The sequence below is a fragment of the Pseudomonas borbori genome (assembly GCF_900115555.1).
GTDB classification, from domain to species: domain Bacteria; phylum Pseudomonadota; class Gammaproteobacteria; order Pseudomonadales; family Pseudomonadaceae; genus Aquipseudomonas; species Aquipseudomonas borbori.
Genome location: NZ_FOWX01000034.1, coordinates 1 through 53,185 on the forward strand (window position 1 = coordinate 1; position 53,185 = coordinate 53,185).

Annotated in this window: 41 protein-coding genes and 8 pseudogenes; 38 read left to right on the forward strand and 11 right to left on the reverse strand. The window is 60.0% G+C overall.

Translation table 11 applies throughout. From position 1 onward, the window contains the following. The coding region (locus tag BM315_RS19985; protein WP_170862267.1) for an ATP-binding protein at positions 1-282 on the forward strand (282 nt) is incomplete at its 5' end. A 42-nt stretch (positions 283-324) separates the two neighbouring features. After that, entirely contained in the window at positions 325-717 is a 393-nt protein-coding gene (locus BM315_RS19990) for a ParB N-terminal domain-containing protein (RefSeq protein ID WP_090504712.1), read from the forward strand. Between the two features lie 63 nt (positions 718-780). Here the strand turns inward: BM315_RS19990 and BM315_RS25075 are convergent. Further along, a pseudogene (locus BM315_RS25075) lies at positions 781-918 on the reverse strand (type II toxin-antitoxin system HipA family toxin); the annotation flags it as partial. A gap of 541 nt (positions 919-1,459) precedes the next feature. Between BM315_RS25075 and BM315_RS24715 the strand changes: the two are divergent. The 21 genes and pseudogenes from BM315_RS24715 to BM315_RS20095 form a co-directional block, all read left to right on the forward strand. Beyond that, positions 1,460-2,011, forward strand: a pseudogene (locus BM315_RS24715) (TrlF family ATPase); the annotation flags it as partial. Positions 2,012-2,883: 872 nt separating this feature from the next. After that, a pseudogene (locus tag BM315_RS25080) lies at positions 2,884-3,030 on the forward strand (IS3 family transposase); the annotation flags it as partial. A 178-nt stretch (positions 3,031-3,208) separates the two neighbouring features. Beyond that, positions 3,209-6,211 (forward strand): xanthine dehydrogenase family protein molybdopterin-binding subunit, encoded by a 3,003-nt coding sequence (locus tag BM315_RS20005; RefSeq protein WP_090504715.1) that lies wholly within the window; start codon positions 3,209-3,211, stop codon positions 6,209-6,211. Next, on the forward strand, positions 6,208-7,014 hold the full coding sequence (locus BM315_RS20010; RefSeq protein WP_090504717.1) for an FAD binding domain-containing protein: 807 nt from the start codon (positions 6,208-6,210) through the stop codon (positions 7,012-7,014). The genes BM315_RS20005 and BM315_RS20010 overlap by 4 nt, the downstream gene beginning before the upstream one ends. A 2-nt stretch (positions 7,015-7,016) precedes the next feature. Then, on the forward strand, positions 7,017-7,517 hold the full coding sequence (locus tag BM315_RS20015; RefSeq protein WP_090441613.1) for a (2Fe-2S)-binding protein: 501 nt from the start codon (positions 7,017-7,019) through the stop codon (positions 7,515-7,517). A 5-nt stretch (positions 7,518-7,522) separates the two neighbouring features. After that, a complete protein-coding gene (locus BM315_RS20020) occupies positions 7,523-9,061 on the forward strand; it encodes an AMP-binding protein (protein WP_090504720.1) in 1,539 nt (512 codons plus the stop codon). A 20-nt stretch (positions 9,062-9,081) separates the two neighbouring features. Then, positions 9,082-9,885 (forward strand): enoyl-CoA hydratase/isomerase family protein, encoded by an 804-nt coding sequence (locus BM315_RS20025; protein ID WP_090504723.1) that lies wholly within the window; start codon positions 9,082-9,084, stop codon positions 9,883-9,885. A gap of 83 nt (positions 9,886-9,968) precedes the next feature. Further along, positions 9,969-11,210 carry a benzoate/H(+) symporter BenE family transporter gene (locus BM315_RS20030; protein WP_090504726.1) on the forward strand — a complete coding sequence of 414 codons (1,242 nt, stop codon included), beginning with the start codon at positions 9,969-9,971 and terminating at the stop codon, positions 11,208-11,210. 148 nt (positions 11,211-11,358) lie between these two features. Beyond that, a complete protein-coding gene (locus tag BM315_RS20035; protein WP_090504729.1) occupies positions 11,359-12,651 on the forward strand; it encodes an OprD family porin in 1,293 nt (430 codons plus the stop codon). 497 nt (positions 12,652-13,148) lie between these two features. Then, positions 13,149-14,603, forward strand: coding sequence for a UbiD family decarboxylase (locus tag BM315_RS20040; RefSeq protein ID WP_090504732.1), 1,455 nt, complete (start codon positions 13,149-13,151; stop codon positions 14,601-14,603). A gap of 141 nt (positions 14,604-14,744) precedes the next feature. Further along, positions 14,745-15,725, forward strand: a complete 981-nt coding sequence (locus tag BM315_RS20045; RefSeq protein WP_212632979.1) for a TRAP transporter substrate-binding protein — start codon at positions 14,745-14,747, stop codon at positions 15,723-15,725. Between the two features lie 75 nt (positions 15,726-15,800). Beyond that, positions 15,801-16,379: a TRAP transporter small permease gene (locus BM315_RS20050; RefSeq protein WP_090504738.1), complete on the forward strand. Its 579-nt coding sequence runs from the start codon at positions 15,801-15,803 to the stop codon at positions 16,377-16,379. Between the two features lie 3 nt (positions 16,380-16,382). Further along, complete coding sequence (locus BM315_RS20055) at positions 16,383-17,645, forward strand: TRAP transporter large permease (RefSeq protein WP_090504741.1); 1,263 nt, start codon at positions 16,383-16,385, stop codon at positions 17,643-17,645. Positions 17,646-17,724: 79 nt separating this feature from the next. Beyond that, on the forward strand, positions 17,725-18,474 hold the full coding sequence (locus BM315_RS20060; RefSeq protein ID WP_244527339.1) for an SDR family NAD(P)-dependent oxidoreductase: 750 nt from the start codon (positions 17,725-17,727) through the stop codon (positions 18,472-18,474). Between the two features lie 50 nt (positions 18,475-18,524). Next, the gene (locus BM315_RS20065) at positions 18,525-19,313 is read left to right on the forward strand and encodes a fatty acid hydroxylase (protein WP_090504747.1); all 789 of its coding nucleotides are present in this window, start codon (positions 18,525-18,527) and stop codon (positions 19,311-19,313) included. Positions 19,314-19,384: 71 nt separating this feature from the next. Then, positions 19,385-20,827 (forward strand): aldehyde dehydrogenase family protein, encoded by a 1,443-nt coding sequence (locus tag BM315_RS20070; protein WP_090504749.1) that lies wholly within the window; start codon positions 19,385-19,387, stop codon positions 20,825-20,827. A 23-nt stretch (positions 20,828-20,850) separates the two neighbouring features. After that, positions 20,851-21,804 (forward strand): LysR family transcriptional regulator, encoded by a 954-nt coding sequence (locus BM315_RS20075; RefSeq protein WP_090504751.1) that lies wholly within the window; start codon positions 20,851-20,853, stop codon positions 21,802-21,804. Next, complete coding sequence (locus BM315_RS20080; protein WP_090504755.1) at positions 21,788-22,414, forward strand: UbiX family flavin prenyltransferase; 627 nt, start codon at positions 21,788-21,790, stop codon at positions 22,412-22,414. The genes BM315_RS20075 and BM315_RS20080 overlap by 17 nt, the downstream gene beginning before the upstream one ends. Before the next feature lie 686 nt (positions 22,415-23,100). Continuing rightward, positions 23,101-24,072, forward strand: a complete 972-nt coding sequence (locus BM315_RS20085) for an XdhC family protein (protein ID WP_090504758.1) — start codon at positions 23,101-23,103, stop codon at positions 24,070-24,072. Then, positions 24,062-24,658 carry a nucleotidyltransferase family protein gene (locus BM315_RS20090; protein ID WP_090442525.1) on the forward strand — a complete coding sequence of 199 codons (597 nt, stop codon included), beginning with the start codon at positions 24,062-24,064 and terminating at the stop codon, positions 24,656-24,658. The genes BM315_RS20085 and BM315_RS20090 overlap by 11 nt, the downstream gene beginning before the upstream one ends. 64 nt (positions 24,659-24,722) lie before the next feature. Continuing rightward, on the forward strand, positions 24,723-25,577 hold the full coding sequence (locus BM315_RS20095) for a helix-turn-helix transcriptional regulator (RefSeq protein WP_090504760.1): 855 nt from the start codon (positions 24,723-24,725) through the stop codon (positions 25,575-25,577). A gap of 89 nt (positions 25,578-25,666) precedes the next feature. On the opposite strand, the pseudogene BM315_RS20100 reads toward BM315_RS20095, so the two are convergent. From BM315_RS20100 to BM315_RS20115, 4 genes and pseudogenes are all read right to left on the reverse strand, one after another. Continuing rightward, a pseudogene (locus BM315_RS20100) lies at positions 25,667-25,972 on the reverse strand (chloride channel protein); the annotation flags it as partial. Positions 25,973-26,066: 94 nt separating this feature from the next. After that, complete coding sequence (locus tag BM315_RS20105) at positions 26,067-26,372, reverse strand: ArsR/SmtB family transcription factor (protein ID WP_090504762.1); 306 nt, start codon at positions 26,370-26,372, stop codon at positions 26,067-26,069. A 137-nt stretch (positions 26,373-26,509) separates the two neighbouring features. Then, complete coding sequence (locus tag BM315_RS20110; RefSeq protein WP_090504764.1) at positions 26,510-27,493, reverse strand: LLM class oxidoreductase; 984 nt, start codon at positions 27,491-27,493, stop codon at positions 26,510-26,512. 64 nt (positions 27,494-27,557) lie between these two features. Beyond that, the gene (locus BM315_RS20115; protein ID WP_090504767.1) at positions 27,558-28,682 is read right to left on the reverse strand and encodes an alkene reductase; all 1,125 of its coding nucleotides are present in this window, start codon (positions 28,680-28,682) and stop codon (positions 27,558-27,560) included. A gap of 1,103 nt (positions 28,683-29,785) precedes the next feature. On the opposite strand from BM315_RS20115, the gene BM315_RS20125 reads away from it, so the two are divergent. The 6 genes and pseudogenes from BM315_RS20125 to BM315_RS25315 all read left to right on the forward strand — a co-directional run. Further along, a complete protein-coding gene (locus BM315_RS20125; protein WP_170862269.1) occupies positions 29,786-30,589 on the forward strand; it encodes a CmcJ/NvfI family oxidoreductase in 804 nt (267 codons plus the stop codon). Between the two features lie 376 nt (positions 30,590-30,965). Continuing rightward, entirely contained in the window at positions 30,966-33,179 is a 2,214-nt protein-coding gene (locus tag BM315_RS20130) for a putative bifunctional diguanylate cyclase/phosphodiesterase (protein WP_090504773.1), read from the forward strand. A gap of 162 nt (positions 33,180-33,341) precedes the next feature. Beyond that, positions 33,342-36,341: a xanthine dehydrogenase family protein molybdopterin-binding subunit gene (locus tag BM315_RS20135; protein ID WP_090504776.1), complete on the forward strand. Its 3,000-nt coding sequence runs from the start codon at positions 33,342-33,344 to the stop codon at positions 36,339-36,341. Further along, positions 36,338-37,144, forward strand: coding sequence for an FAD binding domain-containing protein (locus BM315_RS20140; RefSeq protein WP_090504779.1), 807 nt, complete (start codon positions 36,338-36,340; stop codon positions 37,142-37,144). Before BM315_RS20135 ends, BM315_RS20140 begins: the two co-directional genes overlap by 4 nt. Positions 37,145-37,146: 2 nt before the next feature. After that, the gene (locus tag BM315_RS20145; protein ID WP_090504782.1) at positions 37,147-37,647 is read left to right on the forward strand and encodes a (2Fe-2S)-binding protein; all 501 of its coding nucleotides are present in this window, start codon (positions 37,147-37,149) and stop codon (positions 37,645-37,647) included. Positions 37,648-37,838: 191 nt separating this feature from the next. Beyond that, positions 37,839-38,655 (forward strand): annotated as a pseudogene (locus BM315_RS25315) (MFS transporter); the annotation flags it as partial. On the opposite strand, the gene BM315_RS20155 reads toward BM315_RS25315, so the two are convergent. Next, on the reverse strand, positions 38,648-39,433 hold the full coding sequence (locus tag BM315_RS20155; protein WP_090504785.1) for an alpha/beta fold hydrolase: 786 nt from the start codon (positions 39,431-39,433) through the stop codon (positions 38,648-38,650). The pseudogene BM315_RS25315 and the gene BM315_RS20155 overlap by 8 nt on opposite strands. A gap of 90 nt (positions 39,434-39,523) precedes the next feature. On the opposite strand from BM315_RS20155, the pseudogene BM315_RS20160 reads away from it, so the two are divergent. Together BM315_RS20160 and BM315_RS20165 are read left to right on the forward strand one after the other, a co-directional pair. Then, a pseudogene (locus BM315_RS20160) lies at positions 39,524-40,419 on the forward strand (XdhC family protein). Between the two features lie 188 nt (positions 40,420-40,607). Next, positions 40,608-41,462 (forward strand): helix-turn-helix transcriptional regulator, encoded by an 855-nt coding sequence (locus BM315_RS20165; protein ID WP_090504788.1) that lies wholly within the window; start codon positions 40,608-40,610, stop codon positions 41,460-41,462. Between the two features lie 355 nt (positions 41,463-41,817). Here the strand turns inward: BM315_RS20165 and BM315_RS20175 are convergent, their stop codons facing one another. Then, positions 41,818-42,570, reverse strand: a complete 753-nt coding sequence (locus tag BM315_RS20175; RefSeq protein WP_244527338.1) for an SPOR domain-containing protein — start codon at positions 42,568-42,570, stop codon at positions 41,818-41,820. 576 nt (positions 42,571-43,146) lie between these two features. Between BM315_RS20175 and BM315_RS20180 the strand changes: the two genes are divergently transcribed. After that, a complete protein-coding gene (locus BM315_RS20180) occupies positions 43,147-44,928 on the forward strand; it encodes a monovalent cation:proton antiporter-2 (CPA2) family protein (protein WP_090504793.1) in 1,782 nt (593 codons plus the stop codon). Between the two features lie 20 nt (positions 44,929-44,948). Here the strand turns inward: BM315_RS20180 and BM315_RS20185 are convergent, their stop codons facing one another. Then, the gene (locus tag BM315_RS20185) at positions 44,949-45,839 is read right to left on the reverse strand and encodes a LysR family transcriptional regulator (RefSeq protein WP_090504796.1); all 891 of its coding nucleotides are present in this window, start codon (positions 45,837-45,839) and stop codon (positions 44,949-44,951) included. 109 nt (positions 45,840-45,948) lie between these two features. Here BM315_RS20185 and BM315_RS20190 point away from each other — a divergent pair, with 109 nt between their 5' ends. Together BM315_RS20190 and BM315_RS20195 are read left to right on the forward strand one after the other, a co-directional pair. Further along, a complete protein-coding gene (locus tag BM315_RS20190) occupies positions 45,949-46,956 on the forward strand; it encodes a zinc-binding alcohol dehydrogenase family protein (protein WP_090504798.1) in 1,008 nt (335 codons plus the stop codon). Positions 46,957-47,040: 84 nt separating this feature from the next. Beyond that, complete coding sequence (locus BM315_RS20195; RefSeq protein WP_090504801.1) at positions 47,041-47,349, forward strand: putative quinol monooxygenase; 309 nt, start codon at positions 47,041-47,043, stop codon at positions 47,347-47,349. 55 nt (positions 47,350-47,404) lie between these two features. Here BM315_RS20195 and BM315_RS20200 read toward each other — a convergent pair whose 3' ends face one another. Beyond that, a complete protein-coding gene (locus BM315_RS20200) occupies positions 47,405-48,388 on the reverse strand; it encodes an LLM class oxidoreductase (RefSeq protein ID WP_090504804.1) in 984 nt (327 codons plus the stop codon). A gap of 494 nt (positions 48,389-48,882) precedes the next feature. On the opposite strand from BM315_RS20200, the pseudogene BM315_RS25280 reads away from it, so the two are divergent. The 3 genes and pseudogenes from BM315_RS25280 to BM315_RS20215 form a co-directional block, all read left to right on the forward strand. Further along, positions 48,883-49,068, forward strand: a pseudogene (locus BM315_RS25280) (CidA/LrgA family protein); the annotation flags it as partial. Continuing rightward, a pseudogene (locus BM315_RS20210) lies at positions 49,065-49,606 on the forward strand (LrgB family protein). The pseudogenes BM315_RS25280 and BM315_RS20210, both read left to right, overlap by 4 nt. A 172-nt stretch (positions 49,607-49,778) precedes the next feature. Further along, on the forward strand, positions 49,779-50,432 hold the full coding sequence (locus tag BM315_RS20215) for an XAC2610-related protein (RefSeq protein WP_425287799.1): 654 nt from the start codon (positions 49,779-49,781) through the stop codon (positions 50,430-50,432). A gap of 229 nt (positions 50,433-50,661) precedes the next feature. Here the strand turns inward: BM315_RS20215 and BM315_RS20220 are convergent, their stop codons facing one another. Continuing rightward, positions 50,662-51,405 (reverse strand): SDR family oxidoreductase, encoded by a 744-nt coding sequence (locus tag BM315_RS20220; RefSeq protein WP_090504810.1) that lies wholly within the window; start codon positions 51,403-51,405, stop codon positions 50,662-50,664. Between the two features lie 140 nt (positions 51,406-51,545). Here BM315_RS20220 and BM315_RS20225 point away from each other — a divergent pair, with 140 nt between their 5' ends. Then, complete coding sequence (locus BM315_RS20225) at positions 51,546-52,451, forward strand: LysR family transcriptional regulator (RefSeq protein WP_090504813.1); 906 nt, start codon at positions 51,546-51,548, stop codon at positions 52,449-52,451. Between the two features lie 426 nt (positions 52,452-52,877). On the opposite strand, the gene BM315_RS20235 is transcribed toward BM315_RS20225, so the two are convergent. Further along, positions 52,878-53,185, reverse strand: a 308-nt coding sequence (locus BM315_RS20235) for an integrase core domain-containing protein (protein ID WP_141123985.1), incomplete at its 5' end; no start/stop codon positions are given.

A 53,185-nucleotide genomic window follows, 5' to 3' on the forward strand; every position in this document is an offset into this window, starting at 1 on the left:
CAATTGCTGCACATGGACGCAGTGATCCTCGACGAACTGGGCTACTTACCCTTCCCAGACTCCGGTGGGGCGCTGCTGTTTCACCTGATCAGCCAGCTCTACGAAAAGACCTCGCTGATCATCACCACCAACTTGTCCTTCGGCGAATGGGTCAGTGTTTTTGGCGACGCCAAGATGACCACAGCACTGCTCGACCGCATCACTCACCACTGCGACATCCTCGAAACCGGCAACGATTCGTTCCGCTTCAAGCAGCGCAAAAAGGCAGTGAAAAACACCTGAGCGACTGGAAACTTTTGGACGCTGTTACCTGGAAAGTTTTGGATGCTGATTGACACCCTGAGGCCACTCTGCGATGTCCTGCAGTCTGAGCATGTCGACCCCGCCAACGTGAAGAGGCTCAGCGAAGCGATCATCCGCGCCGGGCATTGGCTGGAACCCATCATCGTGGAAAGCTCAAAGGGCATCGTGATGGATGGCAATCATCGGCTCAATGCCGCATTGCAACTGGGCTTGAAACGAGTGCCGTGCATTCAGCTCGATTACGCTGATCCGCGAGTGTGCGTTCGGCATTGGCAGACTGGGCAAGCGTTCGAGGTGTCGCGGATCTACTCGACAATCGCGCGAGGGGAGACTCTCCCCTACAAGACCACGCGGCATTTGTTCGATCCGGCGCTGCCGGTGATCGCCATTCCTCTGCGCTACCTGTGTGCATGAACCATTGCGACGGTCAAGCAGGCACTTGGGCATGTGCGGCGTGACATTTTCGGCCAGATGCCGCGCAACTCGACCCACACCTGCAGCGCTGACTTCGCGATCAAAGCGATGCATCCACAGGCTGGGCTTATTGCCCTCTTCCAAAGCCAGCCCTTCTGCGGCAACTGTATCGAGCCCCAACTGCCGAACAGTTCGATAGAAGAGCCAACTGACTGGGCCGAGGGACTTTTGCGGGAAATCGTTGAAAATCGTTCGACATCGTTGGGCCTCGATTGCAGCGAGCGCCATTATTTAGTTCTTTTAAATCAATGCCTTATGGGCGGCATGCATAGATGGGGTGCTAGGGGTCGAGTGTTCGAATCACTCCGTCCCGACCATATAACTCTAGAAAATCCAGTCACTTAGCGGTGACTGGATTTTTTTATGGGTGGGTGTTCTGTTGGTGGAAGGATTTTTGTGCCACTTTTTGTGCCACCGGTAAGTTTTGGCTCTAAAAGGCAGGGTCAATAACATCTCCGGTTTTTGGTAGAGGTAATGCGTGATCGCTTTTGAGGACATGCCGTGCGGCCAGCCCTTTCAGCTTGCGTACATCCTCGTACCAATCGAGGGTCGGTGCATGCTGGTCAGCTGCACGCGGCCAGATCATTTTCGGCCAGCAGATTGCTGATGCCTTATTGCGGACGGCCGTGATGGCCCTTTAGGCTGTCTATTCTTTCATCCCAGCAATTTCTAGAGATCCGCGATGGGCCAGTACCAAGGAATGCGATGGTTCAAAGCTGACTTTCAGGTTCAGACACCGGAAGACAGCAAGCACTGGAGCGACACCGACCTCCGACTAGGCAACCCTCGCAGACCAAAGGCTGGAGGTGTCCACGATGAGAGCGAAATAAGCAGCAAGGCGCAGGCTTTCCTCAGACGGTGCCATGAGCTCAAGCTGCAGATCATTGGCATCACTGACCACAACTTTTCTGGTCAGACTGACCTGAGAGATTGGTTTCTGACTCATCTGATCGAGCAGAACAAGTCAGTCGCCGCAGAGCTGGGGCGCGAGATGATCCACATCTTGCCAGGCTTTGAAGTTGATATCGGCTATCACGTGCTTTGCCTGTTCGAACCCGCCAAGAAATCCAGCGATCTCGAGTGTGTGAACAAAGTGCTCATTCAGCTGGGCCTGCCTGAATCGCAACGGTTTGAAAGAGGTTTGCCGACGCCGCTGAGACGTGAAGACTCTCCAATCAGCTTGGCGAAGCTGTTGAAAATCGTACAGGACGACAATGACGGCATCGTTATTGCCATCGGTATCAAGTCCAGGTGTCACGTTCTGCTTGAGGAGTGACTCCTTCGAACCTGGCGGGCTCAGATTCTGTAGCTTGACCTTGAAAAGCAGCAGTAACCCGGCTGTTAGATTTCGAATTGCCGAAAGCGCGCGCGCATCATCCTTAGCTGCGGCCTGAAAATCCTCCACCCCAAGTCGGATGGAGGCGACAGCATTGGCAAGCATCGACATCCAGATTTTCCTTTCTTGTGTGAAGATATTTTCGAGCAGTGGAAGGCTGCACTTACCTAGAGAATTTCGAGCCTACTATCGCAACAACAGAGCCCAGAAAAAGCAAGCCTGCTTGTGGCTAGTTGGTGCATTGCTTGGACTGACCATGCGGCAAAAAGGTCGTGGCCGCAATTGAAGAAAAGATGCACCATGTGGCACTGGACGGCAGAGCAGGATAGGGATGCTCGGTGCTGCTGAGGAGAGGTATGTCCGCATCTGGCCGGTTGCTGCCGATCACGAGCGGACGGAACCTACCCCCATTGCTGCTGGTGAAATCCGGCAGAAATCGGCCAAAAGCGGACATCGAGTCCGTCTGCCGACTCTGTAAAGAGCTAGCAGATGTTTTCGACACGGTATTGGGATGAATCCCTTTAAAAAATGTTGAATCATGGAAGTCCCCCCGAAAGGAATGCAGCCATAAGCACTATGAAGCTTGGCCCGAATCCTCTCTCAGCGCCCCCAACCCGCTTGGTCTACATTGCGTTGCTTGCAGGATCCCGTGCCAAGCACTCTTAACTCTGTGGCACCAAGATTTGCTGAGCTACTACTCAACCATTGCCACCCTGGCGTTGGCAGCCGGGCTCTGCCGCGCCTTACCTGCGACCCATCGTCGCTCCTAGCAGAATCGGGAGGCAGTGGAGCTGGCGACGCTGGAGTGGGTGGACTGGTTCAACCACCGACGGCTGCCGGGGCCCATCAGCAACATGCCACAAGCCAAGGCCGTGGCCTTTTACTATCGACAACTTACCGAGTCAGCCCAAGCGGCATTACTCATACCAAAGAGCATCCGAAAAAAACGCCGCCGTCTTCACCTCATCAGACTAAAAGGCAGGCCAGCGGACTTCCTGACAGATATTCATCGGCTCAGGCAAGGCGGTCGGCTAGTTAGGCTCCATACACTTCACTACGAGTTAATCGCGCACAACAACAACGCGAGAAGTAGTGATGAACCTATATCAGCCTGACTTAGTTTCCCAGCACAGCGGCCATATTGGTGCTCGCCAGACCCGTGTCGAGGACGCTGCATTGCTGCGTGGCCTGGGCTGCTATGCCGACGATGCTGCCACCCCGCCCGGGACTCTGCATGCTGCCATTGTCCGTTCACCCCATCCTCATGCGCGCATCACTGCCGTGGACTTCTCCCAAGCGCTGCTGATGAAGGGTGTGCGCGGCGTACTCGTTGGTGAGGACGTCAAGCGTTGGGCTTTGCCATTCCCGGTGGGCGTGCGCCAGCCGATGGAGCATTGGTGCGTCGCCGTGGACAAGGTGCGCTACGTCGGTGAGCCGGTGGCGGTAGTGATCGCCGAGAGTCGTTACCTGGCCGAAGACGCCCTGGAAGGCGTACGTGTCGACTATGAGCAGCTGCCGCCGATCATCGATCCAGAGGCCGCCACCACCGAACAGGCGCCGGTGCTGCATGAGGCAGTCGGCAGCAACGTGGTCAACGAGCGGCATTTCCGCTATGGCGAACCGGAACAGGCCTTCGAGCAGGCGCCGTACCGAGTAAAGCTGAAGGTGTGCTTTCCGCGCAGCTCCTGCACCCCCATCGAATGCTACGTGGTGCTTGTCCAGTATGGGCGCGCCACCGGCATCTACGATGTGCTGGCCAACTTCCAGGGACCCTATGCGCTGCACACGGTGATGGCCCGCGCACTCAACGTGCCGAGCAACCGCCTGCGTCTGCGCACGCCGAAAGACTCCGGCGGCAGCTTCGGTATCAAGCAGGGTGTGTTCCCCTACGTGGTGATGATGGGACTGGCGTCACGCAAGGTTGGAGCCCCGGTGAAATGGGTCGAGGATCGCCTCGAGCATCTGCAAGGCGCGTCCTCTGCGACCAATCGGGTCACCGAGATCGAGGCGGCGGTGCAGGCCGACGGTCGCATCACCGCCCTGCGTTATGACCAGATCGACGACTGCGGCGCCTACCTGCGCGCACCGGAGCCGGCCACCTTCTATCGCATGCACGGCAACCTCACGGGTGCTTATGCGATTCGTAATCTGCTGGTGCGCAACCGCGTGGTGCTGACCAACAAGACCCCCACCGGCCTCAACCGAGGCTTCGGCGGCCCGCAGGTGTACTTCGCCCTAGAGCGTCTGTTGCAGCATATCGCCGTGCAGTTGGATCTCGATCCGCTGGAGGTGATCCGCCGCAACCTGGTACCGGCCGACGCCTTCCCCTACCGTGCCGCGGCCGGCGCTCTGCTGGATTCCGGCAATTACCAAGCCGGCATCGATTTGGCGGTCAAGGACGGCGGGCTCGACGAGTTGTTGCGCCGCCGCGACCAGGCGCGCGGCGAAGGCCGGCTGTACGGAATCGGTTATGCGGCGGTGATCGAACCGTCGATCTCCAACATGGGCTACATCACCGCAGCGATGACCCCCGAGGAGCGGCGTAAGGCCGGGCCGAAGAACGGCGCGGTGAGCACGGCGACCATCAACGTCGGCCCGCTCGGCGATGTCAGCGTGCACGTCTCCTCGACGCCCCAGGGCCAGGGGCACCAGACCGCGGTGGCCCAGGTAGTCGCCGATGTGCTCGGCGTGGCGTTGGAGTCGATCGTGGTCAACGTCGAACTGGACACCCAGAAGGATGCCTGGTCGATCGCCTCGGGCAACTATTCCAGCCGCTTCGCCGGCGCGGTGGCCGGAGTGGTCTACCAGGCCGCGCTGAAGGTGCGCGATCGCCTCGCCGCGATTGCCGCCGCGCAACTGCAAGCCAAACCGGAAGACATCCGCTTCGGCGGCGGCAAGATATTCGTCATCAACGGCGGTCCGGCGGCACCGTTCCACCGCATCGCCGGCGCCACCCACTGGTCACCTGGCCTGCTCCCGGAAGGCGAGCCGGGTGGCCTGCGCGAAACCGCATTCTGGAGCCCGCCGCAGCTCACCGCGCCAGACGACGGCGACCTCATCAACAGTTCGCTGTGCTACGGATTCGTCTTTGATATCTGCGGTCTGGAGATCGACCGCGTCACCGGCGAGATTCACATCGATCGCTACGTGACGTGCCACGATGCCGGCCGCCTGCTCAATCCCGCGCTGGTCGACGGGCAGATCCGTGGCGGCTTTGCCCAGGGGCTTGGCGCGGCGCTGATGGAGGAGTTCGCCTATGGCGAGGACGGTAGCTTCCTCTCTGGAACCTTCGCCGACTACCTGGTGCCCACCGCACCGGAAGTGCTCGACCCAGTGATCCTGCATCTGGAAACGCCGTCGCCGTTCACCCCCCTGGGGGCCAAAGGCGTCGGCGAGGGCAACAACATGAGCACGCCGGTATGCATCGCCAACGCCGTAGCCGATGCCCTCGGCCGCGCCGACATCCGCCTGCCGCTGACACCGTCGAAAGTGCGCAGCATGATCGGCATCGACGAACCTCCGCGGCCGGCCGGCATGCAGCAGGACGACGGTTTTGACGCAGAACCGGCCGGCGGCTCGGCCCTGCGCGCCAACGATGCGGTGGTGATACCGGCCCCGCCACAGCAAGTGTTCGACACCCTGCTCGACCCGGCCACCCTGGCTGCGATCATCCCGGGATGCCATGCCCTCGAGCTGCAGGGCGAGAATCGCTACCGTGCGGACGTTACCGTCGGCGTGGGCATGATCCGCGCACGCTTCGAGGCCAAGGTCGCCTTGAGCGAGCTGGACCCACCTCATTCGTTGCGCCTGTCCGGCTCTGGCACCAGTTCCATGGGCTCGGCCGAGGGCCACGCCAGGGTGCGTTTCGTCGAGTTGGAGAACGGTCACACGCGTTTGGAATACCGATACCAGGTCGTAGTCAGCGGCAAGGTCGCCGCGGTCGGCAGCCGCATGATGCAAGGGGCCTCGAAAGTGATCATCGGACAGATTTTCACCCGCCTGTCGCAGCGGGTCAGTGGCCAGGCGATCGCCGACGGCTGGTGGGCGCGCCTGCGTGCGCTGTTCGTCCGGCTGTTCGGCAAAGGAGGTGCGCAATGAAACCGGCTGCTTTCGATTACATACGCGCCGAGAGTCGCCGCCAGGTACTCGAGCTGCTCGCCGAGTATGGCCAGGAGGCACGCATCATTGCCGGCGGTCAGTCGCTGATGGCCGTGCTGAACATGCGTCTGGCCCAACCCAAGCTGCTGATCGACATCAATCAGGTCGCCGAGCTGGCCTATATCGAGCTGCGCAAGGACTGCCTGGCGGTGGGCGCCGCGGTACGCCAGGCGCAGCTGCTGGCGCGGCCGACGCTGGCCGACGAAGTACCGCTGCTGGCCCTGGCAATGCCCTGGATCGGCCACTTCCAGACCCGCAACCGTGGCACCGTGTGCGGCTCTGTGGCCCACGCCGACCCTAGTGCCGAGCTGCCACTGAGCCTGGTCACCTTAGGCGGCGAGATCGTCCTGGAGTCGATCAAGGGAAAGCGCGTGATCAAGGCTGCCGAGTTCTTCCAGGGCATTCTCACCACCGACAAACGCGCCGACGAACTGGTCGTCGAGGTGCGCTTCCCGCTCAAGCGCGAGGGCATCATTTATCGCTTCCAGGAAATCGCCATGCGCCACGGCGACTTCGCCATCGTCTCGCTGGCCGCCTGTATCGGCATCGACGAGGTGCGCCTGGGTGTCGGCGGGGTCGCCGATCGTCCGGTGATGCGCAGCCTGCCGCGCGGTGCGGCGTTACCGGACGCGCTCAACGAAACCGCCTGGTCGCTTGATGCCCAGGACGATGTGCATGCCAGCGCGGCCTACCGCCGGCAACTGGTTCGCGAGCTGGGTCACCGTCTCATCGAAGGAGTCTGAACATGCGCGTAACCGCCGAACAACGTTTTGCCGTCCGTCTCGAGCTCAATGGCCGCACGCGCGAAGGCCTGGCCGAGCCGCGTACCCAGTTGTGCGATTTCCTGCGCCACGACCTCGGCGCCACAGGCGTCCATGTCGGCTGCGAACACGGCGTCTGCGGCGCCTGCACGGTGCTGGTGGACGGCGTCGCCATGCGCTCCTGCCTGATGCTCGCCGTGCAGGCCCACGAACGGCGCATCGAGACAGTCGAATCGCTGGCCGACGACGACACGCTCAGCGACCTGCAGCAGGCATTCCGCCGTAATCACGCCCTGCAGTGCGGTTTCTGCACTGCGGGCATCCTCATGTCCTGCGTGGATTTCCTCGAGCGGCAGCCCGACCCGAGCGAGGCCGAAGTGCGCGACATGCTTTCCGGGCACCTGTGCCGCTGTACCGGTTACACCGGCATCGTCCAGGCGGTGCTCGAAGTGGCCGCCCAACGTCAAACGAACGAAGAGGTATAACAATAATGTTCGATCTCGGACGCAGCTTCCTCGCTGCCGTAGAGCGCCGCCCACTGGCCATTGCGGTCAGCGACGGTACAGTGAAAAAAACCTACGAACAGTGGTTCGTCGATATCCAACGTGCCGCCCACGGTCTCGAGTCACTAGGGCTGGGCAAGGGTGATCGTCTGCTGGTGACGATGCAGAACCGCTGGCAGATGGCAACCTTGCATTGGGCCTGCCAGTTCGCCGGCATCGTCATGACTCCGCTGAACTGGCGTTCGACCGCCGAGGAGCTGGCCTACTGCATCGAGGATGCGCAGATCCGCGCACTGGCCTACGACGACTCTACCGCTACTGCGGTGGCTGCCTGCACGGCCGCCATCGATCTACCGCGGATCGCCGTCGGTGAGCGAGCCGCCGCGGGCGACCTGAGCTTCGCCGAGTTGTGCGCCGAGGCACCAACAGCGACCATCCTGCGTGCTACGCCCGAGGATTTCTCCCTGCTGCTCTATACCTCAGGCACCACCAGCAAGCCCAAGGGCGTGCCGCGCCGGCATTGCGCCGAACGCGCCGCGGCGGTCGCCCATGTGGCGCAGAACCTTTATCGCCACGGCGAATGCACCCTCGGCGTAATGCCGCTCTACCACACCATGGGCGTGCGCTCGCTGCTGGCCATGGCGTTGATCGACGGGCATTTCGTCTGCGTGCCGAAGTTCGACGTCGAGGCCACCCTGGAGGCTATCGAGCGGGAGCAGGTCAGCAACCTGTACCTGGTGCCGACCCTCTATCACATGCTTATCGAGCACCCGGCGTTCGCCCGCGAGCGGGTCGCCAGCGTGGAGAAGATCGGCTTCGCCGGCGCGCCAATGAGCGACGGACTGATGCGCCGCGTCGAGCAGGCATTCCAGCCGCAGTTGTTCGTCAACCACTACGGTAGCTCGGAGATCTACACTTTCACCATCGACCAGCAGGCCAGCCGCAAGCCTGGCTCCTCGGGGCGCAGCGCGCTGAACCAGCGGGTGCGGGTGGTGCCGATCGACGCCGAATCGGCACAGGTGCAAACCAAGCCTATGGAGGAGGGCCAGATCATCGCCGACCTGGCCAGTGACGAGGCGTTCGAAGGCTACCTGAACCGCCCCGAAGCCACTGCCAAGGCGCTGCGCGATGGCTGGTATTTTACCGGTGACACCGGCTATTTCGATGAGGACGGCGACCTGTTTGTCACCGGGCGGGTGGACGACCTGATCATCACCGGCGGCGAGAACGTCAGTCCGGTGGAGATCGAGAACGTGCTCTCACTGCACCCCGGCGTTGAGGAAGTGGTGGTGGTCGGTTTGCCGGACGAGCAGTGGGGCAAGATCATCGCCGCCTTCATCAAGCTGCGTGCCGAGGTCAGCGAAAGCGAACTGGATGCCCACTGCATCGCGTCCGGCCTGGCCAAGTTCAAGCGGCCGCGGCGTTACCAGTTCATCGAGCAGATTCCCAAATCCCCCGTTGGCAAGGTGCTGCGCCGCATCTTGCTGGCTCAGCACCAGGAACAGGCCCAAAAGGCTGACCGCTAATTATCCCGAGGACATCTATCATGCAACTGCAAGCAATCCAGCAATTTCTCGAAACCCCGTTCGATGGCTTCCATGTCGAGGTCGATGCGGCCCGTGAGCGCGCCGATATCATCCTCAACCGTGCGCCGCTGAACGTCATCTCCATGGGCCAGCGCGACCAGCTGCGCCAGGTCTTCGAAGCGCTTGACGCGCATCCGCAGGTGCGCGTCATCGTGCTGCGCGCGGTGGGCGAGCACTTCTCCAGCGGCGGCGACATCAAGGGCTTCCTCGAGGCCTCGCCGGAGCACGTCTCCAAGCTGGCCTGGAACGTCGCCGCGCCGGTGCGCTGCGAGAAGCCGGTGATCGCCGCCAACCGTGGCTACACCTTCGGCGTCGGTTTCGAGCTGTCGCTGGCCTGCGATTTCCGTATCGCCTCGGAGACTACTCGCTACGCATTGCCCGAGCAGAATCTCGGGCAGATCCCCGGTTCCGGTGGTTCGGCGCGCCTGCAGAAGATCATCGGCGTGGCCCGCACCAAGCACATGGTCATGCGCGCCAAGCGCATAAGCGGCGAACAGGCCTACGAGTGGGGCATCGCCACCGAGTGCGTGGCGGACGCCGAGCTGGAAAGCACGGTAGACGCACTGGTCGATGAACTGCGGCGCTTCTCGCCGCTGGCCCAGCGCACGGCCAAGCGCTTGATCAACGACAACGAAGACGCGCCGCTGAGCGTGGCCATCGAGATGGAAGGACACTGCTACAGCCGCCTGCGCAGCTCGCATGACTTCAAGGAAGGCGTCGAGGCGTTCCACAGCAAGCGGCCGGCGGTATTTCGCGGCGAGTAATCTTCCCGTCGGGGCTTGCCTGCGGCAGGCCTCGGCAGACAACGGCCATACCGCAGTACAACAACAATCGCGGAGAACGGGTCATGCCTGGCAATAAAGCGAACACTATTTTTGCACCACCTACTGGCGCCTCATCGGGCTACTCACTCCGAGAGGCATTCACCATCAAGTCGGTCAGCGCCGGGGTAGTAGCCGCGCTGTTCGGCTGTTCCGGGCCTGCGCTGATCGTCATCAGCGCCGCCGAAGCCGGCCATTTGAGCGATGGCCAGACGGTTGCCTGGCTATTCGCCATCTACGTGCTCGGCGGACTGATCAGCATCGGCATGGCGCTGCGCTACCGCCAGCCGATCTGCGGCGCTTATTCGATCCCTGGCGCGGCGATCATGATCGCGGCACTTGGCGGTCTGGACTTTCGCGAGGCGGTCGGCGCCTTCATCATGAGCGGCGCGCTGGTCTTGCTGCTCGGCTTGAGCGGGGTGATCGGCAAGTTGATGCGCTGGCTGCCGATGCCCATCGTCATGGCGATGATCGCCGGGGCGATGATCCGCTTTGGTGTCGGCGCGGTAGAAGCGGTCGGCAGCGTTCCGCTGATGGCCGGTTTGGCGGCGCTGACCTACTTCCTGGTCATGCGCTTCGTCAAGGCGGTGCCGCCGGTGCTGGCTGCCGGGCTGGTGGGCTTCGCCGCGGCCTTGGCGCTGGGCCTGCTGAAACCGGCGGATGTGGATATCGCCTTCGTCATGCCGGCTTTCACCACTCCCATGTTCACCTTGGCTACCTTCTTTGCCATATCGGTGCCGCTGGCGGCGCTGGTAATCGGTGCCGAGAATGCCCAGGCCACCGGCGTGCTGATGGTCGAGGGCTACAAGCCACCGGTCAATGCGATGACCGTGGTGAGCGGCGTGGGCGGCATGCTGGCCGGGTTGTTGGGCGGGCACAACGCCAATATCGCCGGGCCGATGACGGCGATCTGCGGTTCCGAGCAAGCCGGCGACGATCCGCGTCAACGCTACGGAGCGACTCTGGTCAATGGCGTACTGTTCGCCCTGTTTGGCGTATTCGCCGGTGTCGCCGTGCCGTTCATCCTCGCCTTGCCGCGCGAGTTGATTCTGGTGATTGCCGGCCTGGCGATGATCGGCGTTTTGCTCAGCGCGTTGCAGCAGGCCTTCCACAAAGAAACCGGTTGCCAGATCGGTGCATTCGTCGCCCTGGTGGTGGCTATGAGCAAGTTCAGCCTGTTCGGCATCAGCGCGCCGTTCTGGGCGCTGGTGATCGGCGTGGCGGTGTCCTGGTTGCTTGGCGAGTTGCGCCGTGAGCGGGCCGCCTAGGGTCGCGTTGCCGTCGGTCAGTAACGACAAATCGCACACTTCTTAAACGTTGTATCCCACGAGAGTTCCCACTGCCACACATGGACCTGCAAGAGGCCCGTGGGAACTCTTTTGCCTAAAAACCTAATAAGAAAGAGAACTTACAACAATGATCTTCCCCTTAACTCGCCCATGCAAACCCACCCATTGCCTGATCTACACCGGCTTGCTGCTGGGGTTGCCGTTCCAGGTTTTGGCTGCCGACAGCGATTTTTTCAAGGACGCCACGGCGACCCTGCAGGCGCGCAACTACTACTTCAGCCGCGACTTCTCCGACATCGTCGGGCCGAACCAGCAGTCCAAGGCCGAGGAGTGGGCCCAGGGTTTTATCCTCAACTTCAAGTCCGGCTATACCCCAGGCCCGGTCGGCTTCGGTGTCGACGCCATCGGCCTGCTCGGGCTCAAGCTCGACAGCAGCCCGGATCGGGTCAATACCGGCCTGCTGCCGGTGACCGACGAGGGCAGGGCGGCCGATGATTACAGCCGCCTGGGTGCGGCCCTGAAGGTCAGGCTGTCGAAGACCGAGCTGAAAATAGGCGAACAGCAGCTGATGCTGCCGGTGTTGTACTTCGGCGATATCCGCCTGTTGCCGCCGACCTACCAGGGCGCCAGCATCGTCTCCAACGAGATCGCCGGTCTGACCCTGCAGGCCGGCCAGCTGCGTTCCACCAGCCTGCGCAACGAGGCTGGCGACGGCGAGCTCGGCGCCATGGTCGGCTTCGTCCCGCGCCGCCAGGCCGGTCAGTTGGTCACCACCGACCGCTTTAACTACGGCGGTGCCGACTATGCCTTCAACGATAATCGCACCGCGGTCGGTGCCTGGTACTCCCAGCTGGAAGACCTCTACAACCAGCGTTATTTCAGCCTCAAGCACAGCGAACCAGTCGGCGACTGGGTGCTCGGTGCCAGCCTCGGCTACTTCGACTCGACCGAGGACGGTGAGCAGCTGATCGGCAAGCTGGACAACCAGGCGGCGTTCTCCCTGCTGTCGGCCAAGTACGGTGGCCACACCGTCTACCTCGGCTACCAGGCGATGTTCGGTGACGACGGCCTGCCGCGCGTGTTCGCCAATACCAGCCCGCTGGGCAACGAGGTGCCGACCTACGCGTTCGACTCGGCCGACGAGCGCTCCTGGCAGGTGCGTTACGACTACGACTTCGCCGCCATGGGCGTGCCCGGCCTGGTCGCCGGGGTGCGCTACCTGAGTGGCGACAACGTCGACACCGGCCGCGGTTTCGAGGGCAAGGAGTGGGAGCGCGACCTGGACGTCGGCTACGTGGTGCAGAGCGGTTCGCTCAAGGGCCTGGGGGTGAAGGTGCGCAACGTCACCGCGCGTTCCAACTACCGCAGCGACGTCGACGAGAATCGGCTGATCCTCAACTACACCCTAGCGTTATTTTGAGCCCTTCCCGGTAGCCCGGGTGATGGCTTGGCCCGCCCTCGCGGGCCTTTTTTCTCCAGTCGGCGCCCTCTGCACATGAATCAGATGCAAACACAAACCGGCAGTCGACAGGGAAAGTGTTCATTGACTTGGTAAGGCAGGGCAGCCTGGGCTGCCCACACGATGAAGCTCAGGTGACGGGGTGCAGCAAGCCTGCTGCCCCTCGTTATCAGGGCTGATAGGTGGCATCAATATTAGTTAATAGAAAATCCTCCTCCGTACTTTTAGGGTGAGAACTGGCCCAGCGATTTCAAACAACAACAATGGAGATTGCGCCGTGAAAAAACCTAGCGCTGTTGTACCCCCTGCATGCCCAAGCGGCCCTGCCTCTGCCTCTGTCCTCGACCGAGCGACAGCAGGGGCGCTGAGCGCACACCCCGCCACGGGCGGAAACCCTTAACCGACATGTCGCCCAGCAACACGACAAGTCGCCAAAACAATAACAACGAGGTACGGCCATGCAGCCTGTGACCACTCCCACACCAGCTACCGACGGAGCCTTGCCAGCAGGCAGCTGTCTGCGCGGCTGGCTTGACCATCTGCAGCGGCACCAACGCCTGGCAGTGATCCACCCCGGCGTGGACTTGTGTTTCGGCATTGCGGCGATTGCCAATCGTCTGGACGGAAAAAGTGCCTCGTTGTTCCCCGAGCCTAGTGGTCATACGATCCCGGTGGTATCCGGTCTGCTCTCCGATCGTCAGTGGATGGCCGAGGCGATGGGCGTCGAGCCCGGCGAGGTGCTGGCACGTTTCGAACAGGCCAGCCTCAATCCGCTGCCCTGGTATGAAATCTTCGATGCGCCGTGCCAGCAGGTGGTGCACCGTGAAGTCGACCTGAACAAACAGTTGCCGATCCCCACTCATAACGAGCACGACAGTGGCCCCTACATCACCGCCGGCCTGCTGATCACCCGCAACCCGCGCACCGGGGTGCAGAACGTCTCTATCCACCGCCTTCAGGTGAGTAGCCCGAACCGCCTCGGTGCGCTGTTGTTGCCGCGCCATGCCCTGGCGTTCTTTCAAGAGGTGGAAGCACGCGGCGAGGACCTGGAGGTGGCGGTGGTGATCGGCGCCGACCCGCTGACCCTGTTGGCTTCCCAGGCCATCGTGCCGATCGATCACGATGAACTGGAAATTGCCGGCGCCCTGCACGGACGGCCATTGCCGGTGGCGCGTTGTGTGACCAACCGGATCCGCGTGCCGGCCGAGGCCGAGATCGTCATAGAGGGCCGCCTGCTGGCCCAGGCGCGGGAAATGGAAGGCCCGTTCGGTGAATTCCCACAGTACTACGGCGAGCGCGCCGAGCGCCACGTGATCGAGGTTGACGCCATCACCCACCGCCGCGCGCCGATCTTCCACACCATCGTCGGCGGCGGTCTCGAGCACCTGCTGCTCGGGGGTATCCCGCGCGAGGCAAGCATGCTCGCCCATCTGCGCCGCAGCTTTCCCTGCGTGCGCGACGTGCACCTGGCCAAGGGCGGGGTGTGCCGCTACCACCTCTACGTGCAGATCGACAAACGCTCCGAGGGTGAGGCGAAGAACGTGATCCTCGGCGCCCTCGGCGGTCACTACGACATCAAACACGTCACCGTGGTCGATTTGGATGTGGATATCCACAACCCGAGCGAAGTGGAGTGGGCGATCGCCACGCGCTTCCAGGCCGATCGCGACCTGGTGCAGATCCACGAGTCGCAAGGTTCCAAGCTCGACCCCTCCACCCGTGAAGGCGTGGGCTCCAAGTTGGGGTTCGATGCCACGGTGCCGCTCAGTGCGCCGTCGTTCAAGTTTCTGAGAATCCAGGTGCCAGGCGAGTCAGAGGTGGATCTTGCCCAGGTAATCGATGACGCGGCAGGTGACTGGCGTCAGCGAGTCTTGGCTGAAACGACGGCGGAGAGCCGTCATGAACCGAGCTGATGACCCGCCCTGAAAGGTGCCTGGCGCTCGACAGCCCCCTCAGCGGGGGGGCGTGGCTCACCATTGCCTTTCCATCGCTATAGCAGTCCTGCCTAACAATAGATCGTCTGATGTGATCCACACTACCCAAGGAGAAATCCAATGAAGACAAGAACAAAAATGATGGGTGTCATCTTCGCTGCAGCAGCCTTCGTGTTCAGTGCAGCAGCGAGCGCCAAGGACCTGAGGCTGGGCCTGATCGTGCCGGGAACCCACGCCTGGTCCGTCGCGGCCACAGCCATGGGCAACGATCTGCGAGAACGCTCCGACGGCAAGTACAGCATCACCATCTTCCCGGCCGGCCAGCTTGGCAGCGAGGCGCGGATGCTGCAGCAACTACAAACCGGGGCACTGGACATGGCCTTCATGACCACGGCCGAGATCACCAACCGCATCCCCGATTTTGGCGTGCTCTATGCCCCCTACCTGGTGCACAACGTCAAACAGGCCGGCACATTACTGAATGGCCCGACGGCACAGGGCCTGCTCGACAAGTTGCCGGCGGAGGCTGGTGTTGTGGGCCTGGGCTATGGCACTGCAGGCATGCGTTTGATGCTCAATGCTTACCCGACCAACAGCATCGCCGCGATTAATGGCCGAAAAATGCGTATTACGCCCTTTGCGCCGGTTAAAGATTTTTATCAGCTGCTTGGCGCGGCCTCGACTCCGATGCCGCTACCCGATGTATACGACGCGTTGGCCAACGGTCAGGTCGACGGCGTTGACGCCGATCTGGAGCTGGTCTGGAAGCTGCGGCTGTATGAGCGCGGCAGCGTGCTGGTGCAGAGCAACCACATGATGTTCCCAGTCGTTGGCCTGGTTTCCGGCCGGCTCTGGGCTCAGCTCAGCCCAGAGGACCGAGCAATGCTCGGCGAACTGACGAAAAAGCACCTGAACAACCTCTTCGGGCAATACACGGCTATCGAGGCAGAGATGCTGGAGAACGTGCAGAAGGCCGGCGTCAAGGTGGTTCCGGCGGGTCCCGAGTTCTTCGGCGACAAGCTGCAGCAATGGGAAACCCTCTGGCTCAAAAAGGCGCCGGTGCTGGCTGACCTGCGCCGCGAAGCCGAATCGATTCGATAATCGAAGCCTCCCCTGGTTCGGCAGCGCTGCCTGCCGGACGGGCTGCTCCTGCTTGACCGTATTCAAGGAGTGCAAATGGTTCATTCAATTCAAACGCTCAGTAACGGGATTGGTTGGTGCGAGCGGGGACTGATGCGTGTGCTGGTTCTCGCTCTACCGCTCATGATCCTGGTCAACGTCACCGGTCGCGCCCTGAAAATGCCGATCTTCTGGCTAGATGAGCTGGCCATTCTGACCATGGTTTGGCTGGCCATGATTGGCCTCTCCGTGACCCTCAAGAGTCGTGATGCCGTCGCGGTGACCCTGCTACAGGATGCCGTTCCCCCAGCGCTCAGAAGGGGCCTGCAGTGCATTTCCGATGGCCTGGTACTGGGGTTCGCCGTGGCCATGCTGGTGCTCTGCTACCTGTGGTTCGATCCGCTCTTGTTGATCAGTATGAGCTTCGACTTTCAGGCATTTGCCGCGAAATCATTCAACTTCATCTATCAGGAACCCACAGCGACCCTGGGCATTGCCAAGGTCTGGTTCTGGCTGATTTTGCCGCTGGTGGCGTTGTCCAGCAGTGTGCACGCCTTGGCCAATCTGCTGCAGACGCTGACCGTACCTCAGGCGGAGTTTCTCAAGCACACAGTCCGTGTCAATTCTGGAGAGTGACCTATGGCCGCGACTATTTTTATCGTGCTGCTGTTCATCGGCCTGCCCATCGCGCTGGTACTGGCGGTCACCGCCATGTCCTACATCCAGCTGAGTGGCAATAGTGTGTTGTTTCTCTCCTATCCGCAGCAATTCTTCGGTGGGCTGGATAACTACGGTTTGCTGGCGATTCCGTTGTTCATGCTAGTGGGGGAGCTGATGAATGAGGGGGGCATAACCAAGCGGTTGGTGGCCTTTGCCTCGGTCTTTCTCGGCGCCGTCCGCGGCGGCCTGGCCTACATCAACATCATCGCCAATATGATGCTGGCGTCCATTGTCGGCTCGGCTACTGCGCAAGTGGCGGTGATGGCGCAGGTCATGGTGCCGGAGATGCACAGCAAGGGTTATGACCGCAATTTCGCCACGGCGACCACGGCGGCCGGGGCCTTGCTGGCACCGGTGATTCCGCCGTCAATGCTGTTCGTCATCTTCGGCGTGTTGGCGCAGATCTCCATCGGTGACCTGTTCATCGCCGGCATAGTGCCGGGAGTGCTGATGGCCGGAGGCTTTGTCGCCATCATTGCCCTGCTCGGCTTTTATTATCAGTACCCGGCCAGCGAGCGCCTGAGCCGGGCAGAGAAACTGAACAACATTCTCCGCAGCCTGCCGTCGCTCAGCGTGCCCGTGGTGATGATAGGCAGCATTCTCGGTGGTGTGGCTACTCCGACCGAGGCCGCCGCCGTGGGCGCTGCGATGGCAGTTTTGGTCGGGCGTTTCGCCCATGGAGAAATGAAGTTCGAGCGTATGGGCGGCATGCTGTTGAGGGTCGGCATCAACAGTGGCGTGGTGCTGGCCCTGGTGGCGGCCGCCGCGGTTTTCGGCTGGGTGATCGTCTATGAAAGGATTCCGCAGCAGCTTGGCGAGGTGATGCAGAGCATGACCTCTGATCCATTCATCTACATGTTGCTGGTGATCGCCCTGCTGCTGGTCGTGGGCATGGTCATCGACGGCATCGCGGCTCTGATCCTGCTGGTACCGATCCTGTTGCCGGTGGCCCAGGGCGTCTATGGCATCAACCCCTATCACTTGGGGGTAGTGATGTGCATCAACCTCACTCTGGGGCTGCTGACACCACCTGTCGGAGCGGCCCTTTATGTCGCTTCCCGCGTTACGGGTTGTCGGCCCAGCGAGATCATGCGGCCTCTGCTGCCTTTCCTGCTGGTGACTCTGTTGACCATGGTGCTGATTGCTTGGCAGCCCGGCTTGGTGACCGCATTCATCTCATGAAAGGCCCCTCCTTAGTGGGCGGAACTCTCACCCGGCCATCCCCGCCGGAGATCAACCTGGAGAAAATGCTGTGAACCGAATGAAAGACAAGGTGGCGATCATTACCGGCGCCGCGCAAGGAATAGGTGCTACCTACGCCAAGGCACTGGCTGCCGAGGGGGCGAAGGTCGTCCTCTGCGACCTGAATACCCCGAACGAGACCGCGGCGGCGATCCGCGCCGAGGGCGGCAGCGCCCTGGCGCTGGCCTGCGATGTCACCGACGGTGCCGCCGTGCAAGCCATGGTCGAGGCGGCAGTGGCAGAATTCGGCGGCGTGCAGGTGCTGGTCAATAACGCCGCGCTGTTCGCCACCCTCGAGCTCAAGCCCTTCGAGCAGACTAGCTCGGCGGAGTGGGACAAGATCATGGCGGTCAACGTGCGCGGCTCCTTCGAGTGCGCCAAGGCGGTGCTACCGGTGATGCGCAAACAGGGCTACGGCAAGATCGTCAACATCGCCTCGGCCACCGCCTTCAAGGGTGCGCCAATGATGCTTGCCTATGTCGCCTCGAAGGGTGCGGTGATCGCTATGACCCGCTCCATCGCCCGCGAGGTGGGCGATACCGGGATCCGCTGCAACTGCCTGGCCCCCGGTTTGACCATGAGCACTAACGTGCAGGCCAATGCCGCCTGGGCCGACGATATCGTGCGCAACAACATCGCCAGCCGCTGCCTCAAACGCGAGGCAGTGCCGGAAGACTTGATCGGCGCGCTGCTGTTCCTGGCCAGCGCCGACAGCGACTTCATGAGCGGCCAGACTGTGGTGGTCGACGGCGGCTCGGTGACCCACTGATAGGGGGGAATCCATGCGCAGCCGATATTTCATTGAAAGGGTAAACCGTTATGAATCGTGAACAACAAATCGTTGAGCGTTCGCACGCATACCGCGAGAGCTATCGTGCGTCCACACCCAGCTGGTATCGCGGCGAAATGCACCTGGCTTTCACCCTGCTATTCACCGGCGGGGTGCTCTGGTACTGCGCCAGCCAGATTGTCGATACGAGCTGGCAGGAGTGGTTGCTGGTGGTAGTGCCGATGTTCCTGTTCGGCAATTGGGCCGAATGGGCGGGCCACCGTTATTTGCTACACAGCCCGAGGAGCTGGATCAAGCCGGCCTACAAGCGGCATGTCGCCACCCACCATCAGTTCTTCTCGCACAAGACGCTGGACTATCACGGCCATCAGGATTGGCGCGCTCTGCTGTTTCCCCCATTCGCTCCGGTGTTGTTCGTGCTGGCCGCGCTGCCGCTGGCCCTGCTGCTGGGCACGTTATGGACAGCCAACGCCGGCTATATCGCAATGCTGACGATGGCGGCCTACTTCCTGATGTACGAAGGCCTGCACACGCTGTCGCACCTTGAGCATCCGCTGCTCGATGCCATGCCGCTGGTCAACACGGTGCGCCGCATGCATGTCCTGCATCACAACCCGGACTTCATGCACACGCGCAATTTCAACCTGACTTTTCCGATCTGCGATGCACTGTTTGGCACCAGTGACTTGAACAAGGGCGTGCTGGGCACGCTGTTCAATGGCATGTCGGATGCGGCGCGTAAACCCAAGGACCAGGCTCGCGTTGATGCGCAGCAGGTCGAGCGCGCGTCCAAAGCGGCTACCGAACACCAGCTCTGACAGCGAATCAATGAGCGGTCGGCTCTGGTGGTCGACCGCGGCTCGCTGATCCACGGAATACCGGAGGACTCATGCAAAGCAGACATTTCATCGATGGGCAATGGACCGATGCGGGACGTTGGACGGACAGCTTTGACCCAGCCAGCTGCGAGTTGATCGGCCGCTTCGCCGATGGCGGCGAAGCCGAGGCGCAAGCGGCGGTCTCCGCCGCCGCGCGTGCCTTCGCCAACCCGAAGTGGTCACAGAACCCGCGCCTGCGTCAGCAATTGTTGCTGGACTGGGCCGCAGGACTCAAGGCACGCCAGGAGGAGCTGGCGCAGCTGCTTACCCGCGAGAACGGCAAGGCCCTGGCACAATCGCGCGGTGAGATAGCCGGGGCGATTTCCGAGATTGTCTATTATGCCGGTCTGGCCCGGCACAACCCCGGCCATGTGCTGGAGGTGGCGCCTGGCGAGTTCTCCACCATGTTGCGTGAGCCGGCCGGGGTCGCGGGCCTGATCATCCCATGGAATGCCCCGGCGGTGCTGCTGGTACGCGCCCTTGCTCCGGCGCTGGCGGCCGGCTGCACCGCGGTGATCAAGCCGGCGCCGCAGACCGCGCTATTCAACGCGGCCATGCTCGAGCCGCTATTCGCCCTACCGAGTCTACCGGCCGGAGCGGTCAACCTATTCGCTGAAACTGGGCATGTCGGCGCGGCGTACCTGGTGGCTTCGCCGCTGGTAGATGTGCTCAGCTTTACTGGCTCCACCGCAACCGGCCAGCGCATCATGCAAGACGCCGCAGCGACCATGAAGAAGCTGTCCCTTGAACTCGGCGGCAAGTCCTGTTGCCTGGTCTTCGAGGATACCGACGTCGAGGCTATCGCACCGAAGCTGGCGGCAGCAGCAACTATCATTTCCGGCCAACAGTGCACCGCCGCACGGCGCGTGCTGGTGCAGGCCAGCCGTTTTGCTGAGATGAAACGTGCGCTCAGTGCCTCGCTCAGCGAAATCCGCCTGGGCCACGGTTTGGAGGCGACGACGCAAATGGGCCCACTGATTGACTGGCAGTCGCGCGACAAGGTCGAGAGGCGTATCGCCGAGGCGCTGGACTGTTGCGACGAGGTGTTGCTGGCTGGTGGCCGCCCGGATGGCGCGCTGAGGCAGGGCGCCTTCCTCGCCCCTGCACTGATCGCCCACCGCGATAGCGGCGCGTTCTTCTGCCAGGAGGAAATCTTCGGCCCGCTGCTGGTGCTGGAAGCTTTCGACGACGAGGCCGAAGCGGTAACCCGTGCCAACCACAGCGAGTTCGGCCTCTCCGCCAGCGTCTGGACCAATGAGGGCGCGCGGGCCTGGCGGGTCGCCCGCGCACTGCGCAACGGTACCGTATGGCTCAATGACCACAACAAGCTGTTCGCCGAGGCAGAGACCGGCGGCTACCGCAAGAGTGGCTTGGGCCGCTTGCACGGGGTCGATGCATTGCTGGATTTTAGCGAGCTCAAACACATCTACCAGAGCGTCGGCACTCTGGGCTGACGGCAAAGGCGAGGATGACGACGGTGGAACTGCGCCAACTGAAGTACTTCACCTGCCTTTACGAGGAAGGCTCGGTCACCCGCGCGGCGCAGCGACTGAACATCGTCCAGCCGGCACTATCCATGCAGATCGCCAGGCTCGAGGAGGAGCTCGGCCAGACATTGTTCGAGCGCAGCTCCAAGGGCATGACGCCAACCGAGGCCGGCGAGCAGGCCTACCGACTGTTCATGCCGGTACTCGGGCAGATCCTCGAGGCGCGGCAGACCCTGATCAATCGTAGCGGCGAGATCGGTGGGCGGGTCAGCGCCGGGCTCATCGCCTCAGCGACCAACAATGCTTTGGCCAACACCCTGGCCTACTTCGTTGAGCATCACACTGAGGTGGAGCTGTGCGTGACATCCGGTTACAGCCAGGAACTGATCGAGAAGGTGCTGGCCGGCGTGCTGGATTTCGCGGTGATCAACCAGAGCTTTCAACAGGACAGCCTGCTGGGGCACGACATCCTCGACGAGGAGCTGCTGCTGGCCACCGGAGCGGCCAACCGCCTGAACGGCCCATTGCCGCTGCCACTGGCCAGCCTGCCTGGGCTGAAGCTGGTGCTGCCGTCGCGTCGCCACGGGTTGCGTATGGTCATCGACCAGCGGCTCGCCAGCCTGGGGTTGGAGGTTACTCCCCAGCTGGAGGTGGACGATCTGGCGGTGATCGAGGACTTCCTCCGTCGCAGCGACTGGGTCAGCCTGCTGCCGGCTACTGTGCTGCACCGCGGCCTGCACGAAGGCGCTCTGCGCGCCTACCCACTCGCCGCACCGGGGATTACCCGGCGCATGGTCTGTGTGTACGACCCGCGCCGTCCGTTGACCCCGGCGGCGATGTTGTTCATTGAGGTGATCGGTAAAAACATGATGGCGGCACTGAATACCATTCATTTTTACAAGGAAGGCCAGATTGAGGAGAGCGAGCATGAGCGAGTTGATTAAACCCCGCGTGCCGCGGCTGATCATCGGCATTTCCGGCGCTTCCGGGGCCATCTACGGTGTGCGCCTGCTGGAGCTGCTGCAGGACACGTCGATCGAAACACATCTGGTGGTAAGCAAGTCGGCGCTGATCACTCTGGCCCACGAGACCGAGCTGTCCTGGTCACAGCTCAAGGGGTTGGCGGATGTCAGCTACTCCAACCAGGACATCGGCGCGGCCATCGCCAGCGGCTCGTTCAAGACCATGGGCATGGTCATTGCACCCTGTTCGGTGCGCAGCATGTCGGAGATTGCCAGCGGCGTGACCTCGACACTGTTGACCCGCGCCGCCGACGTGGTGCTCAAGGAGCGTCGGCGTTTGGTACTTATGGTTCGCGAGACGCCGTTACACCGCAACCACCTGCGCAGCATGAGCGAGCTGGCCGAACTCGGCGCGGTGATCGCGCCGCCGGTGCCGGCGTTCTATGCCAAACCGAGCAGCCTGGAAGAGATGGTCGATCACACTCTGGGGCGGGTGCTGGATATGTTCGATATCGAGTTGGGCATTGTCCGCCGCTGGCGCGAGCAAGTGGAAAATGTCGCGACTCTGGACGAGGTGCGAGTTGATGCATGACTGAGATACGGCGGCTTCAGCCAGGTAGCTCTGCAATAAGTCAGTGATCAGTTGCAGGGGCTGCACGCACACCTCGTTCTACGAAAAGGGCCAGCAGTAGTCCAGCAGCACTGCGCGGCAGGGGTCTGCCATGCGGAGCTGAACAATAACCACTTGCTCCGGCGTGGCGAGCCCTGGATTACCAACAAAGACCGGCGGATGTTCGCCAGATGCACCTCCAGGTCGGACAGGGGAATGTCCGGGTGCAGTCAGCTGTCGCTCCACCGTGAAAGATGCACTCGATATTGTCAGCGTGGTGAAACGCCAGGCGGCGGTGGTACAGCGGATACCATCGAGGCTGTAGGTTTCGACGATGATACGTGACGCCAGGGCGATACTAGCGAGCACCCTAGGGTCTTTTTTATTCGTCAGCGCGTGGTGCTTTTACGCATCAATCAGACTAAAAGGCAAATTTGTGGGCTACAGGGTCAATATTCCATTGAGTTGGCAAGGCGTGCGCCATTCCATTGCCATAGCCTGACCGTACGGCGGCCGATTGATGAAATGCCGCAACAACAAGACGGAGGCATCACCAAGAGGTTTCCCGCACTAGCACATGCCCGGGTTCGTGCGGATCGGGCAAGTTCTCGCCTGCTGGCTTCCATGCCGGGGCTTGGGTGATGTCATCGTTACGAGGTACTGGAATCATGCGCCATCTCGATCTACAGGTTGTCAGCCAGGCACTCGAATGGGCCCGTGCCGGTCGTGCGCTGTGGTTCTGTACGGTACTCTCGACCTATGGCTCGGCGCCGCGCGCGCCGGGGGCAATGCTGGTGGCCAGCGGTGCTGGTGAGCATGTCGGTTCGCTCTCCGGCGGCTGTGTCGAGGAAGAATTCCTCGCCAGCCTGGCCCGTGGCGAGCTGCGTGAGTCGGCGCAGATTGTCCGCTACGGCGACAGCGCCGAGGAGAGTCGGCGCCTGCGTTTGCCGTGCGGTGGGGTGCTGGTTGTGCTGGTGGAGCACCGCGCGCCCAGCGGCCATTGGATCGAGCACCTGGAAAGCCTGCAGGTGGCATTGCTCGGTCAGCATCGCCTAGTGCGTCATGTCGACCTTACCAGTGGTGCGCTGCGCCTGGATCCGGACGCCGGTCAGGGTAGCGAACGGGTGCAGATCGTCGACGAGACGGTACGCATTCATGTCGGCCCGGTCCTGCGCCTGATTCTCGCCGGGCTCTCCCCGGTGGCCGAGGCCTGCGCCGCTTTTGCCCGCGCCATCGGCTGCGAGGTGATTGCCTGTGACCCCCGTGAGGAAGTCGAGCACATCGTGCTTGACGGTGTGCAGATGCAGCGTGTCTTGCCCTCGCTGTTCATCGGCGCTGGAGGTTGCCACGCCGCCACCGCGGTGGTGGCGTTAACCCATGATCCACGTATCGACGACCTGGCCCTGATGGAGGCCGTGCACACCCCGGCGTTCTACATCGGCGCCATGGGCTCGCAGGCCACGTCGGCCAAGCGCGCCGAGCGGCTCAAGCGCGTTGGCGGCCTGTCCAACGAGCAGATTGCGCGCCTGCACATGCCCATCGGTCTGGATCTGGGCAGTAAGGCGCCGGCGGAAATAGCCCTGGCGGTGATGGCGGATGTCCTCCGTGTATACCATGGCAGGGCGCGCCATGCCTTGTGATCAGGTCATTGCCTTGGTGCTCGCAGCAGGCAGCAGCAGGCGCTTCGGTGGCGACAAACGGATGGCACGACTGGCCGACGGTCGAGGTGTGCTGGAGTCGACCCTAGTCGCGGTGGCAGCGGTATTTGCGCGGGTATATGTGGTACTGCGCGCGGAGGACTCGCCGGCCGCTTTGGGCGTTCCGCCAGGTGTTGGCGTGATCCGGGCAACACACGCCACTCGCGGAATGGGTGCCAGCCTGGCGCAAGCGGTTGCCGAGCTGGCAGATAGCGAGGCCAAGGCGCTGGCGGTATTCCTCGGCGATATGCCCTGGATCGGCGCTACGACTCAGCGGTACTTGTGTACTAGGGTGAATCGGTCAATTATTGTTCGACCGCACTATCGGCGCTGCTCAGGACATCCGGTGTTGTTCGGCCGAGATTTCTGGCCAGCTCTGCGAAAACTCGATGGCGATAGCGGTGCTCGTGAGCTCCTCCGTGAGCAACACGCGTCTTGCGTGAGTGTCGACGTGGAGGATCCAGGTATCCACCAGGATATTGATACGCCTGATGACCTCCGGCTAACCGCCTCGAGAGTAATCTTCTAAGACTGCGCAGATAGAACCAAGCGCTGCGGACAACGCTCATCCAGCGGATGAGGGAGAATAGCTTATGTCAGTCGCACAACGCGTATTTCATGGCAATTTCGGCCGAGTTGCCTTGTTGAACATGAATAAACCCTTAGTCATGCATACCCATTCGGAATGCCATGTACTGGTGAAAGTGGCGGGTGACGACACCTTCTTCAACGTCCGAGGCCGTCAGGTGCCGCTGACTGACCGCAATGCTGTCTTGGTCAACGCCTGGGAACCGCATTATTTCGATTACCAGGCAGGTGCCGGCAATACCTTGATTCTGGCTCTGTATATCGAGCCGGCCTGGCTTGCCACCGCGCAACAGTCGCTAGCCTTGAGCAGCCGGCCAGACTTTTTTGCGCAATCTTCCATGGAGCTGAGCACGCAAAACCGCAATCTGGCGGATCGCTTGATTGCTGAAATGCACAGCCTTGGCCTGGTTCCGCAGGAGCGTATTGAGTTTTACTTGTTCGACCTCCTCATCCAGCTGATCGAAGACTCCTCGCAGTGGCGGCATCTCTGTCGGATGGGCGTTCGCACCGCCAATGAATACCGCGACGCGCGAGTGCGCAAAGGTACCGACTATTTGCTCAATCACTTGGATGACCTGGCGCCAATCGACAATGCGGCCAAATTCTGTGGTCTGTCACGCGCGCACTTCTATTCCCTGTTTCGCAAGGACACCGGCATGACACCCAACCTGCTGCTCAACGCGGCGAGGATGCAGCGTGCCTTTTCCTGGCTCGACAGCGAGCGTAGTGGCACCCTGGGCTTGCTTTCCGAGTCGTTGGGTTTCTCCGAGCAGGGGCATTTCACGCGCTTCTTCAAGCACCACATCGGCGCCTCGCCGAGCCAGTACCAGCGGGTGGTGGACAGTTACCCGCATTCCTGAGCCATAGATCGTTGGCTTTGAATAGAATTTGCGGAGTGTTGCTGTTTTTGCGGTGCGCCCTTTGTTAATTGTGGGCATGTCCCTCCACGATGCATATGAACCACTCCCCAGGCTTGCCCCACCTGGTCAGCAATGATTGCCGCAACCACGCAAGGGAGGAGCGCGTCGTAACGCATACGTCCGATGGCCAACACTTCAAGGCCGAACAAGGCCCCGGTAAGAGGGGTGCCGAAGACGGACGCAAAGCCAGCACTAATACCGGCCATGAGAATCCCCCGGCGATCTTCGCGACGCAGCCGGAAGACATGCGTCAGTTGATCGGCAAGGGCGCCTCCCATCTGCACCGCTCTACCCTCACGTCCCACAGATGCGCCAAAGAGTTTTGATGAAGTGGTTGAGACCCTCCGCCGCGATCAAACCTTTTGAAGCGCTTGTCGTTAAGGGAAAGCTTTGGGTGCCGCCGGTAAACGGTCCTCGGGTAGCGTGGACCTAGATCTTTTCTTGCAGCACTTTGAAAAAGGCATCGATATTTTCGTCGTGGCGTTTGTAATAGGTCCAAGGGCCTATCCGCTGCGAGGTTACCAGGTGCGCGCGCTGCAGGGATGTGAGGTAAAGCGATGTAGTGGACTGCGAAAGGCCGGTGCGCTCCTGGATGATGCTGACGCACACGCCTACTGTTTCCGGGTCGACTTCCTGCTCGGGAAAGTTCGTCCTGGGATCCTTGAGCCAATTGAGGATGTCAAGGCGCATCGGGTTCGCCAAGGCTTTCAGGGCTTCGTTGATGTCAATGTTCATAAGGTTTTCGATACCTATTTTTCGCGATATTACGATATCTTCCTCGTTCGCACGGAAAATTGGAAGGCATCAAAGTGACCTCTGCGGTCCGTTTGTCGCGAGGCAAGATGATTCCTGATTGCAGTCCCATTGCCCTGTCAGCTCACTTTGCCAGACACCTGTGCGCCGAAGTGCGGAACGATGTGCGTGCCGAGCTCTTCGATAACGTCGACTGCTGAGCGTTTGCCATACTTCAGGTTAAGGATGACATGGTCAACGCCGATTTCCTGGAGCTTCTCCAGCAAGGTTCGCAGGTGGTCACGCCCCAGGCGAAATCCTAGGTGAATGGGGGAGGGTGGTGTGGACGGGCGTGCATCGAGGTCGATGTAAAGCGACTGTATGAACGGCTTGTAGACCGGGCCGCACTCGGTCATGACCTGTTGTCTCCAGTCATCCACGATCATCCGCTGTATTTTCGGAGGACGTGGATAGTTGATCCATCCGTGGCTTTCGCGCGCGATCCAATCCAGCGACTGGCGACTGTGGCCGGTCACGAAAAGTGGGATTTGACGAGTCGTGGGCTTGGGGATGAGGTCAGCCCCCAGCAATTCACCGCCATTCCAGCGAATGGGCTCGAAGTAGGTGCTATGGGCCTGGCGTATCACTTCGCAGCGTTCTCGAAAGACCTCGGCACGCTTTTCGGGATTAACGTTGAATGCGGGGAACTCCACCGGACGGTCGCCCGAAGCCACCCCTAGAAGCAAGCTGCCGTCGCTCAACTGATCGACGCTCGCCGCGGCCTTGGCCGTGTGCAAGGGATGGCGCAAGGGGAGGGCGATGGAGGCGGTGCCCAATGCGATGTCAGTCGTATGCGCAGCCATGTACCCCAGGTACACCCAAGGATCGAAGACCTGGCCGACATCGCCGAAGTCTGGATCCCTGAGTGGAACGTCGCGAAACCAGAGCGCAGAGAAGCCAAGTGTCTCCGCCCGTCTGGCCAATCCGACCTGATCGAGCATGCTCGGTGTATCTCCTTCGAAAGCCTCCAAGGGAAAGAACAGTCCCAGGCTCAGATGACCCGGCCTGAACGTTCGTCTGAATCCTCGATGCTCCTGGTAAGGTATCGTGCTCGGTTGATACATGTTCATCTTCCTCGGTCAGCAAGCGTAAGCCGCGCCCTGGAGTCTGGGACGCGGCGTGGATCGCTCAGGGGCGATAGCTCGGATAGTCGGTGTAGCCTTTGTCGGTACCGCCATACATGCTTGTCGGGTCGACCGGATTGAGCGGCCAGTCGTTGGCGATACGGGCGGGCAGGTCGGGGTTAGCGATGAAAGGACGGCCAAACGCGATCAGATCGCCCCAGCCTGCCTGGATGACACGATTTGCGCGTTCAGCGGTGTACCTGCCGGCATAGAGAATCTTGCCGCTGAAGATACTGCGGACATCTTCCCGGAACGCTTCAGGTAGATCGGGTGCGTTCTCCCAGTCGGCCTCGGCGAGCGACAGGTAGGCGATCCCCACTTCCTCAAGAATCTTCACAGCTTCGACATAGGTTTGATGGGGATCTTCCTCGACTAGGCCGAGGTAGACGCGATCTTCATCGGTGGTCGCGAATAGCGGGGCGAAGCGAACGCCCATGCGCTCCTTGCCTACGACTCCAGCAACTGCCTGGGTGATTTCGCGCAGGAAGCGCAGTCGATTTTGCAACGAGCCACCATATTCATCTTCACGCTGGTTTGTGTGGGCGGAAATGAACTGGTTCACCAGGTAGCCGTTCGCGCAGTGCAGTTCCACCCCGTCGAACCCAGCGTCCAGGGCATTGCGGGCCGCCTGGGCATAGAGCTGGACCAGTTCTTTCACCTCTGTGGTGGAAAGCGCGCGCGGGGTCGATGGATCGGCCAGTGCACCCGTGCCAGGACCTGTCTCGATGAATACCTTGACGTTGTCCGCCTTGGTGGCTGACGGCGCGACCGGCGCTTCACCGCCGGGCTGCAGGGACGTGTGCGACACGCGGCCGACATGCCAAAGTTGAGCGAAGATCACACCCCCTTCGGCGTGAACGGCGTCGGTGATTTTGCGCCAGCCTTCAATCTGCTCGGTGCTGTGAATGCCAGGAGTCCAGGCGTAGCCCTGTCCACGAGGCTCGATCTGGGTGCCTTCGGTCACCATGAATCCCGCGCCAGTACGCTGGCGGTAATAGGTGGCCATGAGATCGTTCGGAATGTTGCCAGGCTGGGAGCTACGCGAACGGGTCAGCGGTGGCAAAACGATTCGGTTCTTGAGGCTGTAGGGCCCCAGTTGTACGGTTGTGAAGAGCGCGGACTGTATCATTTCATTTACCTGCATATCTAGAAATATCGATGCATTAAGTTAAATCGATGCGGCTCCACGGGATCAGAACAACCCGAGAGGCGCTTCGTTGAGGCTGACGTAGATATTCCCCCGCCAGCAGCAAACCCTCACCAACATCCCGGAGCTGCTGTCGGGGGGAGGGGGGGCGTAGTTCGAATGAGTATCGCTGTACTTCTGCATTTGGGCACATCCTGAGGCACGTGGGGTGGCTTCGAGTTGAGACTATTCATGAGTTCGAGATATGTCAATATCTAGTTTTGCCTTTCTCAGCCCGTATGTGCGACGCCACCATGCGATCCCGCGCGCGGCATGGGAAACTTCTGCCTGACGTGATAGGTGATCGGTGTTCGCACTGATGCGATTTTGACATAGGCTGCCGGAACTCAATGACCTATCCGGGTACTCAGCTAGCCATGACCTCGCGGGCGATTTCACAGGCTCCATGTCGGTCAGTCAAAATCAGCTATCGCAGGTTGCTCAGATCGAGACATTCATCAATGCTGCGCAAAAGATGATTTGTTGGGATATGGTCTTCAAGATTGAACGAGTAAAATAACCGCTCCTATCCACCCGATAACTGTCCCATCATGCTTCGTTCTCTCGCGCTGACCAATGGAGCGATTTTGCCGCAGGCAAACAGGAGAGCCACTTTTTCAACAGAAGCGGCCAGAAGCTGCCGGTAGCGCCGGAAAGTCGGGTCGACCGGCCAGTTACCTGAGCCGGCCTCCCACAGATCCGGACGTGCGCAATTCACGCATCCGGCTCCTCAGTAACAGGCTTTGCTAATCCGTGGTGCTGGCAAGGGAAGCAACTTTAATAGCTGCGCTGCTTTCTCCCAGTTCAACCTCCCACGCTGCGACCTACGCGACAACCACTTGATCCAAATGCGCTCGACGCGAAAACGTAGAACACCCATCGACCGATAGTTGCCGCGAAGCCCAAGATGCATTTGAAGGTGCCCGTTCGAAGGCATATGATTAAAAGTAGAGGGTGTCTACATGCAAGCTACAGCGCCGCCACGGTGACACTACGCCGGATGCGGTCAGCAGACTGGGAGGCGCTACTTGAAGTGCACAAGTGATATGCCCGCTAGCGTCATCACGACACTTACCTACCTGGTCAAGCACGATGCTAAGCCCTATGTGCATACCGAGGCTCTGACCGGTGACAGTGAACCGCACTACTTTGCCGAGCAGGAGGAGCGCGAGGTCACGATAAACAACGGTCGTCCGTTGGCAGACAGCCTTTCTCTGGACAAACAGGGGTTTGAACTCCATCGGCGGGATACGGTGGTCGACGACCTCTACGACGATACCTCGGTGGAAAACGTCTACTATGACGAGGTCAAGGCCTTGATCAAAGAGTTGACGGGCGCGAGCCGGGTCGTCATCTTCGACCACACTAGGCGCAGCGACGCCGAGCGGCGGGATATTCGCGGCCCAGCCAGCCGTGTGCATAATGACTACACCGAGCGCTCGGGGCCTGAGCGTATCCGCGACGTGCTGGGCTGGGATCAGGCTGCCGCACTGGCAGCGGTGTCGGTGGCCCAGATCAACCTCTGGCGCCCGATGAGCGGGCCCGTCAAGCGCTCGCCGCTGGCCGTGCTGGACGCCTCGACGCTAAACCCCAATGACCTGCTGGCCACCGACTTGGTCTATCCGGATCGTATCGGTGAGATCTACCACCTGGCCTACAATCCGCGCCAGCGCTGGTACTATTTTCCAGACATGCGCCGTGACGAAGTCTTGCTGATCAAGGGGTATGACTCGCGTCACGACGGCCGTGCCCGCTTCACGCCCCATACCGCCTTCCAGGACCCCCATACGCCGCCAGGAGCCTCGCCGCGCGAGAGTATCGAAGTTCGCTCCCTAGCCTTCTTTGATTAGGTTGTGGCCACCTGGCGTGGGCCTCACCCGTGCCCGATTCACTTGGGTTTGCGCGCCGGGTGCAATGTGATCCTGTAGTTTCTCGAAAGCCTGCATGCGGCCGGTGTCAACCATGTTGCTTTGAATTTCCAGTACGCCGAGCGCGATGACGCACAGGTGGTGGATAAAATTGGCCGAGAAATTTCCGCTAGTCGAGAAAGCGAAGTCAGCCAGATGGCGGCAAGCTGACACCGTTTTTTATGTTGGCTCTGAGCCTTTTTTAACCAGTCGGTGCTTTATACAGTGCGCGACCGACGTACTAGTGGACAGTGATCGGCCGCCCACTGTATCTGGCTCTCTGAAGACCGGACGACCTTGAGAGTCTTCAGGAATCACCATGAATACTTGTCGCACGAGCTTGCACAGCAAGACACTTGCCGATTCGCAACGTGACATTCTTGGAATGATCGCGACCGACCATCATCTGGGCGAAATACTCTGCGCCATCTGCCAGATGCTCGATACACAAGCCCCCCAAAACTTCTCCTCGATTTTGCTTGCTGATGCCGAGGGCAAACGCTTGCTGAACGGCGCAGCGCCCGGCCTCCCCCCAGAGTACAGCGAGGCGATTCATGGAATGGCCATTGGTCCACAGGAAGGAACCTGCGGCACCGCAGCGTTCCGGCGCGAGCTGGTGGTCACCGAAGACATCGCCCGGGACCCAAACTGGGAGCGTTTTCGCAGTTTGGCGCTAGGGCATAACCTGCGTTCCTGCTGGTCGCTGCCCTTGCTCTCCCATCAAGGAAGCGTGTTGGGCACATTTGCTCTGTACCAGAACCGCGCCCATGCGCCGGACAAGGCGCAGATTCAACAACTGGTCTGCGCGGCCCAACTGGCAGTCATCGCCATCCGCTATGAACGTGATGGCCAACGTCTGGAGGAAAGCGAGCAACGTTTTCGTTCATTGTTCACCTACAACCCCAACCCGGTGTTCGCTCTCGATCTGGCCGGCAACATCCAGAGTGTTAATCCAGCAGGTCTGAAGCTGAAACCGCACACTGCAACTAATTTCATTGGCCATCACTTTTCCCATCTGGTGCTCGAAGAAGACCTCCAGCGGGTCAGCCAGCATTTTTCCGCAGCACGCGCTGGAGCACCTCAACGCTTCGAGGCACGGATTCGCGACGAGAGTGGCAACCTGTTGACCATGGACGTCTCTAACCTGCCGATCATGGTCAATGGAGAGATCGTCGGAGTGTTTGGCATTGCCCGGGACATCAGCGAGCAGAAGCATTTCGAGCGTCAATTGAGCTTCAACGCCAGCCATGACCGGCTGACCGGTTTGCTTAATCGTGTTTCGCTTGAAGACCGGCTTATTCAGGATTGTCACATCAGTCGCCTGCATAAGCGTCGCCTGGCGGTGATGTGCATCGATCTGGATGGATTCAAATCCATCAACGACTCGATCGGGCACTACTTCGGCGACCAAGTGCTGATTGAGGTAGCGCAGCGTATGACCCAGCAGGTTCGTCCCGGGGATACCATCATGCGCATGGGCAGTGATGAATTTATCGTTCTGCTGCCGGACCTGCTTTGTGATGAGGACGTTGTACCGGTGGCCGAGCGATTGATGGCCAGCATTGCCAAACCCTACTGCGTCCAGGGCATGGACCTGCACGTGAGTGCTAGTGTCGGTATCACCCTCAGTGATGGTCATATCGAGCATCCGATGCAGCTGATCCAGCAGGCTGACATGGCGATGTACAAAGCCAAGCAGCAAGGGCGCAACAACTTTCAGTGGTATACCAGCGATCTGAATCAGCGCGTTTGCGAGCACGCGAGCCTGCGCAATGACCTGCAAAAGGCGATCGAAACTCAGACGTTACAGCTGTATTTTCAACCGCAGATAGACGCGCGCACGGGTCGGGTGGTCGGGCTCGAAGCGTTGCTGCGCTGGGAGCATCCAGAAAAAGGATTTATCTCACCCGCGGTGTTTGTGCCGGTGGCAGAGGACAGTGGTCAGATCATCCCGCTGAGCCTTTGGGTACTAGATGCGGCCTGCGCGCAGTTGCGCCGGCTAGGTGAGCAGGGCGTCACGAGCATCTCAATGGCTGTGAATATTTCGCCGATGCATTTCCAGCGTGGCCAGTTCGTCGAGTGTATCCAGACAGTGCTGAGCAAGCACGGACTTAGCGCCGGGCAGCTTGAGCTGGAGATCACCGAGTCGCTTCTATTGCATAACGCTGAACAGGCAATCGACACGTTGCACCGGCTCAAGGCGTTGGGGGTGCGCATTGCACTCGATGATTTCGGCACCGGTTTTTCCAGCCTCAGCTACCTCAAGCGTTTGCCCATCGACAAGATCAAGATTGACCGCTCGTTCGTCCAGGAAATCGCTACCGATCACAATGATGCAGCGATCACCCAAGGCATTATTTCCATGGCCCATCACCTCAGCCTGACGGTGGTCGCCGAAGGCGTGGAAACGGCGTCCCAAATGGAATTCCTGAAGGGCAGTCGCTGCGATGTTTTTCAGGGGTATTACTTTGCCAAACCGATGCCTTTTGTAGAACTCGAAGCGTTCTTGGGCCTCCCGGCGTTCCATCCCTGACCGGCAATCCTGACGGGGCCCAGCCCTGAAGATCAGACGCTAAGGCAAATTTTCAGACCCCAGCGCAGTGCTCCATCTCCCCAGGCAAGGCGCTCCCTGCGCCTTTCTCACACACTCGGCTCTAACGCTATCGCGCTGCAAAACAACAAGAGCCGCGAAAAAATGACTAGTTTCCAACCTGCTACCGAAAGCCAGACCGGCCACATCGGCGCCCGCCAGGCCCGTGTCGAGGACGCCGCATTGTTGCGCGGCCTCGGCTGCTATGCCGATGACGCTGCGATCCCTCCGGGAACGCTACACGCGGCGATCATCCGTTCACCCCACGCTCATGCACGGATCACCTCGGTGGATTTTTCCGCAGCGCTGCTGATGAAAGGCGTGCACGGCGTGCTGGTCGGCGAAGACGTCAAACGCTGGGCGCTGCCGTTTCCGGTGGGTGTACGTCAGCCGATGGAGCACTGGTGCGTCGCCGTCGACAAGGTGCGTTACGTCGGAGAACCGGTGGCCGTGGTGATCGCTGAGAGCCGTTATCTGGCCGAAGACGCCATCGAAGGTGTGCGCGTTGAATACGAGCCGCTGCCACCGATCATCGACCCCGAACTGGCCACCGCCGAACAGGCGCCGATCCTGCACGAAGCAGTCGGCAGCAACGTGGTCAACGAACGGCGCTTTCGTTATGGAGAGCCGGAGCAGGCGTTCGAGCAAGCGCCGCACAAGGTCTCGCTCAAAGTGAAGTTTCCGCGCAGTTCCTGCACACCCATGGAATGCTATGTGGTGCTGGCTCAGTACGAGCGCGCCACCGGCATTTATGACGTGCTTGCCAATTTCCAGGGCCCCTATGCGTTGCATACGGTCATGGCCCGTGCACTGAATGTGCCCGGCAACCGCTTGCGTTTGCGTACACCGAAAGATTCCGGCGGCAGCTTTGGCATCAAGCAAGGGGTTTTCCCTTACGTGGTGATGATGGGCCTGGCTTCACGCAAGGTCGGCGCGCCGGTGAAGTGGGTCGAGGACCGTCTGGAACATCTGCAGGGGGCTTCTTCGGCGACCAATCGGGTGACCGAAATCGAAGCGGCAGTAGAATCCGACGGCCGCATCAGCGCTTTGCGTTATGACCAGATCGACGATTGTGGTGCCTACCTGAGAGCGCCTGAACCTGCGACTTTCTACCGCATGCACGGCAACCTGACGGGTGCCTACGCAATCCGCAATTTGCAAGTGCGCAACCGGGTAGTGCTGACCAACAAAACCCCTTCCGGCCTGAACCGTGGTTTCGGTGGCCCGCAGGTGTATTTCGCCCTGGAGCGGCTGTTGCAACACATCGCCGTGCAGTTGAAGCTTGATCCGTTGGACGTGATCCGCCGCAACCTGGTGCCGGCCGATGCCTTCCCTTATCGCGCGGCCGCCGGTGCGTTGCTCGATTCCGGCAATTACCAGGCAGGCATTGCCTTGGCGGCGGCTGATGGTGGTCTCGACGAGTTGCTCAAACGTCGTGATCAGGCGCGTGCCGAAGGCCGAATCTATGGCATTGGTTATGCCGCGGTCATCGAACCGTCGATTTCCAACATGGGCTACATCACCACCGCGATGACACCCGAAGAGCGGCGCAAGGCCGGTCCGAAAAACGGCGCTGTCGCAACCGCAACCATCAACGTCGGCCCCTTGGGTGACGTCAGTGTGCACGTGTCCTCGGCACCGCAAGGGCAGGGCCATCAAACCACCGTGGCGCAGATCGTGGCCGAAGTGCTCGGCGTCGCGCTGGAATCCATCGTGGTCAACGTCGAACTGGACACACAGAAAGACGCCTGGTCGATCGCCTCGGGCAACTATTCCAGTCGCTTCGCCGGTGCTGTGGCCGGTGCCGTCTACAAGGCGGCGCTGAAGATCCGCGATCGCCTCGCCGCGATTGCCGCCGAGCAATTGCAGGCCAGTCCCGAAGATATTCGTTTCGCGGACGGCAAGATTTTTGTGGTCAATGGCGGGGCGGTGGCGCCATTCCATCGGATTGCCGGGGCGACCCACTGGTCGCCGGGCCTGCTGCCGGAAGGTGAAAGCGGCGGTCTGCGCGAAACCGCCTTCTGGAGCCCGCCGCAATTGGTAGCACCTGACGACCAGGATCAGGTCAATAGCTCGCTGTGCTACGGCTTTGTCTTCGACATCTGTGGTTTGGAAATCGACCGCATGACCGGCGAGATCCACATCGATCGCTACGTCACCTGTCATGACGCCGGCCGCCTGCTCAACCCGGCACTGGTCGATGGCCAGATTCGTGGTGGCTTCACCCAAGGCCTCGGCGCGGCGCTGATGGAAGAGTTTGCCTATGGCGAGGACGGCAGCTTCCTCTCCGGGACTTTCGCCGATTATCTGGTGCCTACCGCACCGGAAGTGATCGAGCCGATGATCCTGCACATGGAAACGCCATCGCCATTCACCCCATTGGGCGCCAAGGGGGTGGGCGAGGGCAACAATATGAGCACACCGGTGTGCATCGCCAACGCGGTGGCCGACGCCCTCGGTCGCTCGGACATCCGCCTGCCACTGACGCCATCGAAAGTACGCACGCTGATCGGGATCGACGAGCCGCCACGGCCCGCCGGTATGGAGCCCGATGAAAACCTGGAAGCGACACCAGCTGGTGGACCGGCACTGCGGGCCAACGACTCGGTGGTGATTCCTGCTTCGCCGCAACAGGTCTTCGATACCTTGCTCGACCCGCAGACGCTGGCCGCGATCATTCCCGGTTGTCACGACCTCGTACTTGAAGGCGAGAACCGTTACCGCGCGGACGTCACCGTCGGCGTCGGCATGATCCGCGCGCGCTTCGAGGCCAAGGTTGCCCTGAGTGATCTGGACCCGCCGCATTCATTGCGTCTGTCCGGCTCAGGCAGCAGCTCGATGGGCTCGGCCCAAGGCCAGGCCAAGGTGCGTTTCGTCGAACTGGAAAATGGCCACACACGTCTGGAATACCAATACCAGGTGGCGGTCAGCGGCAAAGTCGCCGCGGTCGGCGGCCGAATGTTGCAAGGGGCCTCGAAAGTGATCATCGGACAGATTTTCACCCGCCTGTCGCAACGCGTCAGCGGCCAAGCCATTTCCACCGGCTGGTGGGCGCGACTGCGTGCCTCGCTTGGCGCGCTGTTTGGCAAGGGAGGTGCTCAATGAAACCGGCTGCTTTCGACTACGTTCGGGCTAACAGCCGTCGTCAGGTGGTTGAGTTGCTCGCCGAGTATGGTCAGGAGGCTCGCATCATCGCCGGTGGCCAATCGCTGATGGCGGTGCTGAACATGCGCCTGGCTCAACCCAAGTTGCTGATCGATATCAATCATGTGGCTGACCTGGCCTATATCGAACTGCGCAAGGATTGCCTCGCGGTAGGTGCCGGGGTACGACAGGCGCAGTTGCTGGCGCGTTCGACCCTGATGGACGAGGTGCCTTTATTGGCACTGGCGATGCCCTGGATCGGTCACTTCCAGACGCGTAATCGCGGCACGGTCTGCGGTTCGGTGGCTCATGCCGACCCGAGCGCCGAGCTGCCGCTGTGCCTGATGACGCTGGGCGGCGAGATCGTTCTCGAGTCGAAAAAAGGCCAGCGCATCGTCAAGGCTGCCGACTTCTTCCAAGGCATTCTCACCACCGACAAGCGTGCGGATGAACTGGTCGTCGAGGTGCGTTTTCCGCTCAAGCGCGAAGGCATCACCTATCGCTTCCGCGAAATCGCCATGCGCCACGGCGACTTTGCAATTGTCTCCCTGGCCGCGGCCATCGGCACGGACCAGGTCGAACTGGGCATCGGCGGGGTCGCCGACCGTCCGCAACGTCGCAGCCTGCCTCGTGGTGCGGCGCTGCCGGACGCGCTCAATCAAACCGCCTGGTCGCTCGACGCACAAGACGACGTGCACGCCAGCGCTGCCTATCGCCGCCAACTGATTCGCGAGCTGGGTCACCAGCTGATTGAAGGAGCCTGAACATGCGTGTAACTGCCGACCAAAGCTTTCCGATTCGCCTGGAACTCAATGGCCGCTCCCGCGAAGCCCTGGCTGAACCGCGGACCCAACTCTGCGACTTCCTGCGCCACGACCTCGGTGCCACCGGTGTCCATGTCGGATGCGAACACGGTGTCTGCGGCGCCTGCACGGTGCTGGTGGACGGGGTCGCCATGCGTTCCTGCCTGATGCTCGCGGTACAGGGGCACGAGCGGCGTATCGAGACCGTCGAGTCCCTGGCCGACGACGACACACTGAGCGACCTGCAACAAGCCTTTCGCCGTCATCACGCCTTGCAGTGCGGCTTTTGCACTGGGGGCATTCTCATGTCCTGCGTGGATTTCCTCGAACGGGTACCCAACCCGGACGAGCCCCTGGTACGCGACATGCTTTCGGGGCATTTATGTCGCTGCACGGGCTACACCGGCATCGTCCAGGCCGTGCTCGAAGTCGCTGCCCAGCGCCAAACGAACAAAGGGGGATAACAATAATGTTCGATCTCGGACGCAGTTTCCTCGCTGCCGTTGAACGCCGACCACACGCCGTGGCGGTCAGTGACGGTGCGTTGAAGAAAACCTATGAAGACTAGTTTGTCGATATCCAGAGCGCAGCTCGGGGCTTGCAACGTCTCGGGCTGCAACGCGGTGACCGACTGCTGGTAGCGATGCAGAACCGGTCGATGGTCGGCGTCGGTATTTCCACGGCACTGTTTGGTGCGTTGCCGACCATTCACCAGGTCGGGGTGTTGGCCCCGATACTGTTTTTGGTATTGCGGGTGATTCGGGGCGTTTTCGTTGGCGGCATTGTCGCCTCATCTCACACCATTGGCACAGAATCCATCTCGCCGCGCTATCGCGGCTTGATGTCCGGGGTGATCGGTGGCGCCGGCATGGGCGCGCTGTTGGCGTCAGTCACTTATCTGGTGTTGTCGGAGATCTTTCCCGGAGATGAATTTGACGTCTGGGGCAGGCGCTTCATGTTCTTCTGCGGCCTGCTCAGCACGTTTTTCGGTCTGGTGATGTTCCGTTACCGGGAAGAAACCCTGGTCTGGCAGCAACTGCAACAAGCCCGCAAAACCAAGGGGCTGGCAATAGTGATCGTGTCGCCACTCAAGCGTCTGTTTGGTCGCGAGTACCGCGGCGTAATGATGGTCAATCTGCTGATCACGGATGTTCCTTGGTGTCGCCGAACCGGGTTCGCTGACCCGCACTGCGCTGTATTGCGTGGGCATTGCCTTCTTGGGCGGGGCGATCATCGCGCCGATTCTAATCTTCCTCAACGAACGCTTTGCCACCGAGCTGCGAGCCAGCGGCCCCGGGTTGTCATGGAACATCGGTTTCGTCCTCGGCGGAACCATGCCGACCTTTGTGTCCATGGTCAGCAGCAGCCCGGCGCAGATCCCCATGGTGCTGGCGATTTTCGCTGCCGGTCTGTCAGTGATCTATCTGATTGGCAGCGTGGTGATTCCAGAAACCCAAGGCAATTTCAAATAAAGGCGGGGAGGCGCTCCAGGAATTCGCAGATCAGCTGCAAGGTCCGCTCAGTCGCTTCGGTTTGGGGAAAGTGCCGACAGTTATCCAGCAACACACAGCGACACGGTCCAAGCACCTGCCGCTGGATGACCACCAGTTGCTCGGGCGTGGCGTAGTGGTCTTCGCGCCCCTGAATGACCAACAGCGGCTTTTCGATACAAGCCAACTGCGCTTCGAGATCAACCAGGGAAAAGTCCGGGTGCAACCAACTGTCGCTCCAACCGTGAAAAGCGCCGTCGACATTTGTCCCATGGTGGCGTGCCAGGCGCTCGCGCAATTCGCCCTGATGCCAAACCTCAGTGGTATGGCGAATGCCATCGAGGCTCTCGGTCTCGACAATCACGTGAGGCGCCAGTGCAATGCTGCCCAACACGCGTGGATCGTTGGCGGCGGCATAGGCAAGGACGATGGATGCGCCGTCACTGTGACCGAGCAAGACCACTTGCGGCAGTTGCAAGGCATCGAGCAATTGCCGCAGTTCACGAGGGCCTTCGCTGCTCAGGTAGTTCAGCGGACGCGGCAGGGTTACCGGGCTCGATTGCCCATAACCCTGACGGCTGTAAGTGACCACGCCGTAACCGCTGGCCTGGGCCAGGCGCTGGGGGAAGTCTTTCCATTGTTCGGCGCTGCCGAGGCCTTCGTGCAGCAGCACAAGCGTCGGTCGCGATGGGTGAGCCGCAGAGATATGGCGATATTCCAGGCGCAGCGGCCCAAGTTGCAAAAATTGTTGTGGCGACATGTTGAATCAACGATTGAACAAGGTTGCTCGAAGGTTACCGTAAACGTAACCCCGCATGCAGTACCACGCTTTGCTTGTGGTATGGAAAACATGCGCCATCTCGATGTTCAGGTGATCGACCAGGCACTGCAATGGGCTCGCGCCGGGCAGGCCCAGTGGCTGTGCACGGTGCTCTACACCTATGGCTCGGCGCCGGGTGCGCCGGGTGCGATGCTGATGACCAATGGCACGGGCGACCACATCGGCTCGCTGTCGGGTGGCTGCGTCGAGGAGGAGTTTCTCGAAAGTCTGGCGCGCGGTGAGTTACGCGAACCGGCGCAGATCGTCAGTTACGGCGACAGCGTCGAGCAACGCCACCGTCTACGATTGCCCTGTGGTGGCGTGCTGGTCGAGCACCGCGCTGCCAGTCTTGAATGGATCGTACATCTGGAGAGCCTGAGCGGCGTTACTCGGCCAGCGCCGTCTGCAGAGTCATGTCGAGCTGAGCAGCGGTGCCTTGAGCCTGGACCCATACACCGGGCACGGCAGCGAGCGGGTGCAAGTCGTCGACGAGAGGGTGCGCCAGTTTTGCCCGCGCCATCGGCTGCGAAGTCATCGCCTGCGATCCGCGGGAAGAGATGCTGCATGTACATCTTGAAGGCGTGGAGATGCAACGTGTGCTGCCCTCAATGTTCATTGCCGCCGGAGGTTGCCACGCGGCGACCGCGGTGGTGGCGCTGACTCACGATCCGCGAATCGATGATCTGGCGCTGATGGAAGCGGTCCACACCCCGGCGTTTTACATCGGTGCCATGGGTTCTCAGGCAACCTCGGCCAAGCGCGCCGAGCGGCTCAAGCGCATCGGTGATCTGGCAGATGAACAGATTGCCCGTTTGCACATGCCCATCGGCCTCGATCTGGGCAGCAAGGCCCCGGCGGAAATCGCTCTGGCGGTGGTGGCCGATATCCTGCGCGGTTATCACGGGAAAGAACGCCATGCCTTGTAAGGCGGTTTTTCCGACGAGCGTGGGGGCTGCGAAAGTCGAGGTAGACGCTCGGTCATTCGCGCGCGATAGTGGCCAGCCAAGTGTTGCTGAACCATAGAGCGATCGCCGGGGTTGAGAAATAGATAGTCGCCCCGATGATATGCATTGTGGCCGATAACGATATCGCTTCAAGCGAGCGGAGGAATCTGATGTCGATTGCCCAACGGGTTTTCCACGGCAGGTTTGGCCGGGTCGCCTTGCTGAATATGGATCGTTCGCTGGTCACCCACACCCATTCCGAATGCCATGTGCTGGTCAAAGTGTCCGGCGAGGACACTTACTTCAACGTTAACGGTCGGCGGGTTCCGCTCAGCGATCGCACGGCGGTGCTGGTCAACGCCTGGGAGCCGCATTTCTACGATCCGCAGCCGGGTGCCGGTGCCACCGTAATCCTGGCGCTCTACATCGAGCCCGCCTGGCTGGGCACTGCCCAGCAGTCGCTGGCGCTCAGCGGTCGGCCGGACTTTTTTGCCCAGTCGTGCATCGAACTGTCGAGCCGTAATCGCACCTTGGCCGACATTCTGGTCGCCGAAGCGCATGGCTACGGGATCGTGCCGAAAGAACGCATGGAGTTCATGCTGTTCGATTTCCTGATCGCACTGATCGAGGACTTTTCCAGCTGGCGGCATTTGTCGCGCCTGGGTGCGCCGAGCTCAGGTCAGTTCCGGGACGCACGCGTGCGCCGTGGCACCGCCTGGTTACTTGAGCACCTTGATGATCCGAACCCGATCGACAATGCCGCGCGGGCTTGTGGTCTGTCTCGGGCGCACTTCTTTGCGCTGTTCAAGAAAGATACCGGCATGACGCCGACCCTTTTGCTGAACGACGCGCGCATGCGCCGGGCTTTTGCCTGGCTGGAGCGTGAGCGTAGTGGAACTTTGGGCCTGTTGTCGGAGAACCTCGGGTTCTCCGAGCAAGGTCATTTCACACGGTTTTTCCGTCAACATATCGGAGCTTCTCCCAGCCAGTACCGGCGTGTAGTGGATTGTTATGCGGCGGTTTGAACCGAGAGGAGGGCGGGGGTATTGGGCAATACTCCCGCCGCTGACGCTAGTCTTTCATCTTGAAACTGGCGGCTTGTATAGGCTACGAAATTTGTAGAGTCTATCAATCGTCCAGAAGGTCATAAATTTATTTCATGCGTTCTTCGCGCATCAACTCAAGCTCTTCCTGAGTTTCGGCTACCCACTGCAGGATGAAGTCCCAGCAATCGCAGTCGTGAGCGTCCGCTCCGGCTTTAAATGAATTTTGCAGAAATTTCAGGCGATATTCTTCCGGCGACAATTAGAAATTTTCAGCGAAGCTGTAGTTTAAGGTCGCCATTTGTTCGAGGTCGGTGCAGCGCTAAATAGGACTATGTCAATTTCCCACCATCACCCATCCTCTAACACCATGACTGTCACTCAACTCTTTCGCGACTCGGGCCGCGTCCTGCTTTTGTTTATACGGGCCGATGACGACAAAGTTGTTTTCTTTACGCGCTACCGGCAACTCCAGCTGTTGAATGGCTTTTTTGGCGCGATGACGGCTGGGTGTGTTCAATGCAATTTCGATCACCCAAAGTCCGGATGAAGGCGTGGCTGAGGCAGATTTTTTAGTGTAGGAAATGAAGCAGCCGCACGTCAAACACCGGCGTTTCAGCGTGATTAGAGAGCTTGGAACGGTGCGAAATACGTGCCATTGCCGATCAATGGTTTTTTTGCGGGCGAAGAGTGCCAAGAGCAGGCCGGTAAAAGTAATCATACCGCTGAGAATCATTGTCCATTTGTGTGCCTGTGTGGGCAATGAGGGCAGCGTAAGTACTGGTGTTTCGTCTGGCTTTGCGATCAAAAACTGTACGGCGTCAGCCTCCGTTGAATCGGGTATGCGGGATTCGTTTTTCACAGGGTTCGCGAGCCCGTCGGAATGTTTGGTACTGAGCTCTGTCGCAACTTTATCAGCGGTGTCATCGAGTAGCTGTTCGAACGTTGTCACTTTTTGCTGGATGTATGAATTGCCGCCGCTATTTTGACAAATTGGTCCTATGGACGTGTAGGTCCATAGTAGTGCTGATAGTTGCCCCAAAACGCCAGTTACCAGGAAGCCCAAGCCAAGCTTTCGCACAGCGGCCATCTCCAAAACAAGTGAATAGTTATTTGCCCCATTTCTTTCTGATAAACGGGGTTCTATTGTTGATCCTGGGATGGTCTAAATTCTTGAGCGCGTCAGTGTGCCCAATAGCCAAAACTATTGGCTGATTTTTATTGTTTGAAAGAGCATCGTGAATGCACTTTATAGACTGTTGGTTAACGAAAAAGGCTCAGATTATCGAAAAAAACCGTATCAGATGGATTGCAGGGTGATCCATTCAAATACTTGTATTTAAGGTAAGTGTCGTGGCCAAAGTGCCTTATTCAAGATTCAAACCATGCCTACGCGCTCGGTATAAATGAAAGGATTGTTAGCCGGACCTTTACGGTACGGGCAGGGAGACGCTACTGAATTATTGTCACCCTTTCAAACGATGCCGGTGTCCTATACTACACTTCAGGTGCCATTTCCTACCCCGGAGAGTTCTTGGTGAACGCTCCGGATCTTGTGCTTAGTCCTGAATAATTTGCGGAACTGAGCGCTGAGCTTGAAAGCTCTGCTCAACACGCCTGGCCGTGGACGCATTACCGGTTCTGATGTGGGATGAGGGTCAATGCTATGGCCGTTGAAGGCAATGCAGGACAATTATTTGCTGTCGTCACTTTGCTTGCCGCTGCCGTGGTGGCAGTGCCGCTGTTCAAACGCATCGGGCTCGGCTCAGTGATCGGTTACCTGGCGGCGGGGCTGATCATTGGCCCTTTCGGACTGCAACTGATCAGTGACCCTCACACCATCATTGAGGTGGCCGAGTTGGGTGTGGTGATGTTTCTTTTTGTGATTGGACTGGAGATGAAACCCTCGCACCTATGGGATCTGCGTCGGCAGATCTTTGGGCTGGGCAGCCTGCAGGTGGTGGTCTGTGCTTTTCTGCTCACTTTTGTCGGCATGGCCTTTGGTTTCTCTTGGCAGGTGTCATTTGTGAGCGCGGCGGGTTTTGTACTCACATCCACGGCCATCGTTATGCAAGTCCTCTCGGAGCGCGGTGACATAACCGAGCCGAGGGGGCAGCACATAGTGTCCATTTTGCTGTTTGAAGACCTGTTGATAGTGCCTTTACTGGCGGTGGTGGCATTTCTGGCACCCACCGAATTGGTGCATGAGCCCACGTCACCCCTTTGGCAGCGCATAGGTATCGCAGCCCTGTCCTTGGGCGCATTGGTGGCCATTGGCTTGTGGCTGCTCAATCCTCTGTTTCAGGTATTGGCCCGAGCCAAAGCGCGCGAGGTCATGACTGCCGCTGCGTTGCTGGTTGTGTTGGGCGCCGCGCTGCTGATGGAAATCGGCGGCCTTTCAATGGCGATGGGGGCTTTCGTTGCTGGTGTGCTGCTGTCGGAATCCACCTTCCGCCACCAGTTGGAGGCCGACATAGAGCCATTTCGCGGCCTGCTGCTGGGGCTGTTTTTCCTCGGCGTCGGTATGTCGTTGGATCTGCAGGTGGTGGCCAAGGCTTGGATGCTCATCGCCTCTGGTGTGCTGGCGCTGATGACGGTCAAGGCGCTGTGCATTTATGGGGTCGCGCGCCTCGCGAAAAGCAGCCATAGCGACGCACTGGATCGCGCCGTGCTTATGGCGCAGGGGGGCGAATTTGCTTTTGTGCTGTTTGCCGAAGCGCTCAAACTCAGGGTCATCAGCCCTGAAGTCAGCGCCAATATGACGGCTATTGTGGTGCTCTCCATGGCCATTACGCCGGTGACTGTATTGCTGTACAAACGCTTTGCGCGCGTGCAGACCGTTTCCATGGACGGTGTGGAAGCCGCACACAATCTGCAAGGCAATGTACTCATCATCGGTTTTGGCCGAGTGGGGCAGATTGCCTGCCAGGCACCGCTCGCCCAGGGAGCGAAAATTTCTATCATTGATATAAATCCGGAGGTCATCCGCGCCGTGACACCCTATGGATTCAAGGTCTATTACGGCGATGGTGCCCGCCATGAAATATTGCACGCTGCCGGTGCCCATCACGCCCGCGCCATCATTATTTGTGTGGATGATAAAAAAGCCGCGACACGCATTGTCGAAAGTACGCGGCACTACTGCCCGCAGGTGAAATTGGTGGTGCGCGCTTTTGACCGCGAACATGCGCTGGAATTGGTCAAACACGACGCCGACTACATAGTGCGGGAAACCTTTGAGGCCGCCCTGCTGCTCGGTCGTCAGGCCGTGCTGACTCTGGGTGCGTCTGAGCACGAAGCCGACGCAGTGATCGACGAAGTGCGCAAGCGCGATGCCGAACGTTTTGCCTTGGAAACAGCGGGCGGCCTGTTTGCCGGGCGAGCGCTGGTACTGGGGAATATTGAACGCATTGATCCGCCGAACCATGAAGCGCGGGATACTCAGTGAGCATCAAGTACAGTATCGGTTCAACTGCGCTCCAGAGCAGAAAACTGGCTACTCAGCCACGTGTGAAGCTGAGAAACCGCAGGGCTGATCTGCTTGCGGTGCGGGCACACCAGACTCAACGGTGACGCTTCGCCAGGATAATCCGGCAGCAGCACAAGCAGACGCTCTGCGGCGATATCTGCACTGACATCCAGCCAGGATTTGTAGGCGATACCTTCACCCTCCAATGACCAGCGCCGCACGACATCGGCGTCATCGCTGAACAACGGTCCCGAAACCTGCACGGTTTGCCCGCCCAGGTTCCACTTGTCGTAGACCCGGCCATTTTGCAGATAGAGCAGGCAGGCATGCTTGCTCAAGTCATCCGGTGTTTGGGGAGAACCGCAGCGTTGCACATACTCCGGCGAGGCAACCAGCACCCGCTGGTTCCACGGTGCAAGCGGCAGTGCCACGTAGTTGGCGTCTTCATTTGGACCGTAGCGAATCGCCACGTCCACCGGGTCGCGAAACAGATTGGCCATCTGGTCCGACAGGAAAAAACGCAACGTCAATTCAGGATGCTGACGGCGGAACAGCGTCAGCCACGGCAGCAGTATGTTGCGCCCCAGATCGGACGGCGCTGTCACTTGCAGCACGCCCCGCAGCGTGGCGTTCTCACCCCGCAGGTTTTCCTTGCCTTGCTGCAGGGTCTCTAGCACTGAGTGGGCGGTGGGCAGATATTGCTCGCCCTCGGCAGTCAATCGCAGGCTGCGCGTCGTACGGGCGAATAGGCGCACGTCCAGTTCGCGCTCCAGACGTTTGATGGCGGCAGCGACCTGACCAGGCAGCAGATCAGCCTCCAGCGCCGCTGCGGTGAAACTGCCCAGCGCGGCGCTGCGGATGAATAAACCAAGATCATCGATGCGGATCATTTTCACTCCTGAAGTGAAAGTGTTGGCGCATTCTGCTTGTTTTTCTTTGTCCATGGGAAGTCGAAGATTGCCGCAAGTGAATGCATCAACCCTTCGACAGCGAGTCTCCATGAAAGCCATCAGCTTTACCCAGCACGCGTTGCCCATCGACAATCCACAAGCATTGATCGACATCAGTCTCCCGCTGCCCACGCCTGGCCCTCGGGATCTGCTGGTCGAAGTTCGCGCGGTATCAGTGAATCCGGTGGATACCAAGGTGCGCGCCGGAACTTTCACAAAAGAACCGAAAATCCTCGGCTGGGACGCCACAGGCATTGTCCGCGAGGTCGGCGCTGAAGTGACGCTGTTTCAGCCGGGCGATGAAGTGTTCTATGCCGGCTCGATTGCCCGCACCGGCAGCTACAGCGAATTCCATTTGGTCGATGAGCGGATCGTCGGGCACAAGCCTCATTCATTGAGTGCCGCCGATGCGGCAGCGTTGCCATTGACCTCGATCACGGCCTGGGAATTGTTGTTTGACCGGCTCGGTGTCGTCGAGGGTACGGGGGAGGGCAAGTGCCTGTTGATCACTGGAGCGGCTGGCGGCGTCGGTTCGATGCTGGTGCAACTGGCCCGAAAGTTGACCCGCCTTACCGTCATTGGTACCGCCTCACGCCAGGAAACCGCTGATTGGGTGCGGCAGTTGGGCGCGCATCACGTGATCGATCACAGCCAGCCACTGCTCGCACAGTTGCAAGCGCTCGGTGTGCCGGAGATCGACTATGTCGCCAGCCTGACCCACACCGAACAACACTTTGCACAACTGATCGACGTGCTCAAGCCACAGGGGCGTCTGGGTGTGATTGACGATCCCGAAACCCTCGATGTGATGCCGCTCAAGCGCAAGTCGCTGTCATTGCATTGGGAGCTGATGTTCACCCGCTCGCTGTACGAAACCCCGGACATGATTAATCAGCATCACCTGCTCAATCGGGTCAGCGCTCTGATTAACCAAGGTGTTCTGCAAACTACCGTGGGCGAGCACTTTGGTGCGATCAATGCGGCAAACATGCGTCGTGCCCATGCGCTGATCGAGAGCGGCAAGGCCCGGGGCAAGATCGTTCTCGAAGGTTTCTGATTTCACTCATCAGACGGGCTCGCCTGCGGGCCCGTTGAACCGCCTGCGGCATCACTTGCCGTTTTTTATGTTGGAGAGTTGACGATGAATACGTCCAGTAACGTGTTGGTATCAATTGCCGTGCTCAAGGCCAAGGCAGGCAAAGAACAGGCATTGAAAGAAGAATTGCTGACGCTGATAGAGCCGACCCGCGCAGAGCCGGGCAATCTCGATTATGTGTTGTTCGAGCAGCGTGACGAGCAGGGCACTTTCTACATGCGCGAGGCTTTCAGGGATCAGGCGGCGCTGGATGCGCATTTTTCGATGTCTTACTTTCAGCGCTTTGCCGCCACGGCAGATGATCTGCTGCAAGAGCCGTTGCAACTGATATTCCTTGAACAGGTATCGGCCTGATCATTCAGCCTGTTGAGCCGCACCACCTCGGCCGGGCGTGGACGCGGCCGGCGGATCAATTTGCTCCAGGACGCGCCTTTACTCCGAATTGCGCAACGATGTGAGTGCCCAGCTCCTCAATGACGTCCGCCGCAGGGCGCTTTCCGTACTTGAGATTGAGGATAACGTGGTCCACCCCGATTTCCTCAAGCGACTCCAGCAAAGCCCGGAGGTGGTCGCGTCCGAGCCTGAACCCCAAATGAATGGGAGTGGGCGGCGTGGACGGGTTCTCACTGAGGTCGATGTAAAGCGACTGAGTGAAGGGCTTATAGACGGAACCACATTGCTTCATGACCTCCATCCGCCAATCTTCCACGATCAGTCGCTGCATTTTCGGCGCGCGTGGATAGTTGATCCATCCGGCGCTTTCGCGCGCGATCCAATCCAGTGACTGGCGGCTATGTCCGGTCACGAGCATCGGAATCACTTGGGTTGTGGGTTTCGGAATGAGGTCTGCGCCGCGCAGCTCACCGCCGCTCCAGCGGATGGGTTCGAAGCTGGTGCTGTAGGCTCGGCGAATCACCTCGTAGTGCTCTCGAAAGACTTCTCCGCGCCTTTCGGGATCGACGTCAAAGGCTGAAAACTCCACTGGGCGATCGCCGGAGGCTACGCCCAGAATCAAGCGACCTGCGCTCAACTGATCGACGCTGGCTGACGCCTTGGCCGTGTGCAGAGGATGGTGTAAAGGGATGGCAATGGATGCGCTGCCAAGCGCTATATCTGACGTATGAGCCGCCATATAGCCCAGGTAAACCCAGGGATCGAAGACTTGGCCGACATCGCCGAAATTAGGGTCCCGAAGAGGCACGTCGCGAAACCAGAGCGCGGAGAAGCCCAGCTCCTCTGCTCGTTTGGCCAATGCGACCTGGTTGAGCATGCTCGGAATGTCCCCACCGAAGGCCTCCAAAGGGAAGAACAATCCCAGGCTCAAATGACCCGGAGTGAAGGTTCGGCTGAACCCTCGATGCTGCTGATAAGGAATCGTGCTCGGCAGATACATTCTAATCTTCCTCAATGGGAGAACCTGAACAGCGCCCCATTTCCAGAGGTGCTGCGGCATCGGTCGCCTGAGAACGACAGGTGGGGTAGTGCGTGTAGCCTTTACCCGTTGTGCGTACGTGCTGGTCGGGGCGACCGGATTGATGGGCCAGTTGCTGGCAATACGCGCGGGCAGGTCCGGATTAGCAATGAACAGGTGGTCAAAGGCAAGCAGATCGCTCCAGCCCGATACTGGTACCTCAGCAACGGCCTGGGGATTCATTCAAGAAGCGTAGGCGGTTTTGCAGTGAACCACACGAATCGTCGTCACTACGATTGGTGCGGGCGCAAATGATCTGTTCACGAGGCAGCTGTTAGCACAGTGCTGTTCGACACCGCATGCTCGATCCCGGCTATTGGATTCCAATCCATGCGTTCGGTTTGAACGCTCCAGGGAGGCTCGGAGAGTGAGTGCTTTTTCTACAGAGAATCCCAATGATCAGCTGATCCGCTTTTTTAAGCTTTTCTTATCTGCCGCTACTTTTGATGGTGCCGGCTTCCGGGATTATGACCAGCAGCGATGTGTTATTTGACCAGTTGCCGCTGATTGCTGCGGTGCTGGTGCTGTCACTGAGCGTTACAGTGCCGCTCTGCGGCTGGCTGTTACAGAAGCTGATCCGGCGTCAGGAGCCTAGGCAGTGAGCAGGGTCGTTTGGCTAAGCCTGATCAATCATCCCTTGTTCCCCATAGCCCTGACTTTGGCTGCCTTTCAGGTGGCGGGGTGGCTTTACCGACGCAGCGGTTTATTGGTGCTGCAGCCCGTGCTGGTGTCCATGCTTCTGGTCGTTGGCACACTATTGTTGTGCTGGGTGGACTACGGTACCTATCGCGCAGGTGCTGAGCCTATTGCACTGTTGCTCGGCCCCGCCACCGTGGCGCTGGCCGTGCCGCTGCAACATAACATTCGGCGCATTCGTCAGCTGTGCTGGCCGATCATGATTACTCTGTGGGTGGGCGGTGCATTATCGATGGGCCATACCATGGCCATCGGATTGCTGCTGGGTTGGGCTGGGGTAGAGCACCCGGCTGCACGGGCCTGAGTTACGGCATTAACGCCCACGCGATCGGAACTGCGCATGCTTTGCAAGAGGGTGAGGAGTGCGGTGCTTTTGCCGCTTTAGCGAAGAGCCTTTGGGGGATACTCACTGCGCTTGCGTTGCCTCTAGTCTTTACATTGTGAGCCCAGGACCATATCGGGCTTCAATGCAGTGACCGAGACAGTAGCAGCACGGAACGATGGCGAGCGGCATTATGGATACTGTTAGGCCCGCCCACATAACAGGGATGGCGCACTAATCCAGATCCTGGAGACCGAGTCCCAGGGAACCTGCAGCGTTTTCACGCCCGTTCTGATTGACGCGAACGTCGATGGCTGGCCTGACCTAAGTCTCGCCATGTTTCTCCCCGCTGGACCGAACATCCCTCGTCAGACCTGGCTGTACGATGTGGCCACGGGCCGCTTCGTGGATGCTCCTGCAGGTTTGCAGGACATCAGTTCGGCCGAGTTTGACCCGGTTCGTCGGATCGTCTACTCCTACTGGCGAGCCAGTTGCTGCGAGCACGGCGTTTCAACCTATCGCTGGACGGATGGAGACGTCGAAGAAATCGACTCCCAGAGCAGTTACTTCCTGCCGCTGATGGACGGAACAGAACGGCGTCTTTGCTACGTCATGCCTAGCTATCAAAATGGTGAAATCGATTTCGCCAGACGGGTCGAGCAAGCAAGCGATGGCTCGTTGAAGCTGCGTCAGATTGATCCGAAATCTTGCGACATCGATGCCTGGGTATTTCTAGAACGCACGTATATCGACATTTGGCAGCCCAGCCAGAACGGACAGAAAGCGACCCTTTTGCGAACCGAAGAAATAGCCTGGAAACAAACGGAGACGTCAGTCGGCCAGCGCTTTTGTCCCGAGGTGCCCTTCTTCGATAGTGGGCGTATCAAGCGCGTAGTGCTCAGTGAGAATCCTGATATGTGCAGCGAGCAGAACCCGCAGCAGGAGTAGTTACGCCTGGGCGAGCTGCTGAGGGCCTAGTCGATCGGGTTGACGTTACTGGCCTTAACGCTGGTCAGCACTTGCCCCGACTACGAGGTCGCCTTGGGGGCAGTGTCTTCGCCAGTGTTCCGTCGGCATAGCCCTGCAGAATTACAGGCTTCCATCTGTTCTGTCTGCATCGCGTATTCCTGCCCTTGCAGGTTTGACAGCAAAGGCACCCGCAGGTGCCTTGCTTGGCTTAGAACTCCTGCACCGTCGGGCGCAGCACGATCTCGTTGATGTCGACATCGGCAGGCTGCTCGATGGCGAAGGCTATAGCGCGTGCCACCGACTCGGCAGGAATGGCCTGCTGGTAGAAGTCGACCACGAAATCGCGGCTGGCTTGGTGGGAGCTACCGAACTTGAGCTCGGAATCGACGGCACCCGGCTCGATGGTGGTGGTCCGAATACGACCGCCAACCTCATGGCGCAGCCCCTCGGAAATAGCGCGAACTGCGAACTTAGTGCCGCTGTAGACCGTACCGCCTGGGCTGAATACCTTCAGGCCGGCGACCGAGGCGATATTGATGAAATGACCGCTGTTTTGCTGTTGGAACACCGGCAGCGCGGCCGCAACCCCATACAGCAATCCCTTGATGTTGATGTCGATCATGCGGTCCCACTCGTCCACACGCCCCTCGCTCAGGGGCGCGATAGCCATCAGACCGGCGTTGTTGACCAGCACGTCGAGGCGGCCGAAGGTGTCCACCGCGCCCTGGATCAGCGCCTTGATATCATCCTGGGAGGTGACATCGGTCTGGTAGGCAACCGCCTGGCCACCTGCGGCCACCAGCTCCGTTACCAAGGCATCCAGTTTGTCCTTGCGACGCGCCGCCAGGACGACCCGAGCCCCGAGGGCCGCCAGATGACGGGCCGTGGCTTCGCCCAAACCGCTGCTGGCTCCAGTGATGATCACCACTTTTCCGGAAATGTTGTTGCTCATGTTGCGAACCTCATCGTGACAGGTTGGATGGCACCGGGAGATGTTCCTGGCCTGCGAGCACAGTAGATCCACAGCAAATCTCAATAAATGGAAATGTTTGGATTAAGCTATTCCTAATTCAGGAATAGAAGGGGTAACCCATGCTCAATCGCATGGAGATGGTCAGGATCTTTTGCGCCGCTGCCGAGTCCGGCAGTTTTCGCGAAGCCGCCACACGGTTGGGCATTTCTCCGCAGGGGGTCACGCGCGCCGTTCAGGCGCTGGAAGCTGAGTTGGGCGAGCCGCTGTTCCACCGCAATACCCGGCAGGTGCACATCACCGCCTTTGGCCAGGGCTATGTGCAGGAAGCCCGCTCGGCCCTCGAGCACTTCGATGCACTGTTTCGCTCACACCGCAGTGAACCCGAGCTTTCAGGCCGTATCGGGATCACCGCACCGCAAACCATTGGCCGACACTACCTGATTCCGTTTCTGCAGCCGCTGATGGCGGCTCATCCGAACCTGCAGTTCCACTTGCGGTTGGAAGACCAGATGACTGACTCGGTGGAGGCTCAGATCGACATCGGTATCCGGGTTGGCTTGATACGCGACCGTCGCTACGTTGCGAAGGCACTGGCACCAGTTCCCATGCATGTGGTTGCCAGCCCGGAACTGATCAACCGGACCGGCGTGCCGCGCTCGACTCAGGCGCTGGACGCCTGTCCGGTGTCGGCGTTGATCGACCAACGCAATGGCAGACCCTGGCCGTGGCTGTTTGCCGACGGCCAGAGCTTCAGCCCCCGGCAACCGGTGCTGATCTGCGACGACGCCGATACCGAGTTGGAGGCAATTCTGTCCGGCGCGTGCTTTGGCCAGATCCCGTCCTACCTGGCCAGCCCCTTCGTCCGCAGCGGCAGGCTGATAAGGGTGCTGGACGACCTTGCCCCGCCACCCTGGGACTTGTTCATCTACCGCCCACAGCAGGGGCCCGTACCACGTCGAGTGCGCCTAGTGTTCGATCATCTGACTGACGCATTTCGGGACTCGCAACGATTTCCTTGCGGCTGAGTTACAGCTGGAGTTGGATCAGCTCAATTGATGTTGGCCGCTTGGTGTGTTGTCTTGGCCTCGAATGCACGCATTCGCCTCAGCAGGTGGAGTATCGCCCCGGCGTTCTGTATGGCTGTCTGCGGGCTTTGAAGATTGCCGCCGGGGGAAACTGCATCTTCTCCGCCGCCACCATTCGCGAGCGGGAGCGCAATCGCCACGAGAGTCGGCAACTGCCTCGCCGCGCTATTGGCAGCACCCTGCTGCTCAAGAGCCTGGAAGCCGAGGTGGCCACAGCGGAGTTGAGCGAAAGCGTGATCCGTTCGTGTGACTCCTTCATGGGTGATACGCGAGCGCCCGAAGCATGCCCTCTGCATTCGAAGCGGCCAAGATAAGCGTGGCTTAGGAAGTACCTATCATTTGCGTTGATTGCGTAATATGTAGTGGTCAACTAATCTCGGACACGACGTTAAGCTTTTTCTCGGCCTGAGCTGGGGCCAGCCCACCATTGAGTTGGTGGGGTCGAATCCAGTTGTACCGATGCATCAAATAATGACTGATATCACGCTGGGCTTCATGGGCAGTTCTGTAACCCAGGGTCGGTATCCATTCGGTTTTCAAGCTGCGGAACACACGCTCCATCGGTGCGTTGTCCCAGCAATTTCCCCGACGACTCATGCTCTGACGCATTCGATAACGCCACAGCCTCTGGCGAAATAAACGGCTCGCATACTGCGACCCTTGATCCGAGTGGA

Coding starts and splice junctions, on each gene's coding strand:
- BM315_RS20105 (WP_090504762.1), bottom strand. CDS start 26,372: ATGAACATTGACATCAACGAAGCCCTGAAAGCCTTGGCGAACCCGATG.
- BM315_RS20005 (WP_090504715.1), top strand. CDS start 3,209: ATGAACCTATATCAGCCTGACTTAGTTTCCCAGCACAGCGGCCATATT.
- BM315_RS20020 (WP_090504720.1), top strand. CDS start 7,523: ATGTTCGATCTCGGACGCAGCTTCCTCGCTGCCGTAGAGCGCCGCCCA.
- BM315_RS20115 (WP_090504767.1), bottom strand. CDS start 28,682: ATGATACAGTCCGCGCTCTTCACAACCGTACAACTGGGGCCCTACAGC.
- BM315_RS20220 (WP_090504810.1), bottom strand. CDS start 51,405: ATGAGCAACAACATTTCCGGAAAAGTGGTGATCATCACTGGAGCCAGC.
- BM315_RS20225 (WP_090504813.1), top strand. CDS start 51,546: ATGCTCAATCGCATGGAGATGGTCAGGATCTTTTGCGCCGCTGCCGAG.
- BM315_RS20015 (WP_090441613.1), top strand. CDS start 7,017: ATGCGCGTAACCGCCGAACAACGTTTTGCCGTCCGTCTCGAGCTCAAT.
- BM315_RS20085 (WP_090504758.1), top strand. CDS start 23,101: ATGCGCCATCTCGATCTACAGGTTGTCAGCCAGGCACTCGAATGGGCC.
- BM315_RS20045 (WP_212632979.1), top strand. CDS start 14,745: ATGAAGACAAGAACAAAAATGATGGGTGTCATCTTCGCTGCAGCAGCC.
- BM315_RS20180 (WP_090504793.1), top strand. CDS start 43,147: ATGGCCGTTGAAGGCAATGCAGGACAATTATTTGCTGTCGTCACTTTG.
- BM315_RS20140 (WP_090504779.1), top strand. CDS start 36,338: ATGAAACCGGCTGCTTTCGACTACGTTCGGGCTAACAGCCGTCGTCAG.
- BM315_RS20010 (WP_090504717.1), top strand. CDS start 6,208: ATGAAACCGGCTGCTTTCGATTACATACGCGCCGAGAGTCGCCGCCAG.
- BM315_RS20135 (WP_090504776.1), top strand. CDS start 33,342: ATGACTAGTTTCCAACCTGCTACCGAAAGCCAGACCGGCCACATCGGC.
- BM315_RS20065 (WP_090504747.1), top strand. CDS start 18,525: ATGAATCGTGAACAACAAATCGTTGAGCGTTCGCACGCATACCGCGAG.
- BM315_RS20040 (WP_090504732.1), top strand. CDS start 13,149: ATGCAGCCTGTGACCACTCCCACACCAGCTACCGACGGAGCCTTGCCA.
- BM315_RS20095 (WP_090504760.1), top strand. CDS start 24,723: ATGTCAGTCGCACAACGCGTATTTCATGGCAATTTCGGCCGAGTTGCC.
- BM315_RS20110 (WP_090504764.1), bottom strand. CDS start 27,493: ATGTATCAACCGAGCACGATACCTTACCAGGAGCATCGAGGATTCAGA.
- BM315_RS20145 (WP_090504782.1), top strand. CDS start 37,147: ATGCGTGTAACTGCCGACCAAAGCTTTCCGATTCGCCTGGAACTCAAT.
- BM315_RS20090 (WP_090442525.1), top strand. CDS start 24,062: ATGCCTTGTGATCAGGTCATTGCCTTGGTGCTCGCAGCAGGCAGCAGC.
- BM315_RS20155 (WP_090504785.1), bottom strand. CDS start 39,433: ATGTCGCCACAACAATTTTTGCAACTTGGGCCGCTGCGCCTGGAATAT.
- BM315_RS20190 (WP_090504798.1), top strand. CDS start 45,949: ATGAAAGCCATCAGCTTTACCCAGCACGCGTTGCCCATCGACAATCCA.
- BM315_RS19990 (WP_090504712.1), top strand. CDS start 325: ATGCTGATTGACACCCTGAGGCCACTCTGCGATGTCCTGCAGTCTGAG.
- BM315_RS20165 (WP_090504788.1), top strand. CDS start 40,608: ATGTCGATTGCCCAACGGGTTTTCCACGGCAGGTTTGGCCGGGTCGCC.
- BM315_RS20175 (WP_244527338.1), bottom strand. CDS start 42,570: ATGGCCGCTGTGCGAAAGCTTGGCTTGGGCTTCCTGGTAACTGGCGTT.
- BM315_RS20125 (WP_170862269.1), top strand. CDS start 29,786: ATGCCCGCTAGCGTCATCACGACACTTACCTACCTGGTCAAGCACGAT.
- BM315_RS20055 (WP_090504741.1), top strand. CDS start 16,383: ATGGCCGCGACTATTTTTATCGTGCTGCTGTTCATCGGCCTGCCCATC.
- BM315_RS20060 (WP_244527339.1), top strand. CDS start 17,725: ATGAAAGACAAGGTGGCGATCATTACCGGCGCCGCGCAAGGAATAGGT.
- BM315_RS20035 (WP_090504729.1), top strand. CDS start 11,359: ATGATCTTCCCCTTAACTCGCCCATGCAAACCCACCCATTGCCTGATC.
- BM315_RS20080 (WP_090504755.1), top strand. CDS start 21,788: ATGAGCGAGTTGATTAAACCCCGCGTGCCGCGGCTGATCATCGGCATT.
- BM315_RS20030 (WP_090504726.1), top strand. CDS start 9,969: ATGCCTGGCAATAAAGCGAACACTATTTTTGCACCACCTACTGGCGCC.
- BM315_RS20185 (WP_090504796.1), bottom strand. CDS start 45,839: ATGATCCGCATCGATGATCTTGGTTTATTCATCCGCAGCGCCGCGCTG.
- BM315_RS20130 (WP_090504773.1), top strand. CDS start 30,966: ATGAATACTTGTCGCACGAGCTTGCACAGCAAGACACTTGCCGATTCG.
- BM315_RS20050 (WP_090504738.1), top strand. CDS start 15,801: ATGGTTCATTCAATTCAAACGCTCAGTAACGGGATTGGTTGGTGCGAG.
- BM315_RS20070 (WP_090504749.1), top strand. CDS start 19,385: ATGCAAAGCAGACATTTCATCGATGGGCAATGGACCGATGCGGGACGT.
- BM315_RS20195 (WP_090504801.1), top strand. CDS start 47,041: ATGAATACGTCCAGTAACGTGTTGGTATCAATTGCCGTGCTCAAGGCC.
- BM315_RS20200 (WP_090504804.1), bottom strand. CDS start 48,388: ATGTATCTGCCGAGCACGATTCCTTATCAGCAGCATCGAGGGTTCAGC.
- BM315_RS20025 (WP_090504723.1), top strand. CDS start 9,082: ATGCAACTGCAAGCAATCCAGCAATTTCTCGAAACCCCGTTCGATGGC.